Genomic DNA, 57671 nt, shown 5'->3' with positions numbered 1-57671 from the left:
CTTTCGAGAAAAATTCGGATGTTTCAATATCCGAACCGGATAAAAAAATAAGAATAGAGTTTTTCGATAACGAAAAAGAAAAAGTATTTTTGGAACTTAGAAAAAATGCAGAAGGTTTAAAACCTTTTGAAGGTAAATTGAAAGTTGAAATTTTCAGAATGGAAATGCCGATACTCAAAACATTTTCAAAACCTGAAACGCCTATATTGTTGGAAGATACCGATGTTAAGAAATTTCAAACCGGGTTCGGTGATGATTTAAAAGTTGATATCGGAGCTTCGGCAATAAGAAAATTATTGGAAGAAATAAATCTTGAAGAAGAACAAAAACAAATTCAAAAAGAAATTGCCGGCTGTTCTTCGGATATGGAAAGATCAAGACTTATCAGAAAACTCAGAGTTGTAGAAGGATTCAAAAATTCCAACACAAGACCTGAGTGGATGATACTTACTGTTCTTCCTGTTATTCCGCCTGATTTAAGACCTTTGGTAGCTTTGGAAGGCGGAAGATTTGCGGCTTCGGATTTAAACGATTTATACAGAAGAATTATTAACAGAAATAACAGATTAAGACATATAGAACAATTAAAAGCTCCTACAGTGATGATAAACAACGAAAAGAGATTGTTACAGGAAGCGGTAGATGCTTTAATAGATAACGATTCCATGGCAAGACCTGTTACCGGTGCCGGCAACAGAGTATTAAAATCTTTGTCGGATACATTAAAAGGTAAACAAGGAAGATTCAGACAGAACTTGTTGGGAAAAAGAGTTGATTATTCGGGAAGAAGTGTTATCGTTGTAGGACCTTCTTTGAAACTTAATCAATGCGGTATTCCTAAAGAAATGGCATTGGAATTGTTCAAACCTTTTATTATAAGAGAACTTATTAACCAGGAAGGTGCAACATTAAAATCCGCAAGAAGAATTCTTGAAAGAGGAGATGTAAGAGTTTGGGGAATATTGGAAAAAGTAACAAAGAATCATCCGGTATTGTTAAACAGAGCTCCTACACTTCACAGACTTGGTATTCAAGCTTTTGAACCTATATTGGTTGAAGGTAAATCAATACAATTACATCCTTTAACATGTACGGCATTCAACGCTGATTTCGACGGAGACCAGATGGCAGTGCATGTTCCTATATCTATAGAAGCACAACTTGAAGCAAAAATGTTGATGATGACAACAAAGAACATATTGTCACCTTCATCAGGTAAACCTATAACCGTTCCGGGACAGGATATCGTTTTGGGAAGTTGCTTCATAACAAAAGAGAAAAAAGGTGTATTGGGTGAAGGAAGTATATTCTCAAGCGTAGATGAAGTTATAAGTGCATACCAACAAAAAGAAGTAGATTTGCAGGCAAGAATAAAGGTTGCGGGAATAACAACATTAAGAGATCCTAACCTTAAAGACAGTGAACAAAAAGATTTATCAAAATGGAAAAATGATGATAAGAAAGGAATAATTAACTATACAACTGTAGGTAGAGTTATATTTAATGAACATTTACCTAAAAACGATGACGGTTCTTATGCATTGGGATATAAAAACAAATCGTTCGGTAAGAAAGATTTGGTAGCGATTATTGATGAATGCTTTAAGAAACTCGGTCAATATAAGACGGTTGTATTGTTGGATGAAATTAAGAGCTTAGGTTACAAATATGCAACTTTGGCAGGTGTGTCGATTTCTATAGACGCAATGAATGTTCCGCCTGAAAAAGACAAGATGGTTTCCGAAGCTAAAAAACAAGTTAAAGCAATTGAAAAACAAGCAAAATTAGGTTTGATAACCGAAAGTGAAAGATACAACAAAATCATTGATATTTGGACAAAGGTTACAGACGGTGTTGCGGATATCATGTTTGATGAAATGAAAAAGACAGAAAATGAGCCTTACGAACCTAACAAAAACAGATTTAATTCAGTTTATATGATGGCGGATTCCGGCGCCAGAGGTTCAAGACAACAGGTAAGACAGCTCGCAGGTATGAGAGGTCTTATGGCAAAACCTCAAAAGAAACTCTCCGGAGGTGTAGGTGAAATTATCGAAACACCTATTATCGCAAACTTCAGAGAAGGTCTTTCAATTTTGGAATACTTTATTTCTACTCACGGTGGTAGAAAAGGTCTTTCCGATACAGCATTGAAAACCGCAGAAGCAGGATACATGACAAGAAAACTTGTTGATGTATCTCACGATGTAGTTGTAACGGAACACGATTGCGGAACTCCTAACGGAGTGTTTATTGGAGATTTGAAATCGGGTGAAGAAACAATCGAAAAGATAGATGAGAGAATTGTAGGTAGAGTTGCACTCGACAATGTTGTTGGTATTATTCAACACGGTGATGATATACAAGAAGAGCTTATTGTAAAAAGAGGAGAACTTATAACTCTTGAACAAGCAAAGAAGCTTATGGAAGCGGGTATCGATAAAATCGGTATCAGAAGTGTGTTAACTTGCGAAGCTGAACACGGAGTTTGTGCAAAATGTTACGGTTTAAGCCCTGCAACAGGCAAACTTGCCGAAGTCGGTGAAGCGGTAGGTGTTGTTGCCGCACAATCAATCGGTGAGCCGGGTACGCAGCTTACATTGAGAACATTCCACATCGGTGGTGCCGCAAGTACGGTTACACAAAAATCCGAAATATATGCGGAAAAAGACGGAACTGTGGATTTTTATAATTTGAAATGTATTAAAAACAGAGACGGCGAAACATTGGTTGTCAGCAGAAATACGGAACTTGTATTTACGGAAACATCTCCTAGAAGAAGACAAGTTCACAAGATTCCTTACGGTGCCGTAATATATGTTAAAGACGGTCAGGATGTTACATTAAAAGAAGATCCCGCAACAAAAACAAAGAAACATATTTTACTTGCAAAATGGGATCCTCATTCAAAATCAATTATTTCGGAATATGAAGGTAAATTGAAATATGTTGATATAAAAGACGGTGTTACATTACAGAAAGAAAAATCAAAAATTACCGGTCAGATTGAAAGAGTAATTATTGAAGACAGAACAAGAAAACACAGACCTAAATTTGTTATTGAAAACGGCGGTAAAACAGTAGTTGAATATCCGTTACCTGTAGATACAACTCTTATGGTAAAAAGCGGTGACGAAATTAAGGTCGGCGATATATTAGCCAAAATGCCTCAGGAAGCAACAAAGGTTAAAGATATTACCGGAGGTCTTCCGAGAGTATCTGAATTGTTCGAAGGAAGAAAACCTAAGAACGTTGCAGTTGTTTCCGAAATTGACGGTATAGTTAAGTTCGGTGAAGCAACAAAGAAAGGCGCATTGAAAGTTAAAGTTGTTGATCCTGAAACAAAGATAGAAAAAGAATATGTTATTCCGTTAGGAAGACATTTGGTTGTATACGAAGGAGATAAAGTAGAAGCCGGAGAAGCTCTTTCCGACGGTGCAGTAAATCCGCACGATATTCTTAAAGTTAAAGGTCCTAAAGTTGTTCAGGAATATCTTGTAAACGAAATACAGCAGGTTTACAGATTGCAGGGTGTATCGATTAACGATAAACATATAGAAGTTGTTGTAAGACAAATGTTGTCCAATGTAAGAATCACCGAAGAAGGTTCAAGTAAGTTCCTTAAAGGTGAAATTATATCAAGATATAAATATGAAAATGAAAGAAAGAAATTAAAAGGAGAAGGAAAAACATTACCTAAGGCTCAACCGGTATTGTTAGGTATAACAAAAGCCGCACTTTCATCGGATTCGTTTATATCGGCAGCAAGCTTCCAGGAAACGACAAGAGTATTAACGGAAGCTGCAGTATCCGGACAAATAGATGTTCTTAGAGGATTAAAAGAAAATGTTGCTATAGGTCATTTAATACCTGCTGGTACAGGACTTAAAGCACAAGAAGATAAATAAAAAATAATTTTAAAGAAATTATAAATTAAATTAGAGGGAAGGGAAGAATGCCAACAGTTAATCAGTTAATTTCAGGCGGAAGAAAACAAGTTATACAAAAAACGAAATCTCCTGCATTGAAAAGTTGTCCACAAAGAAGAGGAGTTTGTACAAGAGTTTATACAACAACTCCTAAAAAACCTAATTCAGCTTTGAGAAAGGTAGCCAGAGTAAAATTGACATCAGGTTATGAAGTTACTTCATATATACCGGGTGTAGGTCATAACTTACAGGAACATTCAATTGTTCTTATAAGAGGCGGAAGAGTAAAAGATTTGCCTGGTGTTAGATACCATATCATCAGAGGAGCATTAGATGCTACCGGAGTAGATGGTAGAAAACAATCAAGAAGCAAATATGGTGCAAAAAGAGCAAAAGCAGCAAAGAAATAATATAAAAGTATATAAGTAAAAAGAGGATAATCAAATATGCCAAGAAAAGCATTAAAACCAAGAGAAAAAAGAGGAATGCCGAAAGGTGATTCCGTTTATAATTCAGTATTATTAGCAAGATTTATAAATAAGTTAGACCACAGAGGAAAAAAGAGTTTAGCTGAAAAAATAATTTATAAAGCATTTGAAATAATGAAAGAAAAAACCGGTGAAGAACCGTTGGAAGTATTCAACAGAGCTATTGAAAATGCAAGACCGTTATTGGAAGTTAGACCAAGAAGAGTCGGCGGAGCAACATATCAGGTTCCTATGGAAGTTCCTATGATAAGATCAACCACTCTTGCTATGGATTGGATAATGGAAGCAGCAAGAAATAAAACAGGCAGACCTATGTGTGAAAAACTTGCACAGGAATTTATGGATGCAAGTAAAAAAGAAGGTTCTGTTATGAAAAAAAGAGAAGATACACATAAAATGGCAGAAGCTAATAAAGCTTTCGCCCATTACAAATGGTAATCTAAACCGAAAATTTCGGGTTACAATTTTTAAACACAAGAGCTTATGTACTAATTTCGTACACATCGCTCTTGTGTTTTTTTTTATTTCACCTTGAACTTTTTGGTTTATTCTTTGCCTCCATACATCCATACCTCCATCCTTCTACAAGGCAAATTTGTTTACAATTTTTTCACAAGTTATTATTGAAAAATCAATATGTATAGACTATAATATAAAGTATGAAAGTGTCTTTTATGAAGCAATGTATATCATTGTTTATATTTTTATTTGTTTTTGCAAATTGTTTAGCTGTTCCTTTTTCTAAAGGTATAGCGGATAATTTTGTAAAAGGTTCGTCATTGGAACAAATTTTATTTGCCGTTCAAACACCGTCGGATATTTTGTCATCGATGATGCAAACGGATAAAACATCACAACAAAATAAAGAAAACAAAAAACAAAAAGATACAAATTTATTTTATGAATATTTGTTACCTGTAGAAATAACTCTTCCTGCCGTGTCAAGTATAAGTAGTATGTTAACATCAAATATTAGTATATATGCGACGGAAAATTTTGTTTCGGATGTTGAATATCCGATAAAAATACCGTTCTTGGATTTTATCTTTCTGTTATTAATATTAAAAGTAATATTTACTATGTTAAAAAGATCTATATCGATAAATTATAATAAAATTAATATAGATAGGGCTTGTATTGTGTAGTAAAACAATGCAAGCTTTTTTTATTGGAAAAATGGAAAAAATTTTTAACAAAATTAAAAAATCAATAGCGGTTTTAACGGCAACAAGTTTGCTTATTTCTTTTGTTGTGGGACCGACTGCGGCAAGTGCCATAAATAATGAACAAACCGCAAAACAATATAACCAAATTTTTAAAGAATTTATTTTGCCGTATAGTTACGGTAAAATAACGAAATCACATTTCGCCGGAACAGACAGAGTAATAATCAATATACAAGATTTGCACTGCCATCCTAAAGTTCAAAAAAATATAGCTAATATTATAGAAACTTTCGATAAAAAGTATGGAATAAACAATATATATTTGGAAGGTGCTTACGGAGATGTAAGTACACAATGGATTGTTGATAAAATAAGTAAAGATAAATCCTTATTGGAAAAAATGATGGATACCGGAAGATTGACCGGAGCCGAATATTATAGTGCATTGAGCGGAAAAACGGAAATAATTAAAGGGTTGGAAGAAAAAGAACCTTATTTGGATAATATAGTAAGATTAGGCAGTATTTTAAATAATCAGGAAAAAATAGATTTAATATTAAAAGCGCTGGATGAATCCGTAAACGAATTAAAGAAAAAATATTATTCGAAAAGACAGTATAAAATAGAACATTTGTTTAAAGAATATAAAGACGGCAAAATAAATTCTCAAAAATATTATACATTGTTATCGAAACATATAGATAAGTTGGGAATTGATTTAACAAAATATGAAAACACTCTTATATATGTAACTCTGTTAAATTCACAAAAAGATTTGAACTATAAGCAAATAACAAAAGAATTACAAAGTTTAATTGCCGTATTAAAACAACAATTACCATACAATGCTTATAAATCATTGTTGGAAAATACATCAAACTTTCAAGAAGTTGAAAAATTATATTCTTATATAATTCAGTTGGATAAAGTTTATAACTTGGATATCTCTTTAAAATTTACGGAGTTGGATAAATATTTTAAATACATAGAATTAAGCAAAAAAATTAATCCTGTGGAATTAGTAAAAGAAGATGAATTTTTATCACAAGAAATAAATACAAGATTTTCTCAAACACCTGCCCAAAAAGATGTAGTATTTTTGGTTCATTTCGGCAGATATTTAAGAGATTATGTAACCACCAAAATAACGTTGGAAGATTATAAGTACTATAAAGAAAATATAGAACAATACAGAAAAATATATAACAAATATGTAGATAACAGAGTATTGAGTTTGTTGGATGAGTATATTTCTCAAATAGACAAATTTTATGAAATAAATATGGATAGAAACCTTTATTTCACAAGAAATATGTTTGAAAACAACGAACAATTTTTAAAAATAGAAGATGTTAAACAAGCTGTTGATGATATAAATAAAATAATAAGTAATATGGATGAAGTAAAAAAAGTTGATGTTGTTGTTACCGGAGGTTTTCATTCTCAAACGGTAACGAAATTATTGGAACAACAAAATGTAAGTTATATTGTTATAACTCCGAATGTTACCGACGGAATAAAGTTGGCTGAAGAAACGTATTACGAATTGGCAAAAGAACAAAGTAAAATTTCTTTTCAAACAATAGCACCGGTTATAGCTTCATTGTCGCCTCAACTGCAAGCTGTTTTATTAAGTAAGATAGAAAGTAAAAATACTGAAAAGATAGAACAAATAATGAAAATGGATGAAGCCGAAAGAGCACAAACAATTGCGGATTTGGCTGCTGCGAAATTGTTGGAAAGTGACGATTTGGGTAACCTAAAAGAAACACTTAATGAAATCGTTAAAAATCTGGTAGATGAATATCATAAAGAAAAAGTAACACCTGAACTTGTATCAAAAATAAAAAATTTACAAAGATTACTTAAAGACAAAGAAAAATTGCAAACAGTAATAGATTTATTGAATGAAGGTACTGCAAAACAAGCAGTAATGGTTGTAAGTGAAATATATGATGAACTTTACGGGCAACTTTTTGGCGTTTTTGTGTCTTTGGCTGACAAAGAAAGGTTAGCACCGTCGGAAAGAAAAGATTTTGATATAGATAACGGCATTGAAAAATATAGTGAAGATGAGGAGTACTACGAATATGATTATTATGATGAATTGGAACTTTGGTTTTCCGATGATGAGATTATAGAATTAAGCAGAAAAATTATTACGGAAGGCCAATATACTAAAGATATTGAAGATTTTATATGGTATTTGGGCAAACATAATATGGCCGATTACGAATTGTTAAATAAGATTCTTGCGGAATTGAAATCTATAAAAAACAGTGAGATAAAAAAAGAATATTGCGGTGTTCTTTATGCTTTGATAGACAAAGATAAGAATAAAAGTGATGAAGAAAAAGCTTTAAAAACAAAAGAAAAAATAATGGCTTTTTTTGAAAAGCCTAAACTTGTACAATTAAAAATTTGTGAAATTTTTTCAATTATTAATATTGATTATAATGATTTCATAAAAGAAGATTTCTTTGATGCATTGTTGGATGTTATTAATAAGAAAGGATATGAAGACAGAGATTTTGAATTACTGTTTGAAATTATAGGGGAATCAAGATTTATTGCCGAACTTGGCAGAGAAAATTTATACGATTTCTTTAATTTAAGTATTGAAAAAAGAAGATTAGTATATAATTTTTATAAAAATTCGGAAAATAATCCGGATATTAATATTAATCAATTATCTTTAAATTTTATACTGTTCGCTTTAAATAAATATAATTTAAACGATGAACAATTTAATTATATAATGAATTTAATTTGCTCTGTCGATTTAAGTAACGATAATACGGGAAAAGAGTATATCGGAAAATTAAAAGAAAAAGAAATTAATTTGTTGGTTCTTGAACAATTTAAGTATATAAACGAACATAACAGGTATATAGTAGATTTGCTTTTCAGCGATATCGATAAAAAACATATTAAAATTATTATTTCCCAACTTCAAGATATAATAAATTTGTTTAACGACTTACAAGAATACCAAATAGACACTTTGGAAACGGAAAATAGGGGCTTGGCCCTGTCGATATTATCCAATTATACATTTAGAGAATATTGCAAACAAAACAATATTACCGATATTGTAAAACAATATCAATTGGCTATTCGTGTTTCAAGAAGGATGTATGCAATAACGGGAGAAAAGATTTTTTCGTTATCGAGCATTAAAACGGATAATATAATAAAAGAAACCTTAACTTATTATGAAAACATAAATAAAATAATTTCTCTTCTTGATTTATTCACGGATAAAACCGCGGTATTTTCTTTGCATAACAGTGAAAGAAATAATTTGGATAAAGGTTTCAGGTTTACATCTACGGGAATAAAAGAACTTTTTAAAAGATTGGAAATAAAACCTGAAGTTTTTGAAACAATAGAAATTTCTTTTTTAGACAAGATATCGGATTTTATAAATGCAACAGAACAAGATGAAATAAATAAACAGACTTTATTGAATTTTGTTAACAATCTTGACGGCAGTATAGTATTAAAAAAAGATATGTTAGATTATATATCGAAACAAAAAAATAATATGCTGTCCAAAAGAACACTTAACAGATATATCGGCAGATTAAAAACTACGGAACCGCTTGTAGAGGCAAATCGTTTCTTAAAGTTTATAGAACATTTCAACGATTACGGACAGGAAAAAGGTGTGTTTATTTTTGACGGACACGGTTTAGACGATAGATTTTTTTACTCGGACAATGCAGCTGTTTCGGTTGAACGAATATCGCAAGCATTAATAAATGCACATAAGAACGGTGTCAATTTAGAAAACTTAACATTAATGTTTTCAAGTTGTCATTCTTATAAATTTTCCGATAATATTATTAACACATTGATGGAACACGGAATTACCGAATTTCCTCAAATAATTACCGATGCCGGAAAAGAAACGGTTTATGCTTACACAAAAACATTCGATGCGGATGGAAAACAAATTAAAACTTCAAACTTGTTTTATTCATTGTTTAAATTTTTGGAATCAAAAACTTCCGAAGAATTACAACAAATGAAAGGTCGTTTATCTTTTAAAGATGTTGCCGATGCACCGAGATATTTGTCTAATAATACAATACTTGTAACAAATCGGGAAATAGATAATTTAAATCGAGAATTGGAACAAACGATTCGCGGTATAATAGGAGAAGAACTTGAAGTTGAAGATATGTCTTCCGTTAGAGCAAAAGGTAAATATAGTGCTTATGCGGAAATGATGCTTCCCGTTACAAAACAAATTTTGGATTTTATCGGAAATCTCAGAATAGTAAAAAGAATATATAAAAATAATGCGGGAGAAAATTTTAAATTTACAAGAATAGGTGTAATACTGGGTGCGGTTATAGAAGTAATTCCGTTTTTTATGCCGACTTTTATAAATGCTCATGGTTTTGACCCTTCCGTAAAAGCCGGAATGATAGCTGTTGTATGGGGAGTTAGGGCATTAACTATCGGTATAGGAATTGCTACGGGGTCTGCCCCGATAGCGGTACTTTCCAATATAATTTTACATTCCGTTTGGAACAGATTTGTAATATCAATAGGGAGAAAAGATCTCCTTTTACAAACCTCAAAACCCGAAGAAATAACAATTCCCGAACAAGAATCAAAAGAAGAAAAAGGAAGAGATTTGTCACAGGAAGAAACAGCCGGATATGAACAACATTTGCAAAAGACTATTTTGCAAAATGATATTCAATATCAATATCAACCAAATCCGGAATTAAAGAAAAATATAGAAGAAATATTCGGCAATTTGCTTGATGCAATGGTTGCACAAGGAAAAATTACCGAAACACAAAGGCAACAATACGGAATTCACTATTATTACTCTCCCGTAGCAAATGCGTATACCGTAATAAACAGTAAGGATGTATTCATATTCAGTGAGTTGTTATATGAATTATCGGAACAAATGCATAGAGAAGGTAAAGAACTTACAAAAGATCATATAGCAGCAATACTTGCACATGAATTACAGCATACAACTCAGGAAAATAAAGTTTATACCGGTTATAGAACTGTTCAAGGTGATAACAAAAGAAAAGAATATGATGCGGACAGAGAATCTATTTTTATATTGGAACAGGCAGGATATAACCCGAGAGCTGTTGAAGAAATGATGAATGCACTTATTTCTCTTTCGCGAACAAATGCATTAGCGGCATTTTTTGATGCACATCCCAATACCGAAGACAGATTAAAAGAAATATCTGAAATTTTAGAAGATCCGTCTTTGGTGTTTTTATCTATGACAATGCCGCAACAACCTCTTAATATTTCTTCTATGCAACAATACGGGCAAGATTTTAAAAAATATTTGGATGCAAATTTTGATAAAGGCTCAAGTTACAGTTATTCTCTTAAAGGAGACCAATTGCAGAAAATTTTTGATGAAACCGATTTCTTTGAACAAATGAGTATATTTGATATGAGTAAAGATATAGATTTTTATAATAGTTCTACAAAAGATTTCATATTCAATAATATTTTAAACGGTAATTACAAATTTTTTACAAAAGGCGAAAACGATTTTATAAGAAATTGCGGCATTGAAGAAAAAGAATTTATTTATCATCTTTTGTTTGTTTCTTTAAAGAACAGCGATATTATTAAAAATTTGAAAGATAAACAAAAAACAAATTTATTTGATTTTTGTATCAATGTGTTTGAGTTTGAAAAAATAAAATATCCGGATATTCTTTTTGATATGGTGGCGACAATGAATCCTACTCAAGCCACTTTAAAGGCTTTTCTTGATTTTAGAAAAAATAATGGCATAACAATATCTTTTTACACGGAAGAAAATGCCTATTTCTATTTGACGAATTATAAGTACTTAACCAGAAGTGAAATATCCTCTTTGTTGGAAAAATTGATTCCATACAATGACGATTTTTTTAGATTGGATAATGATGATTGGAATGACTATAACCTTTCTGCGATATTTGAAAGTTTTAGCCAAGAACAGAAAAACGAAAGTCTTAAAATAATATTGGAAATTTTGAAAGAAAATAAAGATTTGCCTTTTATGGGAAAAGATCCTATTGGTTTTATTAATGTTGTTTTGAACAGCGATGTGTTAACAAAACAAGAAAAATTTGAATATCTTTTAAAACTTTCAAAATGTATAGAAAAGTATAAGCCGTTAGTGTGTTATCAATCACTGAATTTGTTTGATGACTTAAATTCCGATAAGACTGATTTTGAAAAATTGGTACATCTGTTTGAAGTTTTGAATGCTTTGGAAAACAGCTATTATCTTACCGATATTTATTCTTATTTCGAATTGATAGACAGGTATAATGTTTCCGAACATGATTTTGATGCCGAAGAATTAAAGAATTTTGCTTTTACGATAAAGAATTTTACCGTAAAATTTGATATCTTTTTCTTAGGGTATTTTCTAAAGTTAAAAAATCCGGAAGTTAAATTTTATTTTTCCAAACCATATGATATTTATGATAAAAAATATTCCGACGGCGTATGTTTATATCCGGGAATGGATGTAGAAAAAATAGACAGAAAATTGTTGGAAAATATAACATTGGATGACCTTATCGAATTCCAAAATTTTATGATGGACAACCATTATTATTGCCAAAGTGTATCTTTGTTGGCTAATTTCGTGGCAGATAATATTTTAAATTTGAAAGCTACGGAAAAAATCAAAATAAAAAAACTTTTAACATTGCTTCCGAAAGGTAAGAACAATATTTCTATAACGGGAAATGTGTCGGCGATACCTTATGAACATTTAAAAAATCTTGTAGATATGCAGATTTTTTATAAGGATACGGATGAACAAAGCAGAGAGGTTCCCAAATCGGAAACAGAAACAAGTTTTATTGCTTTTTATGTCCCGCTCTTGGAATTTAGAACATTTAACCCGGACTATTTCGCAGTTTCATTCGAACAAATGATTGAAGATATAAAAAAACAATTTGATGCATATGACTATTTGAAAGAACTCACGGAAGCGGAAGAAAAAGGAGAAGAACCGGAAATTTATTATTCGGAAGGTGCGGGAGATATCGGAAATCCGGATGTTCCGGAGCAACGAATAAGAAATATGGAAATAGAAAAAGCTTGGCTTTTCGAACTCCATAGAATATTTAATTTAACCCCAGAAGAAAGAAATGTTGAGTTTAGCTATGATGGAGAAAATTTTGTTTATACATATTTTGAAATAAACGAACAATTGTTTACCGATACAAATTTTGTACCTACATCACAACAGGCACAAGAACTGATAAATGCATTTTCAATTATAAAAAAAGAATTACCGCAAGAAACGGTGGATGTTTATGCGAAGATGGTGTATTTATTATTGAAAAGAAATCCGAATTTATCGGTATTTTCTTCCGCAAAAAATAATTTGGAATTGTTAGATTTATTATTTGAAGATTTTTCTGTGGTGAAAGATGATTATATAACGGAATTGTTGGACAGTTATGATGTTACCGTTGAAGAATACATGAAAATAATATCTAAAACAAGATTATATTTCTTCGGTTTAAATTCGGAAGATAACAATAAGAATGTCAGCAGTATGGAAATGATAAATACTATTTTACCTACATTGTCGGATTCCGAAAAAACAAAATTTTTCTTTTGGCTGTTAAGCGGTAATGATTCATACAAACCACAAATGCTTAAACAGGTAAAAATAAGTAATTTTAAGTATGAGGGAGAAATTAATTTTGATTCATTACAGCAAAGTTTTAGATTAATGACAAAAACCGAAAGAGAAAACTTTATAAGAAAAATTCTTTTAGGAAAGTCCGGTATTCTTGAAAACGGCAAAGCGAATGCGGAAAGAAATTCTAAAGAATTCGAACAAGGTTTGAAAAATGTTTTATTTGATGATTTCTTCTTATCTTCTTTAGGCAGTTCAAAAATTAAGGCGTCTTCAATATCAATAGTTTTTAAAGAAGTTTTTTCAATAGTGTTTAATAATTTAAGCAATGAGAGAAAAGTTTTATTTGTAAATAACTTAATTTCCGCTCTTGCCGAAATAAAGAGTAGTGATGAAAATGATACCGACGAACAAAAAGCTCGTCAGTTAGGCAGATTGATTGTCGCTTTGGGGACAAGTTCCGGAGTCGCCGTAGTTAAACTTTTACAAATATTATCCAATAACAGAGTTTTCGAAGCATTGGACGATAAATACGGAGTAATAATAAATGAAGAAGTTGCAAAAGTTAAAGATGAAAATGAACCGTTATCTAAATCGGTTTTGTTTCAATATTTAGAAAAATTAGGACTTTCTTCCGATATAGAATATGTCGGTAAAAGATTAGGCTCTGCTTCTATAGGAATAACTTATTTGTTGAAATTAAAAGATATGTCTGAGCTTGTTGTTGCCAAAATAAAAAGACCTAATATAAATAAAAATTATTCCGAAGATTTTCAAATTGCCGATAAGATATTGGAATATTTTAAAGGTGACAGCAGTTTGCTTCCTTCTATATACAAAAAAACTCTTCCCGCATCGGATAAATTGAAATCTTTATTTGACGAAGAACTTGAATTCGAAAAAGAATCCGGAAATTTAAAAGCTTTTAATGAACAGCTGAAACAAAGAAACAGTAAAATAAGAGTTCCTCAATTAATAGAAACAATAAACGGAATAAAAGTATATACTCAAAACTTATTCTTGCAGACAACAGCAAAAGGAACAACTTTAGATAAAATAAAAGGTTCAAAAAAACAAAGAAGCAGAATATATTTTGAAGTTTTGAAAGAATTTTTTACCGAAATTTTCGTTGATCCTATAGAAAACGGGGAAGCTTTATATCATGCCGATTTGCATACCGGGAATATTTTTGTAGATGAGAGTGGAAATATATCTTTTATAGATTTGGGCGGAGTCGGAAAAGTTTCCGCTCAACAAAGTAAAGCATTAAAAGATATATTTATGTATTTGTATTCCGGTAAGTATAGTGAATTTATAAATGCATTAAAATCTTATAATCCCAAACTTTATGAAGATTTGGAGCAGGATAATTCTCTTAAAAAAATAGAAGAAATATTAAATAGAAAAACAAGTTTGGAAAGCAAATTTGTAGATTTGTTTGAAGTATTTAATTCATTGGAAAATATTGACAGTGATTTTATGATGTTTATACAGGCAATAAGTAAAATATCAGGTTATCTTGATAATTTAGATAAACAAGAACAATTATCATTATTAAATAATTTAAATTTTGACAGAGGTATACAATTTAAGATAATACTGGATAATATTTTAACTGATATTGTTTCGGTATTTAAAAAAATACATTTCGGTAAAAAACAAAAACAAGAAGAAAGTCGCGAAATTACACAAGAAGATATATTTAGGGAAAAACTTTTATCTAATTATCCGGATATGAGTCCCGAAGATATTGATTTATTGTTGTCATTAGATCCGTTTGTCTTGGAATACATAAAAAACAATACTTTTAATTTAACACAACAACGTCTTAAAGCATGCGGATTATTAGCGGATAGATTATATAAGGAACAAAAAATAACGGAACAAAATAATAAGATGAATCTTCTGTTTAAAATGTTTGCGATAACAACTTTTTCCGAAAAAAACATAGAAAAATTGTTGACATTAGATGAAAATACTATTGAAAAAATCATATCGGAAATAACCGAAGATGAAAAAATAGAAATATTATTTGCCAAAGCAGGACAATTTAACATAAAGTTGGTATATAAAAATGATAATTTCTTCAGCGGAAATAAAGATTTTGAAAGAGCTTTAATGTTTGCAAAGGGTGCTAATTTGAACAAAAGTCAAAGTTTATCGTTTTTCTTAGACGCTGATTCGGAATTTATTAAAGCAAGATTGTTATTTGAGGTATTGCCGTCAACGATAGCAAAGGAATTGTTAAAAGATGATTATAAACTAAGTTCGTTATATCATATCGTTAAAGATACAAAATTATCTCTTGAAGACGATGTAGATCTTATAGAAATTCTATCGTCGTTTACCGAATTGGAATTAAGAGATATTGAATTTGAACTTAGAACGTTAAGTGATAATAAACAAAATTTAAAGAGATTTCTTTATTTATATAGGGATTATAGAAATGTGTTTCAACAAAAAGAAGGTTCAACAATATTATCTGTTTTTGTTACCAATAATGAAAATGATGAACAGATTAGAGAGTTTTTTGATTTAGCTATAAAAAATAACTCTGTCGGTACTATTAAATCTGTTGCTTATGCCGATAGAAGCTTTGATATAAAGTTAAGTTCGGAATTCGGTTTAGAACTAATTCTTTTCAGAAGCAAAGCTTTGAATATTCCTATTGATGAGAACGACAAAAATTTCACGGATATGTTAGAAGCTTTAAAGAATATTTCTTCAACAGGAAAAGAAAGAATTTCAAATTTAGATGAAGATACATATAAAAAACTTTTGAGTTTGAACTCACAAGATAGTTTTACGGAGTTGTTGAAATATATTTCCAAGTATGGCTATTACGATGCAAGAGAATTTGAATATCTTTTGAATAAAGCTATTTCATCTAAAAATATCGAAGCGGAAATAAATTTTGACGAAAATGATTATGTGACCGTTTTATTGATAAAAAAAGATGACGGTACGCAATATTCCGTAAGATTGGCATTGACAAGAATAAAAAGTGATGAGACGGATTATATAAGAACAGGCATTAGCGATAGAAAAATGGTTGTTTATTTAAGTTCCGCGGGAGAAAATGCTTTTTCCAAGGCAACAACTCGGTATACGACATTGGAAGATATAGAAAACCTTACCGGAGTAAAAATAGAAGTTTCGGAAAGAAAAATATCCGCAAAAAGTGCAGATTCCAAAGCGGATGTAAGGTTTGTAAAAAACAGAGATATTTCTCAAATAGTTTCTTCTTTACAAAGAATACAAATACCTGCAATTGATGCTCAACAAAAGTCAGATGCGGAAAATATTGCAAATGCCGAAGTTACGGAAACCGTTTATCTTGACGAATCTCCCGAAAAAATTTTAGAAAAAATTGAACGTGCCGTTAAAAATAACAGTTTAATTGTTATATATCCGTTTTCAAATACTTATGATTTGGATTCGTTAACGGATGAGCAATTGTACGCATTGTATTTTGATATTCAGGGGAAATTTTTTGATTTACAGGAATCATTGGAAGACATTTTACCGAAAATAGATAACCAAAGAGCTATGTCGTATGTTCTTAAAGAATTTATGAAAAATGCTTTTGTTCATGGTAATTTATCAAATACATCCGAACCGATATATATTAAATTTATTGAAAACGGTTTCTCCGTAATTAATGCCAAACATACAATAAGCGATGATAAAATCAAGACAAACAGATTGAATTTGTCTGCTGCGGCAACATTAACGGGAGCACACAGAGGTTTACAAATAATACAAGATTATGAAAAAGAAGGACTTATAAGAGTAACACCTGAAGAAAAAAGAAATGTTAAAGCAGGGGAAAAAGAGTATTTTGTAATAACGGCAGTCAAAACAAGCGGAAATGAAATCAAGTTTAATTCTTTAATTGAACGGGTATTTGATAAAAAAGAAGAGATAGAGCGTATAAATGACAGTATTCAAAATAACAGAGATGCAGCTCAAAGAAAAGCCGAAAAGTTTTTGTCGGAAACTTTTACACCTGAAGAATTGGAAATTATCGATTTGTTAGCCTCAACAATATTTGATTCGATTAAATATGTTAATTCCGTGAGAAATACATCTTCCATAGAGTTTGTAAATATATTATATGCATTGCAGAACGGACTTTTTAATTCTAATCTTTTACCGAAACACGGTGAAGATTTAAAACAACACATATTAGGTATGCTGATACATTATATCGAAGTAAGTAAACAGAAAAAAGGTGAAGATAATCTTTTGACAAGAACGGTAAACGGTAACGAAAATATTTTAAACGATATCGCGGATTATTTAGTTGATATTATAGAAAAGAATGACTTAATAGAAAAAAGTAAGACGGAACAAGAAAAAAGAAAAATTAATATGCAACAGTTTATAGACGGCGTAAAAGGTGATGATAAACTCTTTTCCGCTGTTATGATTTGTTCGGCAAACGAAAACAGAAGTGCGATATGGCATATAATGTTTAAAGATTTCTTGGATAAACACAATAAGAGAAATACAAAAGTTTTCTCGGCGGGTGTATTTTATGATATTTCTCAAAGATTTATGAATGAAAATAATACAAACGGAACAAAACCGTTAGTGGAAGATTATATCGAAACTTTGAAATCCGACGACAGATATAAAGATATTAATGAAAACCTAAAGACCGGTTTCAGGTCGAGATATGTTGAATATTTAAATCTTCCGAAAAACAGTCAACCTGTATTTATAGTAGCCGGAGAACAACATAGAGCACAATTGATAAAACTCGGTTACGATTCTTCATGGATATTTTTAATGTCGGATTTTTACAGTGATGACTTTAAAAAAGAATTTAAACAAAAAAATGAAGTTTTAGGGCAACAATTAGAAGATAACAAAGTCTTTTCAATGTCGGAATTTCCCGATCCGTTCGAAAATCAAATTTTAAGGCAAGACTTACCGGAACTTGTAAGAAGTGTTGTTGAATACAGTTTTGAAGGTGAAGCTCCGCAACAACAAGTTCCGGAAGAATTTATAAATCTTACCGATGATTATAACCAGTTTGAACATATGGAAGGATTACCTGATTTTAGTGAAGGTAAAAATCCCAGAGAAAGTATGGAACTTGAAGAAGGAAGACAAAGAGCAATACAATCTTTTAATGAGCAATTGGAAGATATAGCTTCACAAAAGAATCAATTTATTTTCAGAGGAAATACGAAATATTTATATTTATTACAAAATAAGAGAAACAAGTATATTTTGTTGAATATCGTTTCGCAGCCGAAAATAGATTTAAAATTCAGATTGTTTGCATTATTATATTTGGATAGATTAAGTTATGATTTGACTTCGGAAGAAAGAGCTGATATCGACAGATATAAAGCGGCAATAACAAAAAAATTAAAGAAACAAATAGAAAACAATGAATTTACGGTTCAAAACAACCTGGATTTAAGAGCTTATATGATGGGTGTATATTTACTTCTTGAAAATTATTCATACAGAGCACAAGTTCCGAGAAGACTTATCGACAGAGCAATTATAATTAACGGAGATGAAAAAACTATGGGAAGAGACGATGGCCTTTTTGCCGAAGTGGATTTGTTTATAGTTGTTCACGAGTTGACACATGTTATGCTCCGTAAACCTAAACTTTTTAATACTGCCGCTGCCGATGCGTTAGATGAAATGGTTTCTTATATTACACCGAATATATTTTTAAGAAAAATAGCCAATCTGTCGTTTAATGCATATTCCGCAAGACAAAAAAGATATGTAATTAGCGAAACAAACGGTGTTATAGATTATGTGAAAATGGGAAGAAAATTCCATTCTTTATACAGTTTGTTTGATGAAAAAGTCAGCGAACAAAATATTGAGCAGGAAGTGCATTCTGCTCCCATTGCATTTTTGGATTATTTATTTAAAACACATGAATTAATAGGCAAATCCGTTGATTGGGATGTGTTATTGGAAGCAATAGAAGAAATTGATGATTCTACTTTGAGACAGCATTCAATGTTCAAAACAGTATTGAATTCATATTTGAAAATTTCAACAAATAAAGGTTTATTAACAACAGAAGAAACCGAAACCGTAAAGAAAGAAATGGAAAAAATGCAACTGTGGACATTATTGATTAGAGAAATAATGGAAATTATAGAAAAAGGTGCTCCGGAAGTTAATTACTTTTTGAGCAGAGACGGTATTTCTAAAGATAACATTTTGTCAAAGACAAACAAACTAAAAGAAAAAGAAATTTTTGAAAAGATTTTAAAGGCTTACGGAACAAAATTCCAACTTTCGAAAAATGATTTAGTGCTTATGTTTATTATCGATATATTAAAAGATGTTGAATATGAACAACTTGAAAACAATTTTGACGGTGTAATAAGCGGAATTATAGATGCCGTAAACAATGCTGCCGCGGAAAAGAATTTCGATTTACAACAAAGGAACTATACTGTTCAGGATTATATGAAAATGTCTCCTTTTGTAAAAAATAATTTTGTTATTACCGAAAATAAAGGAATGAGTGTAACGGATAATATTTTTGCATATATTGCAAAAAGTTTGGGACAAGTTTTATTTGTCGAACCGTTAATAAACCAAATATTCGGGAAAAAAGATTTAAGTTCTGTTTTAAGTAACAGAAGATTATTGGTAACTTCTTCAACCGAACAAACGGATATGTTAAATAAAATATTGAGTGATAATAATATTGAAGATACAACCGTTGTTACCATGGAAGTTGTTGCTTCTCCGGTAACGGATATTAGAGACGGTATTTATTTGGATGTCGCAAAAGGAATAAAAGCTAAATATGAAAAAAGTAACAACACAATAACCGTTTATTCAAAAAAAGGTATAACCGCAAACACGGAAGAAATACAAGAACTGATAATGCAACAGTATTTTTCGGAAAGATATGAAGATAGTTTTGATGATGTTATAGCTTTTGCGGGTATAAACGATAGCTCATTGCAAGATATAACGGACAGATTAAAAACTGCTTATACTGATTCCGTGTCAATGCCTAACAAAGATACAAATTTCGATTTGTCTTCAAGAACAATAAAAGATCTTGCAACAATGTGTAAACAGGAATTTGTTTCTACGGGGATAAAAACATTTATCATTACATCCGATCAGTTAAGAAATTTTGCCGATGACATAAAATCGTTACAAGAACAGGATTTTAAATTTATAATCTCATGTAAAGTTGACGAAATAACCGATATAACAAATTACGACGGGTTAATAATAGATGCTTCCTCTGCTGAATATACGGATATAAGTCAGGCAATAAATGTTATGGTATCCGTAAAGAAAAATATTTTGAAACAAGGTGTAGGTAAACAAGTGTCTGTTAAATTTGCTAATGATACGTATCAACAGTTTAATAATGAGGGAATAAATATATTCGATACTTACGGAATAGTTCCAATAGTAGTAAATTCATATATGGTAAATTCGATTATCGGTAAATGTGCCGTTGAAAAAATAACGGAAGACAGTATTGACAGATTGATGAGACAAAACAATATTATCGGGTTAGTTATAGATGATGCAAGAATTTTTTCGGACAGGAAAAACAGATTGAAAGAAACAAATACAAAAGAACATAAATACAATAAAGGATATAATGCTTCGTTAAACAGCAAATTTGATTATGTTTGTTCTGATGTAACAAAGTTAAAAGATATTTTATCCATAGATATTAATAGTGAAGAACAGTTGGAAATACTGCAAAATATTGATTTGGAAACATTGAATTTAAGTGCGGATTCTTTAACATATTTGAACTATTTGAAGAGTAAAGGCAGATATGAAGAAATGTTAGGCTTTATAAGAGGTATTGCCATGAATTCCGCAAGAGCTCAAATAATAAAAGGTCTTAAAAATAAAGAAATTAATTTGGATATGGATAAATTTGCTAAAGAAGCCGGCGGTAAATATCAAAAAGCATTCCTTACCGTTGCCGTTCAATTAATGATGGACGATATTGATATAACCGAATTGTTGGAAACAGATTTTATCAATTCCGATATGACAGTCAAAGAGTATTTGGATTCTGTTCTTGAAAAGGTTAACATAAATATTGAGGATATATTGAAACAGAATGAATTTAAGATAGAAAAATCAAAAGATACCGCAAAAACAATAGAAGACTTTAAGAATTATGTAGTATTGTTAGACAACTTGAAGATTATCAAAGAAACAACGGCAAACTTCGATATGTCTATGAAGGCAGTTAGAAGTATGTTGTCCGCCGCATAAAAATTACAAAAAAATGCAAAGCATTTTTTGTTGAATGGTTGAAGAGCTGAAAGGGTGAAAAGTTTAAAAACTGTTCACCTTTTCAACTATACAACTATAAATTCTGTTCTGCAAAATTTATTGATATTTCTTCACTCTCAAGCACCGATATATTATTATTATCGTCCATCACAATAAGGTTTCCGGTATCGTTTATATCAATAGCTGTTGCGGTATAAATTTTATTGTCTTTTGTGTAAGTTATTTCTTTGTTTAATACCAAAGATAATGATTTATATTCTTCAATAATTTTTTTACTGTAAACATCTTTCGATAAATCAAAAAGATTATTTATTATTTCTGCGATGAGTTTATTCCTTGATAACTTATCGCACATAATCGAACCGGCTTTATCTTGTATATCTTTAGGAAAATCTTTTGTGCTTATATTTATACCTATACCGGAAACGATTGCTTTGCTTTTCATGTTGTTAAAATCGCAAATGTTTTCTACAAGTATCCCGCAAATTTTTTTATTGTTAAGATAAATATCGTTAATCCATTTTATTTGCGGATTAAGATTTGTAAGTTTTGTTATTGCTCTGCATACCGCTGTTGCCGAAATTAATGTTATTAAAGAAACATCTTTTACGGGTAACGATTTTTCTAATATTGCGGAAAAATATATTCCCGTATTTGCGGGGGAAAAAAATGTTCTTGCAAACCTGCCTCTGCCGCCGGTTTGAGTATTTGCTATTATTGTTGTTCCGTCGGTAAATTTGTTTGAATTTATTAAATCTTTTGCAAAATCATTTGTTGAAGATAATATATCAAAAATTCGTATATCAAAATTTTTGTATTGTTCCAAAAGATTTTGCTTTATTTCTTGTTCGGATAAATCGTTAAGATTTGTCATTACTATTTCTTTAATGCGGCTTCAAGTCTGTTAAGACCTTCAACAATGTTTTCCATGGAAGTGGCATAAGAAAATCTTATAAACCCTTTTGCCCCGAAAGCCGAACCCGGAACAACGGCGATTTTTGCTTCGTCAAGCAAATAGTCTGCAAGTTCAATATCCGTATTTATAAGTTTTCCGTTATATTTCTTTTCCAATAAAGCTGAAATGTTAGGAAAAACATAAAATGCACCTTCGGGTTTTAAACAAGTGATACCTTCTATATTGTTTAACCTGTCTACAATATAATTTCTTCTTTTTTCAAATTCAACTCTCATTGTTTCCAAACAAGATTTATCTCCGTTCAAAGCTTCCGTTGCCGCTTTTAACGATATGGATGATGGGCAAGATGTTGACTGACTTTGCATTTTTGTCATTGCCGAAATTATTTCTTTCGGACCTGCGGCATAACCTATTCTCCAACCGGTCATTGCAAATGCTTTTGAAACACCGTTTACGACAACGGTATGTTCTTTAACTTCTTTTGATACTTGTGCTATTGAAAAGAATTTAAAGTTATCGTATGTAAGTTTTTCGTATATTTCGTCCGAAATTATTAACAAATTATGTTTTATGCAAATATTTGCTATTTCTTCGAGCTCTCCTTTTGTGTATGTGTTTCCCGTAGGGTTAGAAGGAGAATTTAATATAAAAGCTTTAGTTTTTTTTGTTATAACTTTTTCAATTTCGGTAGGTTTAACTTTAAAATGGTTTTTGTCGCTTGTATTAATAAATACCGGAACTGCTCCCGCCAAAACCGCCATATCCGGATAAGATACCCAATAAGGAGACGGAATTATAACTTCGTCACCTTCATCAAATATTGTTTGAAATAAGTTGAACAATGAATGTTTGCCACCGCAGGAAGCCATAACTTCTTCCCTTGTATATTCAAGGTTGTTATCTTCTTTGAATTTTTTTATTATTGCATCTTTTAAATCGGGTGTTCCCGGAACCGGACAATATTTTGTAAATCCGCTGTTAATTGCTTTTATTGCGGCATCCTTTATATTTTGAGGAGTATCGAAATCAGGTTCACCTGTCCCGAAACTTATTATATCCACGCCTTTTGCTTTTAATGCTTTTGCTTTTGCATCGATAGCTAATGTAGGTGACGGCTTTATTGATTGAAGTCTTTTTGAAATGTACATGGTATTCCTCGCATACATATATAAATATTAAGGTGCTTTAAAAAAGTATCTTAATTTGCTAAAATAATAAGTCAAAAGTGTTAAGATTAAAAATATCTTGACATATTTATTTTATTTTTGTAAATTATACAGATTATAAAGATGTAAGTCAATGGGAGTAATTTAAAATGTACGCAATAGTAATGACAGGTGGAAAGCAGTATAAAGTAGAAAAAGGAATGAATGTTGTTATTGAAAAACTTGACGAAGCGGAAGTCGGTAAAGAAGTTGTTTTGGATCAAGTTTTAATGATAGCAGACGGTGACAAAGCAACAGTAGGTAAACCTACAGTTGAAGGTGCAAAAGTAACGGCAAAAGTTGTTGCACAAAAAAGATTGCCTAAGGTTCTTGTATTTAAGAAAAAAGCAAAAACAGGTTACACAAAAATGCAAGGTCACAGACAATATGTTACGGAAATAGAAGTAGTTGATATTAAGGCATAAGAGTTTTAGGAGAAGAAGAAAATGGCACATGTAAAAGGACAAGGTTCTACCAGTAACGGTAGAGATTCACAAGGTAAAAGATTAGGCGTAAAAATATATGGCGATCAATTTGCACAAGCAGGTGCAATAATTGTTAGACAAAGAGGAACAAAATATCATCCCGGAACAAATGTCGGTATGGGAAAAGATAACACTTTGTTTGCAAAAGTTGCCGGAACAGTAAAATTTATTAGAAGAGCAGGAGACAGATGTTTTGTTAATGTAGAACCTTCTGCAAACTAAGGATAAAATGTTTATAGATAAAGCAAAAATATTTATTACAGCCGGTCGCGGTGGCGACGGCTGTATTTCTTTTAGAAGAGAAAAATTTGTCCCGCTTGGCGGACCTGACGGCGGTAACGGCGGCAAAGGCGGAGATATTTATATCGAAACGGATATAAAAAAGTCTACACTGTTAGACCTTTCTTACAGACCAAAGTTTTTTGCCGAAAACGGCAGTCGCGGCGAAAGTTCGAACAAGTTCGGCAAATACGGGCAAGATTTGGTAATAAAAGTTCCGTTAGGAACACTTGTATATAAAAATAAAGAATTGTTTGCGGATTTAAAAGAAGAAGGTCAAAGAGTTTTAGTTGCTAAAGGCGGCAGGGGCGGTAGAGGAAACTCTTCTTTTAAAACTCAAAGGCATACCGTTCCCAGAATTGCCGAAAAAGGTGAACCGGGCGAAACCGCAGAAATTGAACTTGAACTCAGACTTATTGCGGATGTCGGGTTGGTAGGCTTTCCTAACGCGGGAAAATCTACATTTTTGTCCGTAGTAAGTTCTGCAAGACCAAAAATTGCGGATTATCCTTTCACAACTTTGGAACCTAATTTAGGTGTGGTTTCATTGCATGATAAACAGATAGTTATTGCCGATATTCCCGGAATAATCGAAGGTGCAAGTTCCGGTAAAGGGTTGGGGCTTGAATTTTTAAGACACATAAAAAGAACAAAAGTCCTTTTATACATGATAGATGTCAGCGGATTTGACGGCAGAGATCCTTATGAAGTGTACAAAATATTAAACAACGAACTAAAGAAATATTCAAAATATTTATCTAAAAAACATATGGTTATAGCATTAAACAAAATAGATGCCGGAGATTGTGAACAAACCATAAAGAAATTCAAAAAAAACATTAAAAATAAGAAGATTTTTGCTGTATCCAATATGACAAAAGAAGGTATAGATAAACTTTTGGAAACAATATCAAAGTTGGTGGAATTACCCGTAAAAGAAGAAGATATAAAATCCATTCCCGTAAAAAAATATATATACGAGCCGGACTTTAAAATAGATATAGATGAAGACGGAGTATATGTTATTTCCGGCAAAAAAATCGAAGTGTTGGCCGAAATGACAAAATTCAATGAAGAAGATGCTTTAAGAAGATTTCAAAATATATTGAAAAAAATGGGTGTGGAACTTGCATTGGAAGAAAAAGGGTGCAAGGTCGGTGACACCGTTCGTATCGGAACTTTTGAATTTGACTTTACAAAATAATTTTTTAATTAAGCTTCATTAGTACAAAAAAACAGAAATATTTTAGTTACAACTATTTCTGTTTTTTTTCTGTCCTTACACTTTGTTGGCGAATACTTTCTTTTGTTATTCCGCTCTTGATGCGGAATCTCGCTGTTGTCGTTAAACCATAAACCATAAACTGAAAATTGCCTTTAGCAATTTTTATATATATAATATATTATATATATAAAATTGTTGACAAAATATTAAAATAATCTATACTTTCTTTAGGTGTTATTATGCTAAACAAAATAGAAAACATCTTCACTTTTATTTTGTCTGAACCGGCAATAAAAATTATCGGATTGTTTGTATCTTTTTTGATAATTTTTAATTGTGTTTTTTCTCCTATGTTGACAAATATTACCACAAACGATATATCTGCATTTTCCGATGTTCAAAAAGATGTTTTTTCCGCAGTATTTTTTGTTTCCAATACAATAGAAAAAATAAACTTTTCGTTAACCGCTAAAATAATTGCGGGTGATACAAAAACATCCGGTTCCAAAAAAGAAGAAAATAAAAGTTTACCGTGCAAAAATAACGATTTTATTATTACAAGTTCACAAATACAAAACGAAGCAATGAAATTGCAGTATGGTAACGGCGGAGGTTTTGTTGACTGCAGAGATTTGTTATACGATTACGGAAAACCGGCGACACATCTTTGTACTTTTTATGATGAAATCTTTTATATTCCGGGTATTATATTATTGTTCTATGCCTCGATAAAAAAATTATATGATAATATTTTAAATTTAAATATAAATAGAATAAATCCTGCTTTTATGCATATATAAAAGCAGGATTTTTCTTTTGGAGAAAAATATGAAAAAACTTCTTAATAAGCTTCCGTTCAAAAAGTTTATTGCCGTTTTTACTTCAATAACTTTTATGTTTACCGGCGTATTCGGTAATTCCGCTTTTGCTTCCATCGGGACGAGTATGCCCGCAATAGATAACATAAAATTCGATAATCCCATAATACCTATGTCGTTAGGTAAAATAACATCGGCAAAATATTTTGACAGTGAAGATATTATTATCGATATACAAGATTTACATTGCCATGCGGAAACACAAAGAAAAATAGCTTCAATAATAGGATACATAGATAACGAATATAATATAAACAATGTCTATTTGGAAGGTGCATTTAAAACCGTGGATACATCATGGCTTTCGGCTTTCAATAATAATCAAAACGGTACGAAGGTTTTGGAAGGACTGATAGATTCGGGCAAACTCAGCGGAACGGAATATTATTCCATTATTAACAATAAGAAAAATTTTGTGCTTGGTATAGAAAAAGAAGAACTGTATAAAGAAAATATTAAATTGTTAGGCTCGATATTATCTTTGCAACCGGAAATAGAGGCGATTTGTTCTCAACTTGAAAAAGAAATAGGCAAAGTAAAAAGAGATTATTCCGGAAGACAGACAAGAAAATTACAAAGACTTATAAAATCTTTTAAAGAAAAAGAAATAGATGCTAAACATTTTTATTCTCAATTGAAGATATTGGCGGATTCCGTAAATATATCCGTTAATAAATATCCTAATGTTAAAATATACATTTCTCTTTTAGATAAAGCGCAATATGTAAACGATAAAAAAGTTATTTATGAATTTACAAAATTTGTTTCCGAACTGAAAAATGTGTCGACATACCAGCAATATTCGGACTTGTTAAAAAGAAGTAACAATTTTAGCAATTTCGATGATATTTCTTCGGACTTGATAAACTTTAATAAAAAATACGGTATAACAAAAAAATTAAATTTGGTAGCCTTTGAAAACTTTTTAACATATTTGGAATTCAATCAAAATATAAACCCCATAAAATTGGTTCAGGAAGAAGAATCTTTTATAAACGAATTATATGTTAAATTGGGAAGAACAAAATATGAAAAAGAAGTGGCATTTTTGGCAGATTTTATACCTACGATAAAACAATATTTCACGGCCGATATTTCCGCGGACGAATACTATAAATTCGATAATAATTACGAAATGTTTAAAACAATATGGCCGTCGTATTTTTCCGAAAGTATACTGAAAAATTTGGATCAATATCAAAAATTGTTGGCTAAATATCATAGAAACAATATTACAAGAGATCAAATTTTTGCCGATTGTTTGATATCTCAAAAAAACATAAGCAATAAAACATCCGTTAACGATACAACCGCAGCGGTTAAACAGATAAAGTCTAATCTCGGTAAGAAAAAAATAAAAGTAGTTGTTACCGGCGGTTTCCACACAAGAGGCTTGGAGAGAATTTTCGAACAACAGAGAATTTCATATATAATTATTACTCCGAAAATAACTCAGCCGGTAGAACAAGCAAAACAGATTTATATCGACAATGTAATGTATTATTCAAATATATTGAAAAATACAATAAACTTGGAACCTTTAACACAGGAACCTTTAAATGTAAGTTTTCCGAAAATATTAAATCTTATTTTTTCCGAAGTTCAAAAAAATACAATATTTAAAGAATATTCAAAAGATCAAATAAATCAGGGTATAAAAGAATTTGTTCAAGAATATATAATATCCAAACAGTCAGGTTTTTACGGTAATGTTGAAATTTTAAAATGGGATATAACATCAATCGATTCCGAAGGCAGAGCCGAGTTTTATGTCGAATATAAAGATAATACGAATAAGGGAACGATAAGTAATATAAAATATCGTTTTACGGATAATCAAATTATACCGTATTCTTCCATAGACTCTGCAAGAACAAAACAAATGCTGGAAAGAGTAACATCAAACAAATATGCTCTGCCGTCAATAGAATTGGAACCGTCAAATTCCGCAAGGAAGAAAATTGCAAAACATGTTCTTGAACCTTTAAAAAAAGTTGCCGGAACCGCCGTAACATTAATGCCGTTCGGACAGCTGCATATGACAATCGGATATGATTCTTCTCCAACACAACAACAAATAGATTCTTTGGTGCAACAAGAAGATACCGACGGTGATATTTTTTCCGCCGTTGATTTACTCGGAGAAGATTTCGTTAACTTCAAAACATCTATGGCGGGAACTTTAAAATTAATGCCGGACGGTGTAATAATATACGAAATTACCGATAAAGATTTAATTGAAAATATGTTGAGATTTAGAACAACATTGAAAGGTATAGATTCAAAATTCGGTACTCCGAGTATCGTTCATATGTCCATAGGAAGAATAACGGATATGAAACTTTTGGACGGTTCCGAACAATCAAAACAAGAATTGGCGCAATTATTGGAAAAAATAAATGAAACAATATATGAAATAAATAAAAAGAATGCTTTGGCAAAAGTAAAAACAACATTTACTTTAAAAGCCGGTTATGTGTCTTCTACCGGTGATAAAGATTTTGTTTTTAAAAGATTGTTGCCCAAGAGAGAAAGTTTAACGATATTAAAAAACATTTTTGCAAACTCCAAAACGAAATTGGATACCGTTTATGAAATTATTGTTGCTCCGATTATAGAAGAAACTGTTTTCAGATTTGTTCCTTTTTTTGTAACGGGTTTAATTGTTGCAAATCCCGCATCGATAGTTCCTGTAATAGTTACCGGTATTGTGGGAATATTGGGCTTTTCTTTTGCTCATCCTATGACGGATAAGATAAATAATTATTTTTATACAAAGATTGAAAACGGTGATATAAAAAACAGTTTCCTTTCCGAACTTTTTGATACGAAAGCCGTGGTAAGAGATATAAGAAATTTTCTTGTTCCGTCAATAATTTTAACTTCAATTTATATTGTTGCCTCGTTTATAGCACCGCAATCGGCGTTTGTCGCTCTTGCGGTAACCACGGTTCTTCATTCCGTATATAACTTTATAATCAATGTTTTAAATGTTTCTAAAAACAATAAAAACGAAAGATTATTAACCGTAATACAATCTCAAAAAGGAAATAATTTAAAAACGGAATTAAGCCAAATAACCGAAGTCTTATCTAATCTTACGAAAAGCAAAAGTATTTCTTCCGCTCCGGAATTAAATAAATTTCTTTCGGATTTTAAAAATATTCGGGAAAATTATGATACCGTAGAAAAAGAAGTTCTTTCGGAAAAAATAATTGAATTGTTTGACTTTGTTGTCGAAAAACAAAAAAAGCAAGAATATTTTGACGTAAACTATCTGCTTGTTCCGTTACTTAATATATCTTCCAAAATAAGAGATAACGACGGTAATCTTCTTTTTAATACAATTTCGGATTTTGTATTAAATCAGGCAAGTGATAAGAAAAATGTATCGACAAGATATCATGATATACTTGTTGAATCCGCAAAATATTTTTATAAAAACGGAGAATTTATATTCGTTCATAAAATAATAGACTCTTTGTATAAAAATAAAAAAGACGTTAAATCCGTTGTCGATTACGGAAGGTTTGCTTTGCCGCTTCCTTCACCTTTTTCTTTTGATACGGTTGAACAATGGGAAATGGAAATAACTCAAATAATGTCACAAGATAAAGATATATTTCCTAATTGGTATGAATCCATGCTTGGAATATTTATGCCTTCTTTAGAAAATATCGACGAGTATGCCAAGGCTTTTTTAAGAGCTTTATATAAGAGCGGTAAACAAACTGTTCCGCCTTATATCAGAGATGCGAATAAGTATGAATTGGCTAAAACTTTTTATGAAACTTGCGGCGACGGAGGAGGAATATTTGTAATAGAACAAAGCGAACCTTTGTTGAACGAACAGGAAGTTAAATATTTTACGGATAAATTCGGAACTTTGGAAATAAGTAATTTATATTTGAGTGATATTATATCAAGACTTCGATTTTTAAGATATTCCAATCCTTCAATCGAAAATTTAAAAAGTGAACAATATTCTCAAATTATTGATAATTTGACCGCTGCTTTATCTTTGCCGAAACAGGCACAATTGCAGGTTGTTCAAGAACAAATAAATAATTTATATACATATCTGTTTGAAAACAAAAAAACAGACGCTGCCGTTTTTGAACTTTTAGCCCCCGTATTGGGTTTAACGGTTAAAGACGGGACGACAACATTTTTGGAAGAACTTTGTAATAATCTTATTGAACGGGGAACTGAAAGTTCAACCGTAGATTTCGGATTTCGGGAAATGGCATATATATATTCGTTTGACAAAGAAAAAGCTTTAATGTTAATCGGGAAAAAGTTTGAAACCACGGCACATTCGCATAATCCTTTATATGTTCAATTATATGGAAGAAATTGGGAAACTTTCTCTCCGAAAACAATTGAAGAAGCAAGACAAGCCGTTCCTAAAGAATTGCAAAAAGTAATATTCGAATATAACGATTTGGAATTGTTTTATAATGCTATAGGTATTTCTTTTGATATTATTGATGAACCGTCCGAACTTTTTGACAGAGATATGTATGTACCGGAATATCAACCTTTATTTTCTTTTGTTCCGAATTTTGTTTTAAAATTTAAAAATATAACAAAGTATTTCAGAACTTTAAAATCCGATAAAATAAAGAATTTAGATATCGGTAAAGAAAAAGAAGCTGCTTTTGACAGAGTATTGAAAAACGGAAATTTGGCTTTGGCAAGTATAAGTAATTCCGCTGATGATTTAAAAATAACGGTTAATATTGTAGAAGAAATGTTAAAAGATTTGAAATTAATATCCTCGGATACGAAGGCCATACAGAGTTTTGAAGATACTTTGGATTATATTAAAGAAAAAATAAAAGAAGGCAATATTAAAGATGTTTTGATAACCGAAACAGCTTGGTGGGTTAAAGACAAGGGAATATATACTCTTATATCCGATATAAACGAAAAAGCTATTTCCGAAACAAAAAATATTTCCGATAAATTCGAAGCCTTTGAAAAAGTTTTGGAAAACAACGAATTGGCACTGTCATCATTAACAAGAATGAATGAAGATTCCACTAATGACACAATTTATTTTATAGAAGAAATGTTGGATGCTTTTGAAATAATATCTCCGCAACTTGCACAGAAAGCTAAACTTTCTCTTTTAAGAATAAAGAGAGATATTAAAGAAGGCAATGTAAAACTTAAAACATTATCAAGGTTAAATCCTTGGACGGAAGACACGCTTGATAAAATAAAAGAATTACATACTCTTATTAATGCTGTTCATCAAACATCAACTTCAAAGTTAATGTCAATGGTAGGGGTTTCATCAAATATCGGCGGCAGAAAAGTTGTTCTCAGACAAGACGGCAGCGACAAAATAACTTTTTACGACTGTTCCGAAGGTTCTTTAAAAGATGAAATGAAAGAGTTTCTTGTAACTTTATCGGAACTTAATACAAGTCCGGAAGGACAGTGGGTAATAAAAGATAATAAATTATTGTATTCCAAACAATTGGGTTTTCACGGTGTTAATATTTTAGTTGATATGGAAGATGGTATAAGAGTTACTTTCAATGAGTCCGGCAGAGGAGACGGTAATGCGTTGAGAACCGTATTACTTGCGACATTATTTGCTCAGGCGGGTTTTGATATAACTTATGTGGATACTTTGGTTACCGAAAGCAGTAATATAGGCGGACCATGCAAATTTACGGCGGTATACAATTTGCAAAACGATTCTTCCGCTCCGGAAAAATATGCATTTTTGTTTTCGCAGGCCTTGGAAATTCTTTCAAATACAAAAGATGTGGATTATGCATTGGAAGATGACAACGAAAATGAAAATCCGCATTATCACGGGGCTTACTATATTCCGAAGTTGACAATTGAAGATTACAGAAAAATGAAAAATTCTTTTAATATGCCGGAAGAATTTAAGAAAGGTAAAACCGGCGGATTGGTAAGCTATTGGACGGCAAGAGTTGAAAAAGTTAAACAATTAAGAAGTCTTTTCGAAAAGAGCAAACAAGAAGAAAAAACCGTATTCTCGTCACTTTACGATTATTTAAAAATGGATACCGATAAAGCTTCTCCGTGGGAAATTGTCAGCGAATATATTAAAGGCAAATTAATAATCGGTGAAGACGGTGTCTTGGAACGAAACGAAAATTATGACGGAATATCCGTATTGTTAAATGCGATAGAAAAAAATACGGATGATAGTTTAAGGCAGGCACAGGTAATAAATCTTTTGGATTCTTCGGAAATTAACTTTGAAACAGAAGGTTATATCGGCGGTATGGTTGCATTAAGCGGTGTATTAAGACTTGACGGTAAAGGTTGGTTATCCGTAAAAACAGCCGTAGATAAAGAAAGAAAAAGATCTAAATTCGCTTATGTTGAGTTTGTTGATTTTGAAGGTAACAGAAAAAATTTAACTTACAAAGAGTTAATAGGTATATTAAAAGATTTCGGTTATGCGGTAAAAGAACAAAAACCGAGAAGCGCTTCGGAAAAGAAAGAATCGTTAATAGTTTTAAAAGAAAGAATATTGTATCCGAAAGACGGAATATATACGAGAGGTATGAGTGTTTCCGGACAGTTTGACGGATATGTTCCGACAAGAATTACTTATAATAAAAAAGATGTTGACGAAAACAGTATGTGGGTGGTATCTTTTACCTCACCCGAAGATGTGGGGACAATAATAAAAGCAAAAGCTATTATGACTACAACGGGCGGAATGTTGAGCCATGCAAACATTACCGCAAGAGAAAACGGTAAAATTGCAATATTATCAAACGGGCAATGGGTAGACGGCAAATTGGAAATTCCGTATTATTCCATAGAATCCGATATCGAACAAAAAGGCGGTTACGAAATACAAAAAATATCGGAACATAAATTAGTATTGGAAGAAGGTTCCGTAGTTTTGGCTAACGGAATAAACGGAAGAGTTTTGGTTTATAACGATATTTCCAAAGAAACGATTGCCGAAATACAAAAAGCTATAGATGAAAATGATGTTGATTTTATAATGAAATATATACAAGACCATTATCAGGACACAAATATAAATCAGGTTGTCGAATATATATTTCTGCAGGTGATTACCGATAAAGAAAAATTAAAAATAGCACAATTCTTATTGGCTTGGGATAAAGATACGGAAATAGGTGTAAAAATTTCCGAATTGGTAAAAGTGTATACCGGTGAAAAAATAAAGGCATTAAAGATATACATCGAAAACGAGAAAAAAATAAAAGATGCGAATATAAGACTTGCGGTAATAAAGTTTATAGAACAAGAGTTGGATGTATTGAAATATTCTTTAACGAATGATACCGTTGTAGATGAAATGCAACAGTTAACCGGTATTGTTAACAGAGACAGAGCTTTGGCTCTTTCGCAAAGAACGGAAGAAGTTAAAGATATAATTAAGCAAGTAAAAGAAATATTGGCTAAAACGGATATATCCGAACAAGATAAAGATTATTTAACAAAAACAAGTGAAACTGCAACTGTATGGAATTTTTATGGAAGTTCCGAATTAAAAGATTTACTTTCAAAAGCAAATGAGAAGCTCTCTTATGAGCAGCCCGTAAGTTATGATACCGAAATAAGAGGGTTCGAAGATATAACGGCACAGGATTCTTTAAGATACGGGACAAAAACTACCGAGCTGGCCAAGATGTCGAAACTTTTTGGCAAAAAACATGCGGAAAAGGCAACCGTTCCCTACGGAATAGGCATAAGTAAAGATGTTTTAAAAATATTTTTCGAACAAAGCGGATTATCCGAACAGTATTTACAACTTATATCGGATTTTGAACAGGCAATAAAAATACAAAATAAATCCAAAGCCGTTGAAATCGGTAAACAGATATCAAAACTTATTGATTCCGTTGAAGATGAGCAATTGAAAAATTATTTGGAAACTAAATTGAAAGTCGGAAAAATGTATGCCGTTCGTTCTTCCGGAGTGGGTGAGGACGGCGGAACTCACGCTTTTGCGGGAATGGCTGAAACAAAGTTAAATGTATCTAACGATGAAGTATATAAGAATGTGAAAGAATGTTGGAAATCGTTCTTTTCATATACATGTATAGAAGATATGGTAAAAGAAGGAATTGTAGTTCAACCCGCATTGTTGGTTCAGGAAATGGTTGCGGATGTGAAAAAAGCAGGTGTGATGTTCACAAGAGATAACAGCGGAAACTTAACAATAGAATCCGTTTTGGGGTTGGGTGACGGTTTGGTATCAGGAAGAATAACGCCGGACCATATAACGGTAAGAGCTTCCGACGGAAGAATAGACTACAGAAGAGCTTTAAGCAATATGATAAAAATTGTTGAAAGACAACAGGGCGGAACGGCGGTATCGAAACTTTCGAGAGAAGAAAAAATAGAAAGAATATTGGATGAAGAAACAATAAACTCGTTAAAAGAAATAGCTTATATCTTGGAAGAAGATGCCGGATACCCCGTAGATATTGAATTTGCGATAGATGAAACGGGCAAAGTTTTTGTGTTGCAAAGAAGAGCGATAACGACGTTGCCTTCTTTTGAAGAACTCGATTATTCCGAACAACAAACCGAACAAGATAATGAGTTTATAATAGATCAATCCGCAATCGACAGTGTAATACAGGCTCTTTCCGGGTTGCTGTTTTACGGTGAAATGGAAACCGTAATGGAAAAATTGTCGAATTTGCCTGATGACGCAGCTGCAAAATATAATGTTGTTGTCGAACAGGTATATGAACTTGTTAAATTCTTAAAGAAAAACCACAAACAAAATTATAATATTCAATTATCGTTTGAAGACAACTACGGACAATATTATAAAGAAGATACCATTTCCGGTAAACTTAGAAAATTTTGTTTGGAAAACAATCTTGTTAAGGAATACGATTCGAATGTTCACTTAAGTAAAGTTTTAATATACATATTGGTTCCTTTCCTTACAATGACGGATGTTAATAATTCGGGGATAATGTTATTTTATTCCATAATAGATTCTTTGTTTACGGACGGAGAAAAAGACAGAGACGAGTTTTCTGTATTGTCCGAAATGGGTATGTTAATGTCTTATGCGTATTCGTTAAATCCTAACTTTGTTCAGTATATTGTAGATAAACTTATGAGTAAAGGACTTATATCCGCGGATGAAGAAATACCTTATGCAATTAAAAACGAACTAAAAGGATACAACGAATTAAAACAATACTATTTTGCTATTTTTTCAAAAGAACAAATTAACGAAAATTTATCGAAAAATTTAACCGAAAACGGAAGAAAGTTAAGCGGTATCATTTCTTCTATGCCGAAAGGAGACATTGCAAAAACTTTAACCGATATTCTGTTCAATATTGATGAAATTTCCGGAAAAATTAACGATAAAAATATTATTTTATTGGAATTTCAACTTGATCTTTTATTTAATGAAGCTTTGAAATTAAAAGATTCCGACAAAGATACTTTCTTGGAAATAACGGGCGTTATATTATCCGTTTGCGAACAAATGATTAAAGAAAACAAAGATATAAATTCAAGAAAGTTCAATTTAGACAAATTGGAAACTTTTTTGATTGACGAATATGATTCCGGTTCGGACAGATTTAACGATATTATGGCTCAACTGATTTCAATTGTTCAACCTGCAGATAATGACAACACCGGCGGCGATTCTTTCAATAAACAATTGTGCATAATGCTTACAAAGGTTGCTTTACATATATATGAACCGATAGCTTCAAACCAAATAGAAGTTGAAACTTCTCAAGATTATCAAAAAATAAAAAATCAATGTTTGGATATTTTTGGGAAATTAGCTTTAAAAAGAGTTCATGATATAGGTGTATACGATTGTTTATTTAATATAAAAAATGATACATACAACAGAAGCAAAAAAGTCGGCATAGGTTTTACTCCGGAAACTTTGAAAATTTTCATAGAAGCAGCGAAACGGAGCGGATTGGTTAATAATATATTCTTACCTGACGAACAATTTATATCCGAAGATATTGATACGTTATCCGATATGATAGTTGCTTCGATAGAAAACATAAATCCAGTTATGATGATTGCACATGCTTTTTCGGAAGAAACCAGCGAGACGGTTAAGAAATGGGGTTCAAAAAACAAAACAGAAAATGAAAAAGAAAAACAACTTTCGTATAACATTATGAGACAATTAGTTTCGTTGGCAAACGATGAAAATGTCGATTTAATTAAAAGGAGAAGAGCGGTAGTAGTTCTTTTAAACATTATAGCCAAAGGTATATACAGCGATGTAATAAAAGATGTCCCGATAGATTTTGAAAATGTAAGAATGTTGGCTAACCGTTTTGATCTTCCCGAAATGAAGATGCCGATATATTTGCATATGGGCAATGTCGGTATAAAAAATATAAATCTTTATTATGAGTACGATTTTACGCCGTTAATAAAACTGTTGCCGCAGGATTTGTTTGAAAGGGCACAATTATCTTCCGAAGGGTTTGGTGTTTGGGATAACAGAACCGATAACAGATCTCTGTTAACTTACAGAAAACCCGTAATGACAAGCATAGACGGTGAAACCGACGGCGAAAATTTTGAAGTTTTACAAGTATTATTCCGTTTTGAAGTTTTACAAAAAATATTGCAATATAACACTTCCGTTCTTTCTTTAATGGATAAAATAACGGATTCGAAAAATTATGAAAAAAACATGGCGGAGCTTTTAAATGAGTTGCAAGCCATGATAGATGAATTGAAAAAAATTAATATTGAACACGGAACAGCCGCACAGATTGCTTTGGATAATATCAAAAAATCTTTAAAAGATCCTTCAATAGACAGAAAAACAAAAGTGAGAAGAAATTTGTTGTTGTCCGAATGGAACGAAGATACAATAAAAGATATAAAAGAAATTCATACATTGATAAATGCTATTCACCAAACATCGATAATTGACTTTAAACAGGAAGTGGGCGATGTTAGAACTATGACTGTAGACGGGAAAAATATGATACAAACCATAACCGCAAGTCAACAATCTACTGTAAGCGGTTACAATTTATCGGAAAACATAAATTCGAATATCGTAAAATTTTTATCAAAATTGGCTACAAGAAAATTGCCTAATGATAAAATAGATGATTTCGTTTGTAAAGATGATCTTGTTGTGTGGACAACAAGATTAAATGCTCACAGTGTGGATATTTTCTTTAACTTCGGTGATGTTGACAGAGGAATCAATATATATTACAGAGAAAGACCGATGCCGGGTGAAGATATAGGTAAAAAAGAAAGAATAAGATATTTTAAAGAGATTCTTGAATATTTGGGATTTCATGTTGAAACGGATATTCAGTATTCCGATGGTAACGAGTCGTATGGCTTAAAAGCCGCAATTAACAAGGATTACGGATTAAGCGATTCTACGGACTTAATTGACATCGCAACACATGTTGTTGAAATATTCAAGTTTTCTACAAATGTTGATTACGATTTAAAGAATTGTCACAGAACCATAGAGGCTCAATATAAACATATTTTCGAAAGCTGGTTGACAAAAGCAAAAAGAAGAGAGTTATGGTATGGCGTTGATATAAATAATTGGGGTTGGAGAGCATACGGATATGGCCCGAGAGGGCAGAATTTGGCTAAATTGCCGGAAAAAAGAGAATTAAATCCCGAAGCTTTAAATACTATTTTATCTTATTTAGGGTGTGATTTATTGCCTGCCGATACGGAAAAACCTCTTGCGAGAATGTTGGAAGATCCGAACTTTGTTAATAAATATTTTAACGAACCTATAGAAAGAGCTTTTGTCGAAGGCAGACTGATTTTGAACGAAGAAGGTGTTTTGGTAAGAAACGAAGGTTACGATATTGTTCATTCAATGATAGATGAGATAAATACGAACTTTACCGAGACATCGCAGCAGGCAAGAATCGTTAATTTGGTAAATAATTATGAGTACGATACAAGAATTTTGGCCGATATCGGCAGTTTTGTTGTTGTAAGTTCCGTTATGGAATTAAAAACGGGGGATAAATTATTTATAAGAGCAATAATGGATCCCAATACAAGAAGAACAAAATATGCAATAGCCGAACTTGTAACTACGAAAACAAGACAAAAACTTACAAGCGAACAGTTAATAGAAATATTGGGTAAGGAAGGTTACAAAATTTCAAAACAGGAATGGGTAGATTCGAGAGAAAGACGAAGAACCATAAATTTATTATCGAGAGATATTCAAACGATTGAAAGCCCGAAAATTCAAAGCACTCCGACATCCGACGGAGCAGGTGTAAGTGTTGTAGGTAATATTACTTTTAATAAAGATAATGTTGACGAAAACAGCATACTTGTTGTTCCTTATACCACTCCGAACGACATAAAAAATATAGAAACGGCAAAGGGTATAATAACTACCGGAGGCGGAGTGTTAAGCCATGCGGCCATTACAACAAGAGAATTGAAGAAACCGTCCGTTGTGTTGGGAGAGGCAATTTGGGTGGATGATGAAATAGAAACTATTTACTATTTACCTTCCGGAGATGTTGAACTTATTGATGAACAGTTCAAAGTACAGAAGGTGAAAACAACAAGAAAAATGTTAAAAGAAGGAACAAGAGTTTTAATGAACGGAGAAACGGGAACGGTTTTACTTTTTGACGATATGGATATATCTTTATTGGATGAATTGCAAAGTTACATTGATTCCGACAATGCACAATCTGTTATAGATTTTATGTTGCAACATTCAAACGACGAAAATATAAACAGATTTGTGGAGTATGTATATTTTCAGGTAATAGGTAATATTAAAACTTTGCAAGTTTTGGATTCGTTGTTTTCCGATGATATGCCCGAAACTGTAAAAAATAAAATAAACAAATTAAACGACGGTTATATACAAGATAAAGTTCAAAGTATTTCCGAAGCTATAGAAAATCTTAAAACTATCGAAAATGTGAATATAGCATATAATATATTGCAGGAATTGATAAAAAAATTGAACTTCATAAAAACCGTTGGAGTAAGACAGGAAATAGAAGATTTAAGAAAACAAGTCGAACAAATGGAAGTTGATATTAAAGCAAGATTAAATAAATATATGCAACAATTCGTTAACGATTTGGTTGATTTATTGGCTAAAGATAATCTCAGCGGTGTCGATGTTCAAAAAATTCTTACAATGTTAAAAAATATTGAAATATATAATTTCTTTGTAGATGAAACCGAAACATCAAAAGATTTGCTTTCTATACGAGATACCATTCGGGTTTTGGTTCCTATGATTAAAGATAAGTTAAATAATTACGCCTTTGAAAGCGAAATAATAGATTTAAACAAAGAAATAAGTTTGTTTGAAGAAAATGCCGGAAACGAAAAATTGTTCGGTTCAAAAACTTCTCAGCTTGCAAAAATGTTTAATTTGTTGAAGAACGAAGAAGGTGTTACTGTTCCGGGCGGTATAGGTATAAGTGTAAATGTAATGCCTCTTTTGTTTAAAGATTTGGGACAGGAAAATCTTTTAAAAGATTTTGAAACGGCCATAAAACAAGGTAATAAAGAAGAAGCAATGAGACTTGCAAAGATTATTTGTGATTTAATAGATTCCGAAGAAACGAAAGGTTCGGATATGGAAAAAGAAGTAAAAAAACAATTAGATAAATTTATAACACCGGAAGGAAAATATTCCGTAAGATCTTCGGGTGTCGGTGAAGATGCGGCAAACAATGCTTTTGCCGGTATGGGAGAAACATCTTTAAATGTTCAATATGAAAATATATATGAAAGTATAAAAGATTGTTGGAAATCGTTCTTTGCCGAAAGATGTGTTGATTATATGATATCCAGCGGGCAAGTTGTAAGACCGGCTGTTTTGGTTGAAGAAATGATTGATTCCGAAATTTCGGGGGTTGCTTTTACAAGAGATAAATACGGTAACGGAAGAATTAATGCTTTGTTCGGACAAGGAGAAGGTTTGGTATCGGGAATGTTTACTCCGGACAGTGTTTTGTTTGATATGACCAGCGGAGAAGTAATAGAATACTCCGTTGCCAATAAACAGTTCCAATTGCTTACGGATGTTAACGGCGGAATAAAGAAAGTTCCAGTAGGACAGAAAGCAAAAACAAGAGCGCTAAACACAAAAATGGTAAAGAAATTGGCAGAAGTATTTTCTATTTTGGAAAATTCGGTAGGTTATCCTATAGATGTAGAGTTTGCCGTAAAGGGCGAAGAAATTTATATACTTCAAATGAGACCGATAACAACTTTAGATGCTAAAGAAAAAACGGTTGATGCAAGTGCCGATGTTGTTGATATGCAGGAAATTCCGTTTATGCAAACACAGCACGAAATATCTTTGGAAGTCGGAAAAATAAAAAACAAACAAGATGTTTTTTGTTATATCGCAAATCCTTTTGAACCGACTCAGGCTGTGCCTGTATATAAAAAATCATCGAATAAACAAGTTACGGAATTTATTATTGATTCTAAATATGCGTCTGTTTTAAAGAACGGACTTCTCGGCAGAATTTTAATGTATAGAATAAATATGGATCCGGTATTGTTGGCTAAATTAAATGACGGTGTATTTAACTTTAAGTCCGGTGAGATAGGATTGTTACCGATATTGGATGAAGATATACTTGAAAAAGCTTTGTCCGACAGCACCTTCACGGACGGAATGAACAATATAAGAAACATATTGGCAAGTGCTTAGTACAAACAATTTACAATTTGCAATTTATAATTTATAATTAAAAATCGCCGTAGGCAATTTTGAGGCATAGAAGAATAGAGGCATAGAGGCATAGAAAAAATAACTGTTTTGTCATTCCGCACTTGATGCGGAATCTCGTAGTTAAGTCGTTTCCATGCATCCATACTTCCATACATCCATTCCTCAAAAATTCTTAGAATTTTTATAATAGGATGGTAAATATGAAATTAGGTATAGTAGGACTTCCTAATGTGGGTAAATCTACATTGTTTAACGCAATAACAAAAGCCGGTGCGGAATGTGCGAATTATCCTTTTTGCACCATAGATCCAAATGTCGGTGTTGTTGCCGTTCCCGATAAAAGATTGGACTTTTTGGAAAAACTTTATAATTCCAAAAAGAAGGTTCCCGCGATGGTGGAATTTGTAGATATTGCGGGGCTTGTAAAAGGAGCTTCTAAAGGTGAAGGTTTAGGTAACCAATTTTTGGCACATATCAGAGAAACATCCGCAATAGTTCATGTTGTAAGATGTTACGAAAATTCCGATATTACTCATGTTATGGGCGAAATTGACCCTATAAGAGATATAGATATTATAGAAACCGAACTTATGCTTGCGGACCTTGAAGCAATAAACAAAAAGTTGGAAAAGTTGCAAAGAGATATAAAATCAAGAGATAAAAAAGTTGTTGCCGAAAAAGAGTTGGCAGACAAAATAAAAGCTCATTTGGAATCGGGTAAACCCGTAAGAACACTTGAAATAGAAGAAGAACAAAAAGAAATATTAAGAAACTTTTTTCTTATAACCGCAAAACCCGTTTTGTATGCTTGCAATATTTCCGATGCGGATTTGCCGGAAATGAAAAATAAGTATACGGAACAAGTTTTACAAAGGGCAAAACAGGAAAATGCACAAGCGATACCTATTTGTGCAAAAATAGAAGCGGAACTTTCGGAACTTTCCGATGAAGACCAATTGGCATTTTTGAAAGATTTGGGACTTACTGAACCCGGTCTTAACAGACTTATTAAAGCAAGTTACGATTTGTTGGGACTTATAACATTTTTAACTGCCGGTGAAGATGAATCAAGAGCATGGACTATAAAAAAAGGTTTTTTGGCACCGCAGGCCGCAGGTGTTATTCATACCGATTTTGAAAGAGGATTTATCAGAGCCGAAGTTATGGCTTACGATGACCTTTTTAAATTAGGTAACGATAAAGCCGTTAAAGAAGCAGGCCTTTTAAGAAGCGAAGGTAAAGATTACGTTGTAAAAGACGGCGACATTATAGAATTTAAGTTTAATGTGTAAAATTCGTAGAATTTTTAAATTATGAAAAACTCGGTTATTACTATCGGTACATTTGACGGTGTTCATAAAGGGCACCAAGCCATTTTAAATAAAGTTGTTGATGTTGCAAAAAAAGACAATTTAAAAAGCATTGTGTTGTCTTTTGAAAATCCCGTAAAAAAAGTAAACGGACTTATAACTACAACGGAAGAAAAAGTTAATCTTTTAGCCTCTTTTTGTGTTGATGAAATATTGTTGCTTCCGGTAACAAAAGAAATATTATCTACTACCGCTGAAGATTTTTTTGAAACGGTTTTTGTAAAGCAACTGAAAGCAAAACATATTGTTGTCGGTTATGATTGTACTTTCGGTAAAGATAGAAACGGAAATGTTGCTTGGCTTAAAAAAAATGTAAAAAAATACGGTATAAAACTTACCGTAATAAAGCCGGTAAAAGTAAAAAACAAAATTGTTTCATCATCCGAAATTCGTGACCTTATAACAAAAAGCAATATAAAAGATACAAATAAAATGCTTAACAGAACCTTTTCTTTTACCGGTAAACATGTATCAGGTAACAAAATAGGCAGGACATTAGGATTTCCTACCGTAAATATTAAAGTTGATGATACAAAACTGTTACCGAAAGGTGTTTTTGCATGTATGGTAAGCGACAAAAAAAATAATATGTATTGCGGTGTCCTGAATATAGGAACAAGACCGACAGTGGATTTAAAAGAACACAAATTGTCGGTAGAAATTCATTTATTAAATTTTTCGGGTGTTTGGAAAGAAAAAAATCCTGTTATTTATATTTACGATTTTATAAGAAAAGAAAAAAAATTTAAAAATATTGAGTTGTTAAAACAAGCAATAAAAAAAGATACTGATTTTACAAAGAAAGTATGTATTGAAAATATGTTAGCATTTTGATAGTATACATAATATGATAAATTTTGCAGATATTTTTTATAGACAGACAGATATTCTTTCTTTTATAGAACATTTTTTTATAACAAAAAATATAAAAATACAATAAATTGTGGTTAGGTTATTAAAATAATCTTCCACTCTTTTTTTTATTTAAAAAACAGGAGAATAAAAAGTATGAAAAAATTTTTAGCATTTTTGTTGTTGGTGGCATTTGTTGTTTCACCGTTGTCATCTGCTTTTGCAAAAGAATTAGATGATGATGAGATTGAAATCGGCAGATATGCAATACCTGTAAAAGTAGGATATGGATTTAACCAAGCAGGTGCTGCAGCAGTTAATAAAGTAGTAGAACGATTTGATCTTGAAAGTTCGTATTCGTTTAGTATAGGATATTTGTTTTTTAATAATATCGATTCTTCCGGCTATGGTTTTGCCGTTGAATATATGCCTGCAACTGAAGTAAAAGACAGCGATGGTGCAGTTAAAATCGGACTATATAATATATATTTTATGATTAACCCTAATCTTAAATCAAATATAGCCAATGCAATTGATATATATCTTCCTATACATATAGGTATTTCTGTTCCATATAAAGAAGTAAAAAGTGAAGTTAATGATGATATCGATCCCGGAATGCTGGGTCTTTATTATGGTATAGGTATAGGAACTAAAATAAAGAAAAGTTTCTTTATTGAATTAATGTATACTTTTTCAGGAGGCTTCATTGATACATATACGAAGTCAAAAAGACAAGGAGATGATACTCTTTTCTTCGGTACAACTTACGGCGGACTTAGACTTAATATAGGTTATAATTTTCATTTTGGAAAATCAATTTCAAACAAAGAAGGAAGATTTAAAGGAAAAGAATAATAAAATTTCCTTTAACAATTTTGAAGGTTGTAAATTGATTTGTAAAAGAGGTATAAAATGAAATTGTTAAGTTTTAATGTTATAAGAGTGTTGGTTGCATTACTGTTTGTTTTTTCAATAGTATCAAATCTTTTCGCAGTATATGTTCCACCGGTAAGTGATGCTGTTTGCGGATATTGTGAGAGAGCAAGCGGACATGAAACTTGGTGTCCTTCTTATAGAGGAGGATCAACAAGCAGTTCATCAAAATCATCGTCTTCGGGTTCTTCTTATACTGCGGAAAAAGCAATGATAGAGGCAACATCTATGGCGGTTGGTGCAGCACTTGCAAGTTTGTTTTCTACCCCTGCAAAGACTCCGGAACAAATTGCAAAAGAAGAAGCTGCAAAAGCGGCAGAACAAGCAGCAATAAATGCTGAAAATGCTGCAAAATCTCAAGAAGAAAAAATCCTTTTAAGAGATGAACAATTTTGGGATAGCGGTGATTATATTGTAAAGGAAGGAGATTTAAAATTTCGTGGCGGAAGAGCTTACGGTATTTATAATAGAAGAACTAAAAGATGGGTTTTAAATCCTAATAAAAAAGGAAACACAAATACAAATTGGGGAGTATTTAGGAAAGTTAAAAAAAATGATAATTATTGGATAAGAAAAAGCGGTAATATGAGAATACTTAGTTATAAACCTGCCGAAACTTCTACTACCGATCAGAAAGTTGAAGATGCAAATAAAGATAAACTTGTTTGGATGTATTACGGCAGACAATACGATGAAAAAGAAAAATATTGGAATATAGTAAAAGAACATAAGTTTTTTTCCATAGATGACAATGATGAACTTAAAGAACTTAAAACTTTGCAAACAGGTTATAAAAATATTTTACTGATAGATAAAAATGGTAAAGTTGGAGTTATATTGTTTTTTCCGGATTCTAATGTAGATAAAAGTTATAAATACGGTTATTACGGTTATGAAATAGAAGTTCCTGCAGAATACGATTCCATTGATGTTTATCCTAATCTTATGGACCAATTTAAAGATAAAACGAAAGCAGAAGTTGTTTATACGGCAAAGAAACAGGATTCCGTTTCTGTTTTCGGTTGTTACGGCAAAAAATTATCTTCGGAATTAGCGATATATGATACAATAACTTCATTACCTAATTTCGCAAATAAAAGTGATATTTTTGCCGTTTCAAAAAATAATAAGTTCGGCGCGGTAAATTCTGAAGGACAAGTGATAGTTCCTGTTGTTTATGATGATGTAACTACTTTTTATAATCAGGTAAATGATATTTTGCCTTTAACTTCTTTTACTTTATGGTGTACTGATAAGGTGAAAAACTATGTAAATGAAAAAGGTAAATACGAAAAGGAAGCCGATTATCAGGCAAGAATGAACGATCAAGAAAAACAAAAACAGTATGTTTTGGAAAAGATGGAAAAAGCCGGTATTGAATATACCGATCAATTTAAAGATAAAATTACAATAGAATTAGACGGTTACGATGCTGAAGCCGAAAAGTTTATAATTAAAGAATATGTTAATTTCCCTGCTACAAAAACAAATGTTACCACAACATATAAACAAGAAGGAAATAAACAAACTAAAACAGAAAAAAATTCCGATAACGGTAAAAAACTTCTGTCTTGGAATAAGATAGAATTAGCTGTTCCCATAAAAGAAGCTGAAGAATTTGAAAGGAATTTCAGTAATATGAAAGATAAAGCCCTTAAATCCGCGGTTTTCAGTATTCAAAATGATATAATAGCAATAGCAAAAATAACATTTACAATGGCTAACGGTAAATCTTATACTTTTGATTTAACAAAAGCCAGTAAATAGGTTACAGCTTATAATTTATTTAGATAATATATAAAATAAAAAACGGGAAGAGAAACCTTTCCGTTTTTTACATTAATTACTAATTTCTAATTGCTAATTTTTAATTGTCTTTTTAAATTGACTAAAAACTATCCAAAATGATATAATCTAAACTTAAGTGGGTATGTAGTTTTTGTAATGCGGATATGGCGGAATTGGCAGACGCGTATGGCTTAGGACCATATACCGTAAGGTGTGGGGGTTCAAGTCCCTCTATCCGCATTCTATGTTGTTAATAGAATACTAATTTTTAATTTCTAATTGTCGTTTGTTCGTTAATTATAAATTATAAATTGTAAATTATAAATTATATAAGGGGTTATCATGAGTAGTGCTACCAAGTATGAATTCAAATCAAAAGTTGTAGAAAAAAAACCGTGTTTAATATCTATGGAAGTTGAAATAGAACCTTCTCAAACCGATATAGAATTAAAATCCGTTTATGAATCAATTCAACAAACGGCAAAAGTTTCCGGCTTTAGAACCGGTAAAGTTCCTATGGATATAATTAAAAGAAATTATCCGGATGTTGCTAAAGAACAGTTGATTGAAAATATGGTAAAAAAGACTGTTTTTAGTGCATTGGAAAAAGAAAATTTTGCACCGATAGATATGCCGGTTATTACAAATATCGAATATGAATTCGGTCAAACATTAAAGTATTCTTTTAAAGCGGAATGTCAGCCGGAAGTAAAAGTAAAAGATTATAAAGATATAAAAATAAAAAAAGAAAAGTATAAAGTAACCGATGCAAACATAAACAAAAATCTTGATGTTTTGTTGGACAGAAACGCAAAACTTATAGTATCAAAAACAGGTGAAGTAAAAAAAGACAGTTTTGTTATTGTAAGTTATGAAGGTTTTTGTGACGGTAAAGCTATAGAAAAAATAAAAGCTAAAGAACATATGATAGATTTGGGTGCCGAAAACACATTGAAAGGTTTTAAAGACGGTTTAAAAGGTGCAAAAAAAGGTGATACGAAAGATATAGAAATAGAATATCCCAAGGATTATTTAAATAAAGAGTTGGCAGGTAAAAAAGTTGTATTTAAAACGACAATAGAAGAAATAAAAGAAAAAGAATTACCTGAACTTAACGATGATTTCGCTAAAGATATGGGGCTTGAAAATCTTGACGATTTAAAGAAAAAAATAAGAGAATCTTTGGAAAACGAAGAAACAAGAAGACAAAACGGTGAAGTTGAGAAACAAATAATAGAACATTTGTTAGATAAAAATAAATTCGATGTTCCCGAATCAATAGTTTTGCAACAGAAAAGATATTTAATTAAAAGAATGTCAGACTATATGAAAAGCCAAGGTGCAAACGAAGAATTTATTGCAAAACAGGTAGAAGCATCCGACAAAAAGTACGGTGAAGAAGCGGAAAAAAATGTCAGATTATCTTACATATTAAACGGTATATGTGTAGATGAAAAAATTGAAGTCGGTGATAAAGAATTGGATGACGAAAAGCAGAAAATGTTGGATTCCAACCCTACAAGAAAAGAAGATGTTGAAAATTACTTTAAAGAAAACAAAGCAAATATAGCAGCTTCTTTGAAAGAAGAAAAAATATTTAAATTTTTAGTTGATAATGCGAAAATCAGTGAAAGCGAAAAAGATATGCCGGTAAAATAAAAATTGCAGAGCAATTTTTATTGAGGCATAAGAGGGGTAGAAGTATAGAGGTATAGAAACAACAACAAATATGTCGTTCCGCACTTGATGCGGAATCTCGCAGTTAGGTCGTTTCCATGCATCAATTCTTCCATACCTCAAAATTTCATAGAAATTTTTAGGAGGTAAAATGCCTAATTTTATACCAACGGTAATAGATAAAAGCGGAAACACTTCCGTAGGTTACGATATATATTCAAGACTTTTAAAAGACAGAATAGTTTTTGTCGGCGGTGCGGAAGGTGCCGTAACAACCGATTCCGCAAACGCTTTGATAGCTCAGCTTTTGTATTTGGATGCCGAAGATAACACAAAAGATATAAATCTATATATAAACTCTCCGGGCGGAATAGTTACCGCAGGTCTTGCGGTTTATGATACGATGCAATATATTAAAAGTCCCATAACTACGATTTGTATGGGAATGGCAATGTCTTTCGGTGCAGTGTTGCTTGCTGCAGGTTCAAAAGGTAAAAGATATGCTTTGGAACATTCGAGAATAATGATACATCAACCGTTAATATACGGCGGCGGATTATCGGGGCAGGTTACCGATATAGATGTTGAAACAAAAGAGTTGCTTTTAACAAAAAATAAATTGGCGGACATTTTGGCAAGACATACCGGACAAACAAGAGAAAAAATTATTGCCGATACGGAAAGAAATTGTTATATGTCGGCACAAGAAGCAAAAGAATACGGTTTGATAGATGAAATTATAATTCCCGGGAAAAAATAATGGCAGATAATAATAACGGAAACAAAGAACAAAAATGTTTGTTTTGCGGTAAACCGAAATCCAGCGGTAAAAGATTTATCGGCGGCGGCGGGGCTATTATCTGTTCGGATTGCATAAAAGCTTCCAACGATATATTGAACAGGCTTGAAAAGTCTGAAGTCAAAAAAACGATAAAACCCGTTCCCAAACCGAAAGATATAAAGAAGTTTTTGGATGCTTATGTTATCGGGCAGGAACAGGCAAAAAAAGTTTTATCGGTAGCTGTTTACAATCACTATAAAAGAATACAGGCAAATGCCGAAGAAACCGGATCCGATGTAGAACTTCAAAAATCCAATATCTTGTTATTAGGTCCTACGGGTACTGGTAAAACATTACTTGCACAAACTCTTGCCAGAATGTTGGATGTTCCTTTTGCGATAGCCGATGCAACAACATTAACCGAAGCCGGTTATGTGGGAGATGACGTAGAAAATATTTTGGTTAGATTGTTGCAGAATTGTTCTTACGATGTCAAAAGAGCCGAATGCGGTATAATTTATATTGATGAAATAGATAAAATAGCAAGAAAATCGGAAAACAGATCTATCACCAGGGATGTTTCCGGTGAAGGTGTTCAACAGGCACTTTTAAAAATAATAGAAGGTACCGTTGCAAATGTTCCTCCTCAGGGCGGAAGAAAACATCCGCAACAGGAATGTATAAAAGTCGATACCACAAATATATTGTTTATTTGCGGCGGTGCATTTGACGGTATAGAAAAAGTAATAGAAACAAGATTAAATAAAAAAGGTATAGGTTTCGTAAACAATAAAGAGAAATTATCAAAAGAAGAAATTCTTGCCGATAAAGATAAATTATTTTCACAAGTTGAAACACACGATTTAATAAAGTACGGTTTAATTCCTGAACTTGTGGGAAGGCTTCCCATAGTTTCGACATTGGAACATCTTACCGCGGATGATATGGTAAGAATTTTAACCGAACCGAAAAATTCATTAGTTAAACAATATACAAAAATGTTTGCTATGGAAAAAATAGATTTGGTTTTTGAAAAGGAAGCTTTAAAGGAAATTGCAAATATTGCTCTTAAAAGATCTGCGGGTGCAAGAGGTTTAAGATCAATGATAGAAGGTATTTTAATGGAAACAATGTTTGAAATGTTCCATGAAGACAAAATAAAAAAATGTGTAGTGGATTTGGAAACAATACAAAAGAAGTCTATGCCGAAAATGTTTGCGGCAGACAATATTGAAAAAATAGAATCTCAGCAGTTACTTGATGACACAAAAACAAAAGCAGGTCCAAAGGAGATTGCATGAGTGAAATGGAAAAAACTTTAAATTTTAAAAAAAGTAATGATTTACCTACGATTTTACCGATGTTACCGGTAAGAGATGTGGTTGTTTTTCCTTCAATGGTGTTGCCTATTGCCGTCGGCAGAGAAAAATCCATAAGAGCTCTTGAAGAAGCAATGACTTCCGAAAGATATATCTTTGTTGCAACTCAAAAAAATTTACAAATAGAAGATCCGTCACCGGACGACATTTACCATATCGGTTCGGTTTGTGAAGTTTTGCAAATGTTGAAAATGCCCGACGGAACATTAAAAATTTTAATAGAATGTGTTGCAAGAGCCGAATGGACGGAATTCAAACTTACCGATAAAGGATATGTTGAAGTAGGCTTAAATATATTTGACGAAAATATAGAAAGAACTCCCGAAGTTGAAGCCGTTATGAGAAGGATAGTTGCTCTTTTTGAACAGTATGTAAAACTTAATCCCAGAATGCCGATGGAAATATCGATATCCGTTTCGAATATACAGGATCCTTCAAAACTTGCAGATACAATAGCTTCTCATATTTCCATAAAGAGCAGTGAAAAACAGGCTATATTGGAAGCCGTAAATCCGTTAAAAAGATTAAATAAAATAATTCAAATTTTAAATACCGAAATTGAAATTTTAAATATAGAAAGAAGAATACAAAACAGAGTAAGAAACCAAATAGAAAAGAATCAAAAGGAATATTATCTTAACGAACAGATGAAAGCTATACAAAAAGAGTTAAAACAAAAAGATGATAATTCCAAAGAAATAGAAGAATTAAGAGCCAAGATAAAAGAAAGTTCAATGTCGGACGAAGCAAGGGAAGTTGCCGAAAAAGAGTTGGCAAGAATGGAAAAAATGATGCCGCAATCTCCTGAAGCTTCCGTTATAAGAACTTATATAGAATGGTTGTTGGATTTACCTTGGAAAAAGTTAACGAAAGATAATTTGGATTTGGTAAGAGCCAAAGAAATATTGGATGAAGACCATTACGGGTTGGATAAAGTAAAAGAAAGAGTTATAGAATATTTGGCAGTATTATCGAGAGTGAAAAAAATTAAAGGACCTATCCTTTGCTTTATAGGACCTCCCGGAGTAGGTAAAACATCAATTGCAAAATCCGTCGCAAGAAGTTTAGGAAGAAACTTTGTAAGAATTTCCATGGGCGGAGTAAGAGATGAAGCTGAAATCAGAGGCCACAGAAGAACTTATATCGGTTCCATGCCGGGAAAAATTATTCAGTCTATGAAAAAAGCAGGTTCGAGTAATCCTGTATTTATTCTTGACGAAATAGATAAAATGGGCAGCGATTGGAGAGGAGATCCTTCTGCGGCATTGTTGGAAGTTCTGGATCCCGAACAAAATTATGCATTCGGAGATCACTATTTGGATGTGGATTACGATTTGTCGGATGTTATGTTTATAACTACGGCAAACACATTGAATAATATTCCCAACACATTGCTCGACAGATTGGAAATTATAAGGTTTTCCGGTTATACCGATGAAGAAAAACTTTTAATTGCGAAAAAGTTTCTTATAAAAAAACAAATGAAAGATCACGGTTTAAAAGATGAAGAACTTACAATAGACGACAGCGCAATAAAAGAAGTGATAGCAAGTTATACAAGAGAAGCCGGTGTAAGAAATTTAAACAGAGAAATGGCGAACCTTTGCAGAAAGGCCGCTAAAGAGTTGGCTCTCGAGAAAAAAGACAGTATTAAAATATCGGCTAAAAATGTTGAAAAATATTTAGGTGTTCCGCACTACGAAAGAGAAAAAATTTCTGAAAACGGAATAGGTGTTGTTACGGGCCTTGCATGGACGGAAGTCGGGGGAGAAACTCTTACCATAGAAGTAAACAAAATGAAAGGTAAGGGTATGTTAAATCTTACAGGGCAGTTGGGAAATGTTATGAAAGAGTCTGTTCAGGCGGCATTTACTTATGTAAAATCTTCGGCAAAAAAGCTCGGTATAAAAGAGAATATGTTTAAAGATACGGATTTTCATGTTCATGTTCCCGAAGGTGCCGTTCCTAAAGACGGTCCGAGTGCCGGTCTTGCAATGGCAACGGCTTTAGCTTCCGTGTGTATGAATAAACCTGTAAGAAAAAAACTTGCCATGACGGGCGAAATTACATTAAGAGGAAGAGCTTTGGCTATAGGCGGGTTAAAAGAAAAAGTTTTGGCTGCTTACAGAGAGGGAATAGATATGGTTTTATTCCCGGAATCAAACAAAAAAGATTTGGTTGATATACCGGAAAACGTTAAGAAAAAAATAAAAATGATTCCCGTTAAACATATGGACGAAGTTATAAAATATGCTTTTGATAAAAAAATAAAATAATAGAGAGGGAGTGTAGCAAAAATGTACAAGATTTTGATGACTTATGACAGCCAGGAAGGATTAGACCAATTGTTAAATCATCCTGATTTTAAGGTTGAAGTTCATGCAAAACCTTCACCTGAAGAATTTAAAGAACTTATAAAGGATTACGACGGTCTTATAATTCGTTCGGAAGTTAAAGTTACCGAAGAAATTATAGGAGCGGCACAAAAATTAAAATTTATCGGCAGAGCGGGAACCGGTGTAGATAACGTAGATAAAAAAGCAGCAACACAAAAAGGTATAGTTGTATCCAATGTTCCCGGCGGAAACACAATATCCGTTGCCGAACATACAATAGGTCTTATTCTTTCTATGGCAAGAAATATTCCTGCCGCAGTTACTTCAATGCAGTCTCAAAAATGGGAAAAGAAAAAGTTTATGGGTAACGAAATATTCGGTAAAACATTAGGTTTAATCGGTCTCGGAAGAATAGGTAATGAAGTTGCAAAAAGACTTTTGTCTTTCGGAATGAAAGTTGTAGCTTACGATCCTTTTGCAAATGCCGAAGTTGCAAAAAATAACGGTATAGAATTAACAACATTAGACGAAGTTTTCAAACAAGCGGATTATTTGTCCATTCATTCTCCTTTAACCGATGATACGAGAGGAATGATAAATAAAGCAAATATTGCAAAAATGAAAGACGGTGTAAGAATTATCAATTGTGCAAGAGGCGCGATAATCAATGATGCGGATTTAATTGAAGCGGTTAAATCCGGTAAAGTTGCAAATGCGGCTCTTGATGTGTTTGTAAAAGAACCTCCCGTAGATTGGTCAATTCAAACAACACCGAATATTATAACAACACCTCACTTGGCAGCTTCAACGGAAGAAGCTCAAGTTAAAATTGCTATAGAAATGGCAAGCGTAGTTATAGATTTCTTTACAAAAGGTTTAATAAGAAACGCAGTCAATGTTGCAACGGTAGATTGGGATACACAAAAACAAATGATGCCTTATATAGAACTTGCAGATAAAATCGGTTCTTTCCAAGGTCAAATTATCGAAGGAGGAATTTCCGAAATAGAATTAAGTTATTGCGGAGCCGTTTCCGAATTCAAAACAAATCCTTTAACTGTTGCATATCTTAAAGGAATTTTAGGTCAAATATTGGATCTTAAAATAAATTCCGTAAATGCAGTGTCTGTTGCAAAAGAAAGGGGTATAAACATAAAAGAAGTTATAGTAAAAGATGTTAAAGATTATACAAATTTAATTTGTGCAAAAATTAAAACGGATAAAGGCGAATTTTCTATTGCCGGAACTCTTTTTGATAAACAACAAAGAATCGTTTCCATTGACGGTTTAACCGTAGATGTAAAACCGGAAGGTCACAAGATATTTATAAATAATACCGATAAACCGGGAGTTATAGGAACATTGGGAACAATAATAGGTTCCGCTTCAATAAATATTGCAGGTATGACGGTGGGAAGAAAAGAATCGGGAAAACAGGCTGTAACCGTTTTGGAAATAGACGGAGAAGTTTCCAACGATGTTATATCAAAAATAGCGAAAGTTGAAGGTGTTACAAAAGTTAAGAACGTAATACTATAAACGGTTAATCTTTTGAACTTATACTGTGTTGCAGCACGGCTCATTTACCATTAATGTAAACTTCGCCGTGCTGTCGCCTTGTATAACTAAATGTTTTACCGTTTTGCTTTTTGTATGTTATTAATATAAAAAATGTCAAAAATTAAAAATTTTATTACCAACCATTTTAATATTTTTGTGTTTGTAATGTTTGCCGTAGTTATTTTTTCTTTATACGGAAGAACACTATTTTTTAATTTTTCTTACTATGATGATGATGTTTTGATTTTGGACAGACAAGATTATTTGACTTTTTCAAATATAGGAAAAATTTTTTCAAATACGGTTTTCGGTGAAGGAAGAGATCAATTTTGCAGACCTGTTTTAAATTTAACGTTCCTTATTGAAAAATATTTGTACGGAACAAAACCGTTCGGTTACCATCTTACAAATTTGTTGTTACATTTGTTTTCCGTTTTTTCGCTGTTTTTATTTTTAACTTTAAGATATGATAAGAAAAAAACTTTTATATTGTGTTTGCTTTTTGCTTGTCATCCGGCAATAGTTCAGGCTGTTGCTTGGATACCGGGCAGAAATGATTCCCTGTTGGCATTGTTTATAATTTTATCGTGCTGTTTTTTTGTTAAATATACTGAAAATACTAAAAGCGGTTATTTATTCGGATACTTATTTTGTTTTGTTTTAGCTTTGCTTACAAAAGAAACCGCAATAGTTCTTCCTTTATTTTATTTTTTATTTTTGTTATATAAAAAAAAGGATGTTAAACAAATTATCGTAAATGTTACAATATTATCGCTTATTATATTGATTTATTTTTTTTACAGAAAATATGTTTTAAGCGGTCTGTATTCGGCAACATTTAAAGAAATGGTTACTAACTTTTATACGGCACTTGTTCCGGCAACATCGAAATATGTCGCAAACATATTTTTTCCGGTAAAATTGTCGGTATTCCCGGCACTGTTAAAAGTTAATTATTTGTTGTGTACGGCATCTGTTCTTGTTTTTGTTTTATTGTTTATAAAGTTAAAAAGATATGATTTAAAAATAGTTTTAATCGGTATTTGTTGGTTTTTATTTTTCCTTTTTCCTACATACTTAATGTCAAACAACTATTTTTTTGACCATAGAATATATGTTCCTCTAATCGGAATAATGTTGGTTATTTTGGAAATGATAAAAAATTATAACGAAATATATTCAAAAAAATTTATAGCATTATTAGCTTTTTTCTTTTTAATGTTTTCTTCGGTTACTTTGTATTATGAACAAAAATTTCAAAATAAAGAATTTTTTTGGGTTAACGCGTTAACTATGTCACCCGAATCCGATTTGGCAAATGCTATGGTCGGGCAATTGTTTTTTGAACGCGGTCTTTACAAAGAATCCGAAAAATATTTTTTAAAAGCTATATCAATAAAACCGACAAATGCAATACATTACGGTAATTTGTCCGTGGTTTATGCTAAAATCGGTGATTTGGATAAAGCGGAAGAAGTTTTGCTTAAATCTTTAGAATATACAAAAGATAATCCCAACACATACTACAATTTAGCCTTAGCATATAAATATAAAGGAAATAAAGAAAAAGCACGGGAAATGAAAGAAAAATATATAGAAACTTTTAACAGAACAAATAAAGTTTCTAAAATTGTTGATATAGTTTTATAAATATGAAAAAGTTAGCGTTTTTTATATCTACACTTTGTTATGCTGGATATTTTCCTAAAGCGCCGGGAACATTCGGTTCTTTGGTAAGTTTACCTGTAATTTTTGTTATAAACTACAATTTCGGGTTTACGGGTTTGTTTTTAGTTACGGTGATTGTTTTTTTTATATCAATATTTGCCGTAAAAAAAGTTTTGTCTTATACGGAACATGATCCGTCTTTTGTTGTAGTAGACGAGTTCATAGGACAAGCCGTAACATTTTTTTTAATGGCAGATAAACTTAAATATTCTAAAAGTGTTATCCCTTATATTGTCGGATTTATTTTGTTCAGATTATTTGATATTACAAAACCGTTCCCGGTAAGTTATGCGGATAAAAAAATGAAAAATGCCGCAGGTGTTATTTTAGACGATATTTTTGCAGGAATATATGCTGCAATTATATTGTATTTCATTACATATTTTGTTAAAGGACTTTAAATGAAATTTTCTACCGTATCAATGTTCAGAAAAAATTTGTCGGCAAAAAAACTTGCTCCGGTATATTTTTTGGCCGGCGAAGAGACCTTTTTGTTGGAAGACAGTCTTAAAAGAATAGAAAAAGCGGTAAATACCGACGATTTAAACAGAGAAGTATTTCAGGCGACGGAAAGTTCCGGTTCGGATATATTAAATTCGGTCGAAACATTGCCTTTTTTGACGGATAAAAGAATAGTCGTTTTAAAGATGGCAAACAAACTGAAAAACGATGATTTCAAAATAATTACAAAAATAATAGAAAATCCCGTAGATACCACTTGCTTTATATTAATGTTTCCGGAAAAAGTAAAAAATTCCACATCAAAAAGAAAAGATTTAATAGCATTATGCGAGAAAAGCGACAGCTGTTATTGTGTCGATTGTAAAAAAATGTATGAAAAAGATGTTAAAGCTTTTATACAAGACGAATTCAACGGCAGGGGAAAAACAATAGAACCGGAAGTCGTTCAACAGATAGTAAACGATACGGGTTTTGATTTACAAAATGTATCTAACGAAATAGAAAAGATATCTTTGTATTTAGGTAAAGATAAAAAAAATGTTACTGTGGAAGATTTTATTAAAATAAGCGGTTTTACAAAAGAAATAAACGTTTTTATGTTAGCAAATGCGATAGAAGAAAAAAATCTTAACTATTCTTTGTTTATTGTGGAACAAATGCTTAAAACAGGTGAAAGCGCTATCGGTTTACTTTCTACAATTTCCGGCGCCGTAAGAAAAATGGTTACGGCAAAGAGTTTGATGGAAGAAAAAAATTACACTTCGCAGGATGCTTTAAATTATGTCAGGGTTTATTCTTATTTTCAATATAAATATGCTTCTAATTTAGCAAAATATACTCTCTTGCATTTAAAAAGATGTTTAAAAGAAATTTTAAAAACGGATATTGCTTTAAAAACAGGAAAAACCGACGATAAATCGGCAATAGAAAACCTTGTCTTATTTATCTGTAAGTAGTATAATAAAAAAATCGCTTTGCGATTTTGGAAGAATGGAAGAATAGAAGATTAGAAGAGTGGAGGAAAAGAGGATAGTTAAATAATAACAAAATTTGCAAAGCAAATTTTACAATTTAACTTCCAATCATCCAATCATCAAATCTTCCAATCTTCAAAAATACGGAGTATTTTATGAAAGCTTTTATTTTGGCTGCCGGTGCGGGAACAAGGCTCAGACCGTTAACTTTCGAATGTCCGAAACCTATGATACCGTTACTGAATAAACCTGTAATGGAACACACTATAAATAACTTAAAAAAGCATAACATAGAATCTGTAGTTATGAATTTACATACATTACCGGAAATGATAACCGATTATTTCGGTGACGGTAAAAAGTTCGGTATGGATATAAATTATTCCATGGAAGAAACTTTGCTGGGAACGGCAGGCGGCTTAAAAAAATGTAAAAAATTTTTCGATTCCACATTTGTTGTTATGTCCGGAGACGGGCTTTCAAACATAGATTTAACGGCCGCGGTAGCTTTTCATAAAAAGAAAAAAGCGCTTGCCACGATGGTATTAAAAAGAATAGAAACAAAGTTCCCTTACGGAATAACGCTGAC

25 protein-coding genes and 1 tRNA gene (1 of these 26 cut by a window edge) are annotated in these 57671 nt (G+C 31.9%); 24 read left to right on the top strand and 2 right to left on the bottom strand.

The features are described from left to right. From rpoC to B2Y85_RS04560, 5 genes are all read left to right on the top strand, one after another. Positions 1–3908, top strand: the 3' portion of a protein-coding gene (gene rpoC, locus B2Y85_RS04580; RefSeq protein ID WP_372519293.1) for a DNA-directed RNA polymerase subunit beta'. It extends 832 nt beyond the left edge of the window; only the last 3908 of its 4740 coding nucleotides appear in the window; its start codon lies off the left edge, out of view; its stop codon occupies positions 3906–3908. A 47-nt stretch (positions 3909–3955) separates the two neighbouring features. Continuing rightward, positions 3956–4339, top strand: coding sequence for a 30S ribosomal protein S12 (rpsL, locus tag B2Y85_RS04575; RefSeq protein ID WP_372519292.1), 384 nt, complete (start codon positions 3956–3958; stop codon positions 4337–4339). A gap of 36 nt (positions 4340–4375) precedes the next feature. Beyond that, on the top strand, positions 4376–4855 hold the full coding sequence (rpsG, locus tag B2Y85_RS04570; RefSeq protein WP_372519291.1) for a 30S ribosomal protein S7: 480 nt from the start codon (positions 4376–4378) through the stop codon (positions 4853–4855). A gap of 236 nt (positions 4856–5091) precedes the next feature. Further along, a complete protein-coding gene (locus tag B2Y85_RS04565; protein WP_372519290.1) occupies positions 5092–5562 on the top strand; it encodes a hypothetical protein in 471 nt (156 codons plus the stop codon). A 31-nt stretch (positions 5563–5593) separates the two neighbouring features. After that, on the top strand, positions 5594–21502 hold the full coding sequence (locus tag B2Y85_RS04560; RefSeq protein ID WP_372519289.1) for an AarF/UbiB family protein: 15909 nt from the start codon (positions 5594–5596) through the stop codon (positions 21500–21502). Positions 21503–21596: 94 nt separating this feature from the next. Here the strand turns inward: B2Y85_RS04560 and B2Y85_RS04555 are convergent, their stop codons facing one another. Together B2Y85_RS04555 and B2Y85_RS04550 are read right to left on the bottom strand one after the other, a co-directional pair. After that, complete coding sequence (locus B2Y85_RS04555) at positions 21597–22397, bottom strand: biotin--[acetyl-CoA-carboxylase] ligase (protein WP_372519288.1); 801 nt, start codon at positions 22395–22397, stop codon at positions 21597–21599. 2 nt (positions 22398–22399) lie between these two features. Beyond that, positions 22400–23587 carry a pyridoxal phosphate-dependent aminotransferase gene (locus tag B2Y85_RS04550; RefSeq protein ID WP_372519287.1) on the bottom strand — a complete coding sequence of 396 codons (1188 nt, stop codon included), beginning with the start codon at positions 23585–23587 and terminating at the stop codon, positions 22400–22402. A gap of 167 nt (positions 23588–23754) precedes the next feature. On the opposite strand from B2Y85_RS04550, the gene rplU reads away from it, so the two are divergent. The 19 genes from rplU to B2Y85_RS04455 form a co-directional block, all read left to right on the top strand. Beyond that, positions 23755–24069, top strand: a complete 315-nt coding sequence (gene rplU, locus B2Y85_RS04545; protein WP_372519286.1) for a 50S ribosomal protein L21 — start codon at positions 23755–23757, stop codon at positions 24067–24069. 21 nt (positions 24070–24090) lie between these two features. Next, complete coding sequence (gene rpmA / locus B2Y85_RS04540; protein WP_372519285.1) at positions 24091–24351, top strand: 50S ribosomal protein L27; 261 nt, start codon at positions 24091–24093, stop codon at positions 24349–24351. Positions 24352–24358: 7 nt separating this feature from the next. Then, the gene (gene obgE, locus B2Y85_RS04535) at positions 24359–25612 is read left to right on the top strand and encodes a GTPase ObgE (RefSeq protein WP_372519284.1); all 1254 of its coding nucleotides are present in this window, start codon (positions 24359–24361) and stop codon (positions 25610–25612) included. A gap of 260 nt (positions 25613–25872) precedes the next feature. Further along, on the top strand, positions 25873–26433 hold the full coding sequence (locus B2Y85_RS04530; RefSeq protein ID WP_372519283.1) for a hypothetical protein: 561 nt from the start codon (positions 25873–25875) through the stop codon (positions 26431–26433). A gap of 28 nt (positions 26434–26461) precedes the next feature. Next, the gene (locus tag B2Y85_RS04525) at positions 26462–41218 is read left to right on the top strand and encodes a PEP/pyruvate-binding domain-containing protein (RefSeq protein WP_372519282.1); all 14757 of its coding nucleotides are present in this window, start codon (positions 26462–26464) and stop codon (positions 41216–41218) included. A gap of 221 nt (positions 41219–41439) precedes the next feature. Then, a complete protein-coding gene (gene ychF / locus B2Y85_RS04520; protein ID WP_372519281.1) occupies positions 41440–42531 on the top strand; it encodes a redox-regulated ATPase YchF in 1092 nt (363 codons plus the stop codon). 21 nt (positions 42532–42552) lie between these two features. Next, complete coding sequence (locus B2Y85_RS04515) at positions 42553–43443, top strand: bifunctional riboflavin kinase/FAD synthetase (protein ID WP_372519280.1); 891 nt, start codon at positions 42553–42555, stop codon at positions 43441–43443. A 174-nt stretch (positions 43444–43617) separates the two neighbouring features. Then, on the top strand, positions 43618–44319 hold the full coding sequence (locus B2Y85_RS04510) for a hypothetical protein (RefSeq protein WP_372519279.1): 702 nt from the start codon (positions 43618–43620) through the stop codon (positions 44317–44319). A 57-nt stretch (positions 44320–44376) separates the two neighbouring features. Beyond that, complete coding sequence (locus tag B2Y85_RS04505) at positions 44377–46164, top strand: hypothetical protein (RefSeq protein WP_372519278.1); 1788 nt, start codon at positions 44377–44379, stop codon at positions 46162–46164. A gap of 179 nt (positions 46165–46343) precedes the next feature. Further along, a tRNA-Leu gene (locus B2Y85_RS04500) sits at positions 46344–46425 on the top strand. Positions 46426–46527: 102 nt separating this feature from the next. Further along, a complete protein-coding gene (gene tig / locus B2Y85_RS04495) occupies positions 46528–47844 on the top strand; it encodes a trigger factor (RefSeq protein ID WP_372519277.1) in 1317 nt (438 codons plus the stop codon). A 169-nt stretch (positions 47845–48013) separates the two neighbouring features. Then, complete coding sequence (locus B2Y85_RS04490; RefSeq protein ID WP_372519276.1) at positions 48014–48622, top strand: ATP-dependent Clp protease proteolytic subunit; 609 nt, start codon at positions 48014–48016, stop codon at positions 48620–48622. Continuing rightward, positions 48622–49944, top strand: coding sequence for an ATP-dependent Clp protease ATP-binding subunit ClpX (gene clpX / locus B2Y85_RS04485; RefSeq protein ID WP_372519275.1), 1323 nt, complete (start codon positions 48622–48624; stop codon positions 49942–49944). The genes B2Y85_RS04490 and clpX overlap by 1 nt, the downstream gene beginning before the upstream one ends. Further along, complete coding sequence (gene lon, locus B2Y85_RS04480) at positions 49941–52298, top strand: endopeptidase La (protein ID WP_372519274.1); 2358 nt, start codon at positions 49941–49943, stop codon at positions 52296–52298. The genes clpX and lon overlap by 4 nt, the downstream gene beginning before the upstream one ends. 21 nt (positions 52299–52319) lie before the next feature. Then, on the top strand, positions 52320–53897 hold the full coding sequence (serA, locus tag B2Y85_RS04475; protein ID WP_372519273.1) for a phosphoglycerate dehydrogenase: 1578 nt from the start codon (positions 52320–52322) through the stop codon (positions 53895–53897). A 132-nt stretch (positions 53898–54029) separates the two neighbouring features. Further along, entirely contained in the window at positions 54030–55568 is a 1539-nt protein-coding gene (locus B2Y85_RS04470) for a tetratricopeptide repeat protein (RefSeq protein ID WP_372519272.1), read from the top strand. Between the two features lie 2 nt (positions 55569–55570). Continuing rightward, entirely contained in the window at positions 55571–56047 is a 477-nt protein-coding gene (locus B2Y85_RS04465; RefSeq protein WP_372519271.1) for a phosphatidylglycerophosphatase A family protein, read from the top strand. Beyond that, a complete protein-coding gene (holA, locus tag B2Y85_RS04460) occupies positions 56048–57064 on the top strand; it encodes a DNA polymerase III subunit delta (protein WP_372519270.1) in 1017 nt (338 codons plus the stop codon). A gap of 173 nt (positions 57065–57237) precedes the next feature. Next, positions 57238–57671: nucleotidyltransferase family protein (locus tag B2Y85_RS04455; RefSeq protein WP_372519269.1), on the top strand; the 434-nt coding region annotated here is incomplete at its 3' end.

This window comes from Candidatus Ruminimicrobiellum ovillum, from assembly GCF_002392975.1.
In the GTDB taxonomy this organism is placed as follows: domain Bacteria; phylum Elusimicrobiota; class Endomicrobiia; order Endomicrobiales; family Endomicrobiaceae; genus Ruminimicrobiellum; species Ruminimicrobiellum ovillum.
The sequence above is the reverse complement of the archived record's forward strand: the minus strand, read 5'-3'. Positions and strand labels throughout refer to the sequence as shown.

What these genes read in the sequence shown, in the direction of transcription:
- rpsL (WP_372519292.1), top strand. Translation starts at nt 3,956, where the DNA reads ATGCCAACAGTTAATCAGTTAATTTCAGGCGGAAGAAAACAAGTTATA.
- rpsG (WP_372519291.1), top strand. Translation starts at nt 4,376, where the DNA reads ATGCCAAGAAAAGCATTAAAACCAAGAGAAAAAAGAGGAATGCCGAAA.
- B2Y85_RS04565 (WP_372519290.1), top strand. Translation starts at nt 5,092, where the DNA reads ATGAAGCAATGTATATCATTGTTTATATTTTTATTTGTTTTTGCAAAT.
- B2Y85_RS04560 (WP_372519289.1), top strand. Translation starts at nt 5,594, where the DNA reads ATGGAAAAAATTTTTAACAAAATTAAAAAATCAATAGCGGTTTTAACG.
- B2Y85_RS04555 (WP_372519288.1), bottom strand. Translation starts at nt 22,397, where the DNA reads ATGACAAATCTTAACGATTTATCCGAACAAGAAATAAAGCAAAATCTT.
- B2Y85_RS04550 (WP_372519287.1), bottom strand. Translation starts at nt 23,587, where the DNA reads ATGTACATTTCAAAAAGACTTCAATCAATAAAGCCGTCACCTACATTA.
- rplU (WP_372519286.1), top strand. Translation starts at nt 23,755, where the DNA reads ATGTACGCAATAGTAATGACAGGTGGAAAGCAGTATAAAGTAGAAAAA.
- rpmA (WP_372519285.1), top strand. Translation starts at nt 24,091, where the DNA reads ATGGCACATGTAAAAGGACAAGGTTCTACCAGTAACGGTAGAGATTCA.
- obgE (WP_372519284.1), top strand. Translation starts at nt 24,359, where the DNA reads ATGTTTATAGATAAAGCAAAAATATTTATTACAGCCGGTCGCGGTGGC.
- B2Y85_RS04530 (WP_372519283.1), top strand. Translation starts at nt 25,873, where the DNA reads ATGCTAAACAAAATAGAAAACATCTTCACTTTTATTTTGTCTGAACCG.
- B2Y85_RS04525 (WP_372519282.1), top strand. Translation starts at nt 26,462, where the DNA reads ATGAAAAAACTTCTTAATAAGCTTCCGTTCAAAAAGTTTATTGCCGTT.
- ychF (WP_372519281.1), top strand. Translation starts at nt 41,440, where the DNA reads ATGAAATTAGGTATAGTAGGACTTCCTAATGTGGGTAAATCTACATTG.
- B2Y85_RS04515 (WP_372519280.1), top strand. Translation starts at nt 42,553, where the DNA reads ATGAAAAACTCGGTTATTACTATCGGTACATTTGACGGTGTTCATAAA.
- B2Y85_RS04510 (WP_372519279.1), top strand. Translation starts at nt 43,618, where the DNA reads ATGAAAAAATTTTTAGCATTTTTGTTGTTGGTGGCATTTGTTGTTTCA.
- B2Y85_RS04505 (WP_372519278.1), top strand. Translation starts at nt 44,377, where the DNA reads ATGAAATTGTTAAGTTTTAATGTTATAAGAGTGTTGGTTGCATTACTG.
- tig (WP_372519277.1), top strand. Translation starts at nt 46,528, where the DNA reads ATGAGTAGTGCTACCAAGTATGAATTCAAATCAAAAGTTGTAGAAAAA.
- B2Y85_RS04490 (WP_372519276.1), top strand. Translation starts at nt 48,014, where the DNA reads ATGCCTAATTTTATACCAACGGTAATAGATAAAAGCGGAAACACTTCC.
- clpX (WP_372519275.1), top strand. Translation starts at nt 48,622, where the DNA reads ATGGCAGATAATAATAACGGAAACAAAGAACAAAAATGTTTGTTTTGC.
- lon (WP_372519274.1), top strand. Translation starts at nt 49,941, where the DNA reads ATGAGTGAAATGGAAAAAACTTTAAATTTTAAAAAAAGTAATGATTTA.
- serA (WP_372519273.1), top strand. Translation starts at nt 52,320, where the DNA reads ATGTACAAGATTTTGATGACTTATGACAGCCAGGAAGGATTAGACCAA.
- B2Y85_RS04470 (WP_372519272.1), top strand. Translation starts at nt 54,030, where the DNA reads ATGTCAAAAATTAAAAATTTTATTACCAACCATTTTAATATTTTTGTG.
- B2Y85_RS04465 (WP_372519271.1), top strand. Translation starts at nt 55,571, where the DNA reads ATGAAAAAGTTAGCGTTTTTTATATCTACACTTTGTTATGCTGGATAT.
- holA (WP_372519270.1), top strand. Translation starts at nt 56,048, where the DNA reads ATGAAATTTTCTACCGTATCAATGTTCAGAAAAAATTTGTCGGCAAAA.